We start from the raw sequence: 46,679 nt of genomic DNA on the forward strand, positions 1-46,679 counted from the left end.
ATCAATATAACAAGCCCCAGCAAAAAGCCGGGGCTAATACTTCAATTATTTTAGGACATTTTCAAAAACGCTTGACACCCCTAAGTGTATCTTTGCAATAAAGCATATTTGAAATATAGCGTTCTTAGTTAACAAGCACCGGCTCAACTGATGGTTGTTTATCAGACCTCCTTCAGATTCCCAGAACAGCAGATATCTTAATCTCCTTTTCTGTTTCACTGAGATCAAAGTCACCGCCATCTTCCACAGTCATGTGTACCTCATACAGTACATCTTCGGATAATGTATCCGGTGTTTCACCATCTTCTGTCTGGATATGCCATTTCTCTGTTGGAACTTCTTTCAAGGTACCATCTGTGCCGTATGCATACAGCTTCAGAGAACCTGTTTCCCCAGAGATTCCTTTCATACGTATTGCAACGGTTGTATTCGGATGCACATTCTCAATTGTGATCGTATTCAGCCATCCTTCCACATCTCCCAGGCCACCATCTGCCGCAAATTTCTCCTGGCCTAACACATTGCGCATCGCCTGATCCAGATTAACCCTACGATAAGGCATTTCCGGCAGATAAACGAATCTGTCCTGAAGTCTCAGAAGTTCCAGATAACCGGTAGGACAGTAAAGTGAATTTCCGCTGTTTCCGGCATACATTCCGATAGCCATGTTGTTGTACATAGGCTTGCTGGCAACATCCATGGAAAAAACAGTTTCACCGGTCTCAAAATCAAGTATAATATACTGCCACATACCGTTTTCCAGATTCTGTACATATCCGTAGATATATCCGGTTGCCGTAGATAATTTCATCATGGAAGTATCTGACAGATCACTTCTGCACCAGATACTCTTCATTTCGTATCCATCCTCAGTCTTAATCGTATCTACGCGTTCCACACCCGGCGTGATCATTTTATTTCCCTGTTTCAACCAATTTTCATCATAAATATTGGTATAACTCTGAATGGAGGAATCACTGTCCTCTTTTCCCAGGTTGGCACTTCCTGCACCAAACCAGTTACATACGATGGTACTTACGGTTCCTGCACCGTTATCATACACGATCGCAGAATTTTCAACAGATACCTGACTGCCCTCCGGAAGTTCATCGATCACAGGGAGACTTGCAACAACTTCTCCTGTTTTCATATCCAAGGCAAGAAGATTTACGGTCTCCTGATTATCAGTAAACATCACCAGATCTTTTGTAAGGGATGGAGAGCATCCGCTGCCCCAGGCAAGACCTCCGCCAGTTGTTTCATCCCCTTCTTTGCTTTCTTTCGCACCAGCACTCTCGTAAGGAGTTTCCCAGATTTTCTTCACCCCATTGTCCGCCTGCAGCAGATAACAGTTCTGATTCGTCAGGATCACTGCTCCATCCTTGGATGCTGCAATTCCATTCTCTGCACCCTCTCCCGGAGCCAGCTCATATACGAAGACTGCCTCTGACAGATCCGTTTCCTCTCCATTTAAAATGGCATCAATAGCTGTACGGGAAATATAGCCCATAGCACCCTGCTGTTTCCTGTCAGGGTAAATACGGAATCCTCCGGTTGCAAACCAGAGATTTCCTTCATAGTCAAACACTACAGCAAGAAGATTCTGATCCAGTGTTTTTCCAAGTGCTGCCTCTGCCGCTGCTTTAATATCAATATCCAGCACTTTCTCAAATTCCGGAAGTATGTTTCCGTCTTCATCTGTTGCTTTCAGCATCAGCACATGGTTATTATTGGTCGGACACACCAGACGGTTACTCTCATCTACAAAGGAATAGGAGCTCTGGATCAGATATTCTCCATTGTCATGCTGTTTTGGAGAAAAATATCCCAGTGTCTGTGTTTCCTCTGCATTGATATCACGAATTGCCAGTCCACCAAGCAACGGAACCACTGCATGTCCATAGGAATCGAAAAAGATAGCAGGAGACGCATTTGCATTGGTTTTTTCATAAGAAACATTGATTTCTGAATAAATGCCTACCGGTAATACTTCGTCTGTGGAATCTGTATTGTAGCAGTCATGATGAATATTGGAATCACTTGCTGCCATATAAGGATTCTCGTCAATAACCTTCTGTGTAAGTGTCTTTATGGGCAGTTCTGATGTCTGAGCTGTATTTTCCTCCGTCTGTGTTTCTTCTGCACGTACCATATTTATTGATGATTCAGATGTTGCAGCAGCTATAAAAGTGATCATTGCAAGAATTAAAGCTCTTTTCTTCATATTGTTTTCCTCCTGAGTGTTTTTATCATATTACCTTGCTGCGTTCAAACCAAATGGAAAGTCCTTCTTTTATTTTTTGCTCTTCCATAGGTTTCATAAAAAAATATTCTATCCGCATCCTGAACGCATGAAGCGAAAAATCAAGATCACTGCACCAGATGATCCCACATTTGGGATACAGGGAACGAAGATGTTCTGCCGCATTCAAACCGGACACACCAGGTAATGCAAGAAACACCACTGCCGGTACTGTTTTTCGTGTCCACTCAAAAAATTGTTCCTGGTCCTGATAGATTTCAATCAATGGAAAAACTTTCTTTTCTGTACAGTAATTTCTGATATATTCCGCACAGTTCTGTCCTTCCTGTTTCTGATCAGTCAATATAGCAATACAATACACGACATCCCTCCTTTTCCATTTAATGTACTCCCATTTGATGTACTCCCATTTGTTATTCTCATTATAAAAAAGTCGGAAATTATTTCAATAATTCTGTCACGAAACGCCAGAAAATGACACGAATTGTAAATCTATGGTATTTAGATAATTTTAAGTTGATATTCCACTTATTTTAGGAAATTTAATAACTATTATATTTGATTATCAAATTCTTCGCAAACCCTTGAAAACACTAAGTTTGTAGCAAGTGTACTTTCCCTTACTCTTTCCCTTGTGTTACATTCTCCCATTAACTTTCATGAACCTTAATATGGGAAAAATTAAGGGAAAGAAAATTTCATAACACAGTATAACATATAACAATAACAACATGGTGAACTGATTGAAATGTTTTCGATATTTAACTCTATAACTGATTATTAAAAAAATGGAGATAAGATACGATGAGAACAATATTTGCAGAATACAATCCACACAGAAACAGCATTGATGTTTATACCAATGCCGGTTATATGCTCCGCATTGACTGTTGGGAAGCTGAGAAGAACTTAAAAACCACTCCTGGATCAGACTGCGCATTAAATACACTTGCTATTGATGAGCCACTTGAATATGCACGATTATATCTTGATGGTAATATGCAAATGTGGGTAGATGCAGAAGATTCTTTGGAATTGTAAACCACAAGTAGCCTGTATGCTTTATTTTACATACAGGCTACTTAATCAAAATCACCATAATTGATCAAGCAAGTTTTTTTAATATACCTCGGAGTCATTTTCGTTCGATCTTTCATCGCTAATAAAATTTCTCTGAAGTGATAGCAGATAACAGATTGGCAGGTTTTTCTAAAAAATAATCTGCTTTTATGTGCTTATTATGACTGCCCCATACTGCTAAAGCAAAATCAATTCCCGCATTTTCCGCACATTTACTGTCATATTTGCTATCTCCGATATAAAGTACTTTCCTATGGTCTGTTTTTGATAATTCCACATATTTCAAAATCGGTGCGGCATTGGGTTTATGTTCCTGTGTATCGTCTGCACATATGATTGTTTTGAAATAATGACTGATACCAAACGGACAAAAATCATGTGTAAATTCTTCCCTTGTCTTTGATGTGACAATCCCCATTTCATAATCCAGACTTAGAAGATTTTTCAATAATTCAACGATTCCGTCAAATACTTTAATGTTATTTGTATAGTTACGCATATTTTTATCCCATAATTCTATCGCATAGGAAGTGTCTTTTATCGCAAGTTTTTTCAAAGCGTCTGTTCCTGTAATCCCTAACGCAAATCTTAGTTCAGAACATGGTATCTCTCTCCCGGACAATCCCTTTATAGTTTCCTGTAAAGAATGTAATACAGCATATTCCGTATCAATCAGAGTGCCGTCAATGTCAAAAACGATATGCTTATACTTCATGCTGCCACCTTTCCCTGTCTGTATCAAAATAACGTATCACCCTGCATGGATTTCCTACTGCAACACAATTAGGCGGGATAGGGCGGGTAACTACACTTCCAGCCCCTATCACGCTGTTTTTTCCTATAGTGACTCCGGGCAGAAGAATACAGCCGCCGCCAATCCAGACATTACTTTCTATTTCTATCGGACGTGCATAGGTTCTAAAAAATGTTGTCTGACGTTCCCTCCAATCCGGCACAAACCTTTCCTGTGGTAAGACAGGGTGTGAAGATGTATAAATCTGCACATTTGACGCAATCAATACCCTGTCGCCAATTCGGATAGTTTTGTTATCCACAAAGGTACAATTCATATTGACGATCACATCATTTCCCAAAAAAATATTTTTTCCATAGTCGCAATGAAAAGGCGTGTCGATTGCCACATTTTCCCCTATTCCGCCCAACAGCTCCCGAAGAATGGAAGTGCGTTTTTCTGTATCTCTATAATCAGAAAAATAATATTTCCGTGTTAATTCCCTTGTGCGGGCAATCTGCTTTAACGTATCGCTGTCCGCTGTTTCCAAAAAATCACTGGATTCGTAATACACAATATCCCCCCTTAACGAAAACTGTTTTCCATAACGCCCGGAAGCAGGGCATAGATAGAACAGCCAATCTGATCCTCAAACCGTTCTTTAATCTCTAAAATCTTTTTCCATCTGTCTATTGTCGCTGGGTGAACGCCGTATCGCATTGTCACGTCTACAAATCTCTTTTCCAAAAGACAGAACCCCGAAGGCATAGCCAATGCGTCACATAACTGTACAAGACGGTCATAATCATCATATACCGCATTTGCAACAAATTCTTTCATAAACAGGTAATCCTCATCACTGACATCAAACTCTCCGATAGATGTGGCAATATCCTGTATCATAAATGCGTGGGATATACATATTTGTGCGGCTTTTCCCCACCCACGCTCCATACAGTAACGATAGCCGTCTATCAGATGCCTTTCCGAACTCACTCCGGCATAACGTCCAATATCGTGTAACAGCCCGAAAATATACGCCTGTTCAGAAGATAAATCTTTACAGTGTGACGCAATGTTTTTACAGGCTTCGGCTACATACCGGGAATGTTCTGCCCATGCTCCCGGATTGGATTCTGCCGCTTCCCTTAATGCCAGTTCTGCGGTCTGAATGTTCAACTCCATTTTTAACTCCTTTCAAAAGGGCGGGGCTGGAAGATAAACTGTCCAGCCCCTTTATGATGAAATATTTACAGATAAATCAGCAATCCCCGGCATAGTACGAAACAATGTTCATATAGTCCGTTGGATTCGGAACTTCTAAAACAAGCCGCAAACAGTTTTTGTTTTGGGAGTATTGCCGCCACAAACTGCCCTGTATCTTTTCTTCCCCATTGATGTTTTGTTTTTTACCATCCGGGCAGAGCATATTTACTTTGCCGGAACAGCTATTGACCGTATCTAAAAAATTTTTCATGTTCAGAATGTTCAGTTTTACCACTTTGCACTCACCTCCTGTAAATGACGGATTTACTTTACAGGTATCATTATAATGCAAAAGGAATAGAAAAAATATTTCTTTTCTGCCCTTATCTATCACTATTCTGCCATTTTCTCCGATATTCTGTGGGTGAACAATGTGTGTATTCTCGAAAAACCTTTCCAAAATAACTGCTACTCCCCAAACCGCACTCATGGCTGATAACGGTAACTGCTTCCTGCCCCTTTGCTAGCATCTGACAGGCAGCTTGCAGACGGTAAGCCTTTATATACTCTACGGGTGTCATGTGCAGACAGTCATGGAACACTCTATAACACTCCCTTTCGCTTAGGTATGCTGCTGCCGCAAGTTCCGGGATAGAGATTTTCTCTCTGTAATGTTCGTGAATATATATCATCAGCAGCTTTATTTTATCGTTGCTTTTATTATGTTCCCCCTTTTTTTCACGCATAGGACGGGATAGTTCAAAAAGCATGAGCCATATTTCTGTTAGGGTTTCCCGCAGTTTTATTTCATATCCAAATTCATCACTGGATAAACGAAATGAAGCGGCAAGCAGTTTCAAAATCCTTTCTTCTTCTGCATTGCCTGGAAAAAGCGGAATTACCTCAATCTGTGGGGCTGTTATGATAGGCGCAATATATTTTTGTTCAATCCTGCTTCCCTGTTCCCCGGCAAGTAGGGAAACATCGAAAATATGAAGTAGCTGTATATTCTTTTCTTTCTGCGATATTGCTTTTGTCATATGGAGTACATTGGAATTTACTATGCCGCCGCTTCCAGCCGGAAACAACAGTTTTCCTCCCGGCGTATCATATTCAATGCTACCACTTTCCATATAAAAAAGTTCCACTGTCTTGTGCCAGTGCCACGGTACATAATGTCCGATATACTTGTCAAGTTCTGCCCTTGAAGCGATATAGGGAAAATCTTTTTCAAAACCGGGAAGCAGTTCTTCCTTGCTTCCAGTATAAAATTCAATGCTATGGATATTTTTCATGTCTGTTCACCTGCACATCTGCGATTTTGTATCTGCTTTATGGATTAAATATACTAGAATAGCTCGGTAATTGTCAATCAATCAAAACAGATTCATTTGGAAGATTATAAAAAATAGTGTTAAAAATCAAAGAACAGTTTTCACAGACTCTAAAAATCTGGATAACTAAAAATAAGTATATTTATTTTGTGAAAAACAGGCAGTTTTACCTGCCCATTTTACTTTAAAAATATCCTCGTTTTTCTCGCCAGTTTTTCACATAACATCGGATTCCGATATAAACCGCATGTACCAGAAGTAGCAACATAATGAGGTTTATCGGAATAATTGATTTTATCCATTTTCCGAAATAGATTATGATAGCTGTACTCATTATCACCACCATGATGCTGATAATATCCCAGCAATATTTCCGGTAGATTTTCCCCACCTGATAGCCAGTCCCGATTATCAGCAATCCCGTTATGATAAATAAAATTCCCATAACAATACTTACAATCAGCCAGTACACAATCCCTGAAATGATACTATTTGAGATTCCACTGCTTAACTGTCCGAAAGAATCTGCACCTGCAACAAATTTTTGAAACAGGCTTAAGATTCCTTTAGCAAACATACTGAAAAAGCTAATACAGTCACTAAAGAAAACTGGAGAAAGGATAGCAGTGAATAGTGTAATGGCTATACTGTACCATGCCAGCAGAAACAGGATACTTTCATAACCAGCCGTCATATTTTTATATTTTTTCTCTAACTGAATTTTACGGTTATCGCATTTTTCTTTTGCTTTTTGGTAAGCAGTGCGGTCACAGTTATCGCATTTCTCATAGGGCACTTTTTTCTCAACAGCTACCTCTGTTGTCTTTTGGTGTGTCTGTGCATAGCGTTTTGCCTGTTCCGCTTTTTCATACCTAAATTTCCATGCCACGACTTCTGCGTCGGCTCTTTTCCTGCTGTCTGTCTCGTTGGCTAATTGTTCTTCTATTTTCCTTAATCTTGTCCGCAATGCTTCGATATTCTCGACTCTGTTTTCGCTGTTCAATTTCTCGTTCAAGGTCAGCGATCTGTTTAGCTGCCTGTTCAGTTCCATAATCATCTGGTCTTTCTGATCCAGTTCGTCCTGCATCTGTTCTGTCATCTGTAGAAGTTCTTCCACTTGACCGACGTTCTCTAAGTTTACGCATTCTCGCATCTATATCCCTCACTTTCTCTATCTGCTGTTTAAGGTCAGTAATTCTCTGCTCTGTTTCAGCAATAAGCTGTTCTCGTTGTTCAGCTTCTGCGTTAATTCCTGCCATTGCTGATTCTCGGTTTCCAACTGTTCGATTCTGTTTTTCTGCTGTTCGATCTGGGAAAGCAGTTCTTCTGTATCTGGCAAAAGATTCAGCAGTCCGGATAACTCGCTGTTTAATATCTGCAAACTCTGGTTCTGCTCCTGAAAGGACAGAAGCTGTCTGTCTTTTTCCTGTAATTCCTGTACCATCTCTGCCATAAGGTTCTGCTGTTCCTCGATCTGGTTTATCATTGATTCCATCATGGGAATGACTTCCCGGCTTTCTTCTAATGTCATTTAATCGCTCCTTCCATAATGATAATGCACCTGATACTTTTCCAAAGGTGTCCAGTATCTTTTGCAATAACGTGTTTTGCTGTTTTATGATTTGATTTTCCGCTACTTTCCACGAACCTTTTATTTCCTGCCCGGCAAGAAATTTTTGTTCAATCTTTCTTGCGTCAGCACCTTCATGGATGGTAGGAATCTGGAGTTTTCCCTGTTTTTCATAAGAACGGTGATCAACCTGATTATGCAAAGGAAGATGTTCATTACACACCTTTGCCCACTCACTCCGCCACAGCTCACAATTTTTGGGATTGTTCCATCCAGTAGCATCGGTCAGCACCCGTTTCCATTGCAGGCGGTTTCTTGCACCAATCTTCTGGATTCCGTTTTCGTCTAATACAGGGATACGGATTCCATGATGGTCAGGGTTTTTCTTATCCTGCCACCAGTCCGGGTGGGATTCGTCAATCACGATATTTCCGCTTTTATCTCTGACAAAATCCCAATCCTTGACTTCTTTCTTTTCCCAAGAATGGTCCGGGTTAAAAGGTCGCATCGTCAGAAGCAGGTGGACATGGGGGTTGCCATCCCCTTTGTCGTGGATACTCCAATCAGCACACATTCCCTTATCCACAAATGTTTTTTGGATATAGTCGGATGTATATTGAATCTGTTCCTGTCTGCTCCATTCTTTTGGGAGGGCAAATTCAAATGACCTGCCAAGTTGGGCATCCGCACTTTTTTCAATCTTCAATACCTCATTCCATAATCTTTGTTTCTGAAATGTGATTTTGAATTTTTCTAAAGCAGCTTCTTTATCTTCTGACCTTTTGTAGCGGACAGATTTTTGAAAGCGTTTTATATTTTCTTCTGGTACTATCTGCCATTCAGGAGGTGCGTTTTCACACATCATCAGACTGGTGTAGACCACTTCTTTTTTAGAAGTGTAATAACTGATTCTCCCGGTTTCCTCGTTTTTCATCACATCCCCATTGAGATATGCGGAAGCGGAGATAACAGATTTCCCTTTACTTCGTCCGACTATTTTGATTGTGTAATGAAAAATCGCCATATCTGGATTCCTCCTTTCTGCACATCCGGTATAGATTTCCGGCAACATTGCTTTCGATTTTAGAAAAAGCAGCATTGCCAGAACGCCCTCTGCGTAAGAGTGCCCTGCGCATAGCAGCCTGCATGGAATGCGCCTCTCTGGCGAAGAGTGCCTCCTGTGGCATGAGCAGGTCTGTCTGAAAGCCCCGCCGACGGAACGAGCCCGGCAAGCGTGAGCGCAGACCGGTTGCCACTTGTGGCAAACTTATTGGGACGACCTCTGGTTGTCCATAAGTGCGCCCTTCATGAAAAAGCAATGAAGGGAATGAAAAACTCATCCCATCCGCCATTACACTTCCTCCATATCGGTATTTGTTTCTTTCTGCATTGCCTTTGAGAAAAATTTCCCATTGGCTTCCTGCTTTTTCAGAAAACCAATCAGCTTTGGGATGTCTTCCTCCTCAATAGTCGCACCAAGAACGGATTCCACCGCACCGCCAACCTGACAGAGCCTATGGGTTCGTTTTTTACTTTCTTCGGCTTTCTTTCGTTTTAGAAGTTCTTTCTTCTGTGCTGCATATCGTTTTGCTTTTTCAAGGCTTTCCTGTTCCTTCTTTTCCATTTCAAGCATTCGTTCTTCATAACTTTTTGTTGATTTTGCCATTCTTACATTCTCCTTTCCTTCACAAACATAAGTTCTCGGTTGCGTATCAGAAGAAGCACATGGTATAATCTTCTTGCGTGTAGGTATATCATGGCTTCGGTCTGATAGAACCTTTGGCGGTTTCTTCGGAAGCCGCCTTTTTAATTTGCCGCAGTTCTTGTTACGGCTTTTACATTTCCTCTATCCCTCAAATCACGACCTTCATTAGCTTCCATAAACATTTCCAGAATATCGGTTTTAATCAGGACTTTGCGACCAACCTTTAATACTGGAAGTTTCTTCCATTCTACAAGCTGTCTTAAGGTATTTCTGCCGATTCCCGTATAGTCAGCAGCTTCTTCGATGGATAATGCAATTTTTCTTTGCGTCATATAATCACCTCCTTATAAATTGCATTATGCAATTCTTGTGATGTAAGTATATCCTTTTCATATCTTTTTGTCAAGCGTTACGAAATATCAAAAACAAACTTTATGTTGCATATTGCAATTTTAGAAAAACAATGCTATAATTCATACATACCGAAAAAGGAGGCAGTCAGCATGAAAGATAAAGAACTACGCAAGCTGATAGGCAGCAGAGTAAAACAGCGCCGTCTGGAATTGAATCTGACACAGCCTTATGTCGCAGAAAAGATGGGGGTTACCGCTTCTACAATCCTGCGTTATGAGAATGGTTCGATTGACAATACGAAAAAAATGGTGCTGGAAGGTCTTTCGGAAGCACTCCATGTATCTGTGGAATGGCTCAAAGGGGAAACAGATGAATATGAAACCGACATTACGGATAAGAGAGAGTTACAGATTCGTGATGCGATGGGAGATATTCTGGAACAGTTACCGCTTGCCCTTACCAAAGAAGAAGATGCTTTTTCAAAAGATTTATTACTGCTGATGTTAAAACAATATGGTCTGTTTTTGGATTCCTTCCAGTTCGCCTGCAAAAATTTCAAGGGGAATGCTGGTCAGACGGATATTGCCAAAACAATAGGGTTTGAATCGAATGAGGAATATAATGAGATTATGTTCTTAAGGGAAATCACTCCTACCATCAATGCTCTTAATGAGATGGCAGACGTTGTAAGGCTCTATTCCAAGAAACCAAAAACAGCAGAACAAAGGCTTGCAAATCTTTTATCAGAAGTCTTATACGAAGATTCCGAATCGGTATAGTAAGACAACCGGAGTTATGATATACTTACACGCACGAAGCATTTCATCAGTTCCGATTGTCTAATATCGAAAGGAGATATACGATTATGGCAAAAGGATCTGTAAGAAAAAAAGGAAAGAAATGGTACTACCGCTTCTATGTAGAGGACGCAAGCGGCAATCTTGTTCAAAAAGAATGCGTTGGAACAGAAAGCAAAAGTGAAACTGAAAAGCTGCTCCGTCAGGCAATGGATGATTATGAAAAAAAGAAATTTGTTGCCAAAGCGGAAAATCTCACAGTCGGACAACTTCTGGATGTGTGGGCAGAGGAGGAATTAAAAACAGGTACGCTCAGCAATGGTACTGTGGAGAATTACCTCGGAACAATCCGAAATATCAAGAAACACCCATTGGCAGAACGGAAATTAAAAAATGTAACCTCTGAGCATTTGCAATCCTTCTTTGATTTGCTTTCCTTTGGGGGAGTTCATCCCGATGGAAAAGAGAAAAAGGGTTACAGCAAAGATTACATCCATTCTTTTTCCGCAGTCATGCAGCAGTCCTTCCGCTTTGCAGTATTTCCAAAACAGTATATTACGTTCAATCCCATGCAGTATATTAAACTGCGGTATCAGACGGACGAAGTTGATTTGTTTTCGGATGAGGACATGGACGGAAATATCCAACCAATTTCACGAGAAGATTATGAAAGACTGCTTACGTATCTTCAAAAAAAGAACCCAGCCGCAATACTTCCAATCCAGATAGCCTATTATGCCGGGCTTCGTATTGGAGAAGCCTGTGGTTTGGCATGGCAGGACGTAAATCTGGAAGAACAATGCCTTACCATAAGACGCAGCATCCGATATGATGGCTCAAAACGCAAATATATCATCGGACCAACCAAGCGGAAAAAAGTGAGGATTGTTGATTTTGGAGATACGCTGGTAGAGATTTTCCGTAATGCCCGGAAAGAGCAGTTAAAAAATCGAATGCAGTATGGAGAACTTTATCACACGAACTACTACAAAGAGGTCAAAGAGAAAAACAGAGTGTACTACGAGTATTATTGCTTAGACAGAACAGAGGAAGTCCCGGCAGATTATAAAGAAATTTCTTTCGTCTGCTTAAGACCTGATGGCTGTCTGGAACTTCCGACTACTTTGGGAACGGTATGCAGAAAGGTAGCAAAAACATTAGAGGGATTTGAAGGCTTTCATTTCCACCAGTTACGTCACACCTATGCAAGCAACCTTTTAGCAAATGGAGCTGCCCCAAAAGATGTGCAGGAATTGTTAGGACACTCAGATGTCAGTACCACAATGAACGTCTATGCTCACTCCACAAGAGATGCGAAACGAAAATCGGTTCGGCTTCTTGATAAAGTGGTAGGCAATGACTAAAAAATTTCCCTTATTTCCCTTGTGATTATCTCATAAGGGCAAAAATAAGGGAAACTACATATCATTTCACTAATGGACAGGCGGGAAAGCCTATAAAATGGGGAAAGTTAGAGAGATAATTATATAAATTCAAGTTTGGGGAATTGTCTGTCAGAGCGGACAGGGATTGATTTCTTTTTTAGAAGTGCCATCACATCTATGTTTTATATACACAAAGAAAACAGCCTGGTCCACATATCTTCTGTAGAAGCCAGCCTGAATTCTTATTGGTTTACAATGTGATCTTGTACGTGTTATAGGAACATTTTCCCATTCCATAACTTATACCCGCTCAAATACCACCGTCACCTGTCCGCCGCAGATCATTCCAAGACTGTCCTGGCCGTCTGCTGTTAAGGCATAGTGTTTTACTTCTTTTTCCTGTACTTCTTTACAATGATTGATGACTTCGTACTCTACTTTGCCGCCACCAATGCTGCCTGTAATGTGTCCGGATGGTTCTACGAACATTTTGCTTCCTACTCCTCTTGGAGAAGAGCCGGATTTCTCTGCGATAGTGACCATGACACCATGACGACCTTCCAGAACTGCTGTCTCTACTTTTTCATCACAGTATGCGGAATAATGCTGATTTTTTACCTTAATAATCTCTGCCATAATGCTCACTGCAATTTCCTCCGGAAGCTGCCCGCCAAGAGGAATTCCGATTGGTGCATGGACTTCGTCCAATTGCTCCAGAGTGTAACCTTCTTTTAGAAGATTTTCCTTGGTGATCCGCACTTTGTTTTTGCTGCCGATCATGCCAAGATATTCGTAGGGACGATGGAGAAGCCTGCGAAGGCAGTCTGCATCACCAATGTGACCTCTGGTAAGGATTACATAATAAGTGTTATCGTAAGGCGTAATGTACTTATCCAGTTCTTTAAAATCACCGTAGACCAGCTGATCTGCTTCTGGAAAACGCTCCTTTGTCACGAAATATTCTCTGTCATCCATGATCGTTACATGGAAACCAAGCATTTTTCCCAGATGAGCAGTAGGCTGGGATACGTGACCGCCGCCAAAGATCACAAGCCTTGGATTCTTGCGGTAATCTTCTACGAAAAGCCGGTGACTGTCTGCTTCTGTCACTTTTGTCTCTTTCGTCTCACTCAGAATATTCAGATAATTATCCCATATGGAAGCATCTTCCGTTTTCTCGGGGATCAGCTGTACACCTGATTTTTTTTCAGCAGCTTCACCACAGTTTTCTTCTCTAATAACCGTTTCCGGTTTCAAAATGCACTTCTTTCCCATATATGGTCCATCCAGAAAAATTCCAGTTTTTGCCCTGCCTTTTTCATCAAGAATCTGATAAATTTTATTATACATGATTTTTCACTCCATCCTGTCATATCAACTACCCATCCCTTCCTGCCATCATTACCAGGCATTCTTAAATCAATCCCTTTTATTGTTACTGTTCACCGGTAACGTTCCGCGAGGTGTTTTTTGTGAACAAAGTTCACGGAAAACCCGAGAATTGCGGCGCGAAATCATGCGAATGCATGATTTCTGTGCATCGCGAAGCGCGTTACTGGTCACGGAGTGAACAGTAACCTTTTATTGGCAAGAGGATGATGCAGCGCTTAAAATTTCATTGCACCTTTCATTCCTATATATTATAATACATCCGGAGGAATTTTCACAATGAAGAAAAAAAGAATTATGGCCAGTTTTCCTATTCGGATTCTGGCAGTCAGTATACCCGGCCTCCTTGCAGGCCTGTTTTTTAATGCCACAAGAACTATGGGACTGACCTCCGGGGCTTTGAATCTGGTGGTTACAGCCCGTTATGTGCTAAGTCAGATAATCACCTTTCTGGCACCGCTGATCATTATCGGTCTTGTGGCATCTTCCATTATTTCCGTAAAAAAAGCTCCCACACCAGTCACCGCGCCAATTGTCCGGATCACTTATTTTTCCATGCTTGGAGCCGCAGCTTTCGCATCCGTTCTTGGATATCTGATCATTCCAAAACTTCCGGTATCCACAGACAGTTTATCTTTCCGCTTCCTGCCGGATACCTTGTTTGAGCTTCCCATTCCAGCACCGGTTTCTGCACTGAGCGCGTTAGTACTTGCTATTTTGCTTGCCCTTGGTGCCTGCTGGACCAATGCAGTGCGAACCAAAGAGCTTTTGCAGGAGTTTCGGGGAATCACCCTTTCCCTGATGTCCAGGATTCTTCTTCCACTGCTGCCTGCTTATATCGGGCTTTCTCTATGTACACTGGCTTATCAGGGATATTTCATCAAGTATCTGCCACTGTTGCTTCTGGCACTTATTATTATAATTCCGGCTTATATGGTCTGGGTGTTGGTTCTGTATCATATTGCAGGATCTTATGCCGGAGAAAAGGCATGGGGAATTTTGAAAAATTATATACCGGTCTGTAAAATGGCTTTAAGAACCCATTCTTCCACAGCTGTGGAAAAATATTCACAGGAAGCAGCTGACAAATGTGTGCCGCTTGATTCCGAGCTTATCAAAGAGGCAATTCCTCTTTTTACCCAGATTCATCACTGTGGTTCTGTGCTTGCAGAGGTATTCTTCGCTATGATGATCTCCCGTATTCTGTACGGCTCTGTTCCTGCACCGGGAACTATGGTGATCTTCAGTATTTTGCTTGCCACCTGTTCCATTGGCACACCCGGACTTCCATGGGGAACCGTAATGGTATCCCTGGGAACCCTGACCGGAATCCTGAAATTCGGAGATTCCGGTCAGGCGCTGATGTTCGCTGTTTTTGCACTGAATGATGCTTTTGCAGCAGCATGTAATGCCACATGTGACGGAGCCGCTGCACTGTTTCTGACAGGGTATGTGAAAAGACATGATTTATGATTTAGCGCAGAAAGTAAGCTTTAAAAGCTAAAAAGTATTATTTGCTCTCATATCTTTAGTCGCACAATAGCAGTTCATTCACATCTCACAAAACTTAAATGACCAGAAACTCTTATTTCCTTTACTGTAAGAGTTTCTGGTCATTCATTATTTTACGGCTACCTTACATTATCTTTTAACAATTACAGAAATAGCTGCAATTATGGCTGTTCCTTTTTTCTTCGCTTTCATTATTTCTTTCGCTGATGCCCAATACTTTCCTTCATGATCTGCTCACTTTTCAAACAATATTCACTTTCAAAAAACGCGGGCTACGGCAACCGAGTTCGGGTAAAATCTCCCACAAATTGTGGCGCACATCTTGCAAAAAGCCTTTTTCAGACACGTTCTAGGCCAGTGGCTGTCTCAATCCTCTCTTAATATAAGTTCCAAGTTTCTCCTGCACCATTTTTCCATCATCCACAGCAAGTTTTCCCCGGAGGAATACCTTGTCAATATCTCCATGTATTTCAAAGCCTTCATAGGGGTTATTGTCTGTATTATAAGCATGTGTTTCCGCAGAAATTACATTCTCTTTTTCCGGATCAAATACTACAATGTCTGCGTCGCTGCCTTCGGCGATAACTCCTTTGTTTGGATATACACCGTACAACTTAGCTGGATTTTCACACAAAAGCTGGCACATTTTCTCGACTGTAATTTTGCCGGTGCGCACGCCGTAAGTATAAAGAAGAGTTCCCCTTGTCTGAACTCCCGGCAGGCCACCTGGAATCTTGGTAAAATCCGCTTTTCCCATTGCTTTCTGGGCAAGGGTAAAGCTGCACTGGTCTGTAGCTACTGTCTGGATATCTCCATCTGCCAGGGCTTTCCACAGGCAATCCTGATCCGCTTTCTTGCGGATTGGCGGAGCGCAAACATATTTGGCACCTTCGAAATCAGGTTTAGAATAAACGCTGTCGTCCAGAAGAAGATACTGAGGACAGGTCTCTGCAAATACGCTCTGACCATTTTCCCGGGCACGGATGATTTCTTCGTATGCCTTGCGGTTGGTCAAATGCACCACCATGACCGGAGCTCCTGCTTCCTTCGCAATTACAAGAAGACGGTGTACTGCCTCGGCTTCCATGGTATCCGGACGTACAAGAGGATGATTCTCCGGACCCAGTTTTCCCTGTGCTTTCGCTTCCTGGGTCAATGCGTCGATCACGCCTGCATTTTCACAATGTACGCCTGCGAAACAGCCTTTTTCATTTAAGGCCTTTATGATCTTATAAAGATCCTCGTCGTCTACGATCATTGCCGGGTAAGTCATATATAGCTTGAAGCTGGTAATGCCCTCATTGATCATATCCTGAATTTCTTTCTTTGTCTCCTCATTCCATTCTACAATGGACATGTGAAAAGAATAGTCACAGGAACATTTGCCGTCAGCCTTTTTGTGCCATTTCTCAAGGCCCTCTTTCAGGGTATGTCCACCTTTATCCTGTGAAGCAAAATCAATAACCAGAGTGGTTCCGCCAAGGATTGCCGCTCTTGTTCCTGTCTCGAAATCATCTGCTGTTACAGTACCTGCGACCTCCAGGTCAAAATGGGTATGTCCGTCAATAAATCCCGGGAAAAGGAGCTTACCGGATACATCCACCACCTTGGCATCTGGCTGTGAAAGCTCCTCTCCTACTTTTATGATTTTTTCGCCTTCCACCAACACATCCTGTTTCCTTGTGCCTGCACCTGATATTACGGTTCCGTTTTTCAAAAGATATTTCATACAACAGATCCTCCCTTCACATTTCTGTAGTTATCTGCCATTCCCAAGCCAGTCCTGTATTTATTTTTCTTCCACATTGACTTGCATTTATACAAAATAACCAATTTTATTTACCTCATATCTTATTTTAATGTAAATATACCACATGTATTTTCCATCTTCAACAAAATAAATACGAATTTTTTTAAGCCTTCAATAATTTTTTTGTAAAATTGTCTTTTTATTTTTTTTCTGACATGCTATTATAAATATAGTAAGTCATTCGTTACTATCTGCAACATACGAATACAGGTTACTGTTCACTACGTTCACAGCGACCCGCTTCGCGATGCACAGAAATCATGCCTTGCATGATTTCGCGCCGACATTCTCGGGTTTTCTGTGAACTCTGTTCACAAAAAACACCTCGCGGAACGCTCCCAGTGAACAGTAATAAATACAGACAGGATGCCCGGATTCTATGCGGAGATTCCAGGCATCGACCCATGGCAGGATTTTCCTGCTTTTAATAAAAAAATCAAATCCAAAACAGGAGGGAACAAATATGGGAAGATTAACTGTCTTAGAGCAGATTGCGCAGGATATCGCAGCAGAATTCGGGACCGACTGCGAGGTCGTCATCCATGATCTGAAGACAAAAGAACCGGAACATTCCATTATCTATATTGTAAACGGACACGTAACCGGACGAAATGTAGGTGACGGTCCATCGGACGCAGTTTTCGACGGCATCCGCCAGAAAGGACGGGGAAGTGACTATGCTCCAGCCGACCACAATGGTTACCTGATGAAAACAGCAGACGGCAAGATTTTGAAGTGCAGTACTTCATATATAAAGGACGATGACGGCAGCCTTCACTATGTATTCGGCATCAACTACGACATCACCAAGCTGACCCTGATCAACAGTGCTCTTGATGATCTGATCACCCCGAAGAACAAAGAAGAGAAGCCGAAGCAGATCACTCACAGTGTCAACGATCTTCTGGATCGTCTCATCGAGGAATCCGTGAAGCTTGTAGGCAAGCCGGTAGCTCTCATGAATAAAGAGGATAAGGTAACTGCGATCCAGTTTCTTAATGATTCCGGAGCTTTCCTTATTACAAAGTCCGGAGATAAAGTAGCGAATTATTTTGGAATCTCTAAATATACGCTTTATAGTTATATTGATGTAAACAAGTAATATTATAATTATTTTTTTATATTTTATAACAAAAATAACATATTGGAAACATGTTATAAAAAAGCCATATAATACCGTCTCCTCATTACAGGATTTGGTTATTATATGGCTTATTTTATAAAACCAGTCAGAACACCCTCTGCCAGTTTTACCTGCTGTTCGTTAGAGCGTGTTTAAAAAGGCTTTCTGCAGTCTGCTGCCTGCAGGCTGCGGCTACTCTTCCTCGCTTCCCAACTGGTGCGCTTCTTTATAAATTTCACAGGCGCCCTGATTTACACATCTTTTATAGGCACAGTCCATAAAGGTAAGTATCCTTTTCCCATCTTTTTCTTCATATTCACAGCACACTGTCTGACTGCCGTTACAGGTTCTGCAAAAACCTGAGATAAATTCTTCTGTTTCCATTTTATCATCCTCTCAGCTTATGCACAAAGATCCCGCTTCGCAGCTTCGGCTCAAACCAGGTGGATTTCGGCGGCATCAGCTTACTCTCATCTGCAATCTGCATCAGATCTTCCATAGAAGTAGGATAAAGCGCAAACGCAACGCCTCTGGTCTCATCTGCCATAGTCTGAAGTTCTCTTAACTTATGACTTCCGCCTACAAACTTAATACGCTTGTCAGTCCTTGGATCACCAATGCCAAGAACTGGACCTAAAACCACGTCCTGAAGAATCTGGGAATCCAGCTGACCAACCACATCTTTTCCCTCATAAAGCTCCGGTTTCGCTTTCAGAAGATACCAGAAACCATCCAGATACATACCAAAGCAATGCTTCTCCACTGGCTTTGCAGGAAAACCTGGAACAATCGTCATGTCGAAGTTCTCTTTAATTTTCTCAAGGACATCTTCCACGCTCTGCCCATTCAGGTCCCTCACCACACGATTATATGCCAGAATAGTAAGCTGGTCATATGAAAAAACAACGGAAAGAAAATAGTTAAACGCTTCTTCCCCTGTATAATCCGGATTCTCCTGGCGTCGCTTCAGCCCTACTTTCACAGCAGAGGCAGCTCTGTGATGTCCGTCTGCAATATAAAGTGCAGGAATCTTCTCCATCTCCCCCTGTATCTGGCTAATCGCCTCATCCCCATCGATCACCCACACACGGTGTGTGATCTCGTCCTCTTCTGTAAAATCATAGGCTGCTTTGTGCTCTTTTTTCCACTGCTCAAGAAGAGCACTCAGTGCATCTGTATAACGGCAGGCAAGATAAATGGGTCCTGTGTTAGCATCACATACATCCACATGATTGATTCGGTCCAGCTCTTTATCTGATCGGGTAAGTTCATGCTTTTTCACCACATTATTCAGATAATCATCAATAGAAGCGCAGCCTGCAATTCCGGTCTGAACTTTCCCCTTGCGTACCAATTCATATATGTAGTAGCACGGCTTATGGTCCTGAACCAGAACGCCAGTCTCCTCCATCTTATGCAGGTTCTCTTTCGCTTTCTGATAAACCTTCGCATCATAAAGGTCCGTCTCTGCCGGCAGATCCATCTCTGCCCTGTCTACATGGAGAAAAGAATCCGGATTCTCTTTCCCAATGGCTGCTGCCTCTTCTCTATTCACTACATCATATGGAAGGGCAGCTACTGCTGCTGCCTTTTCCTCTGTAGGTCTAAGTGCTTTAAATGCACGAAATACTGCCATAAAATCTTGCTCCTTTCCCGTAGCGTGTTTGAAAAATCATTCCAGCAATCTGCACGTTCCATACACCCGGTTCAAAAGTATTTTCATTATTTTTCTTCGGCTTTTTTCAAATGCCATACCCTATATTTTACCACAATCAGAAGGCTCTTGCAATCAAACTAAATATTTTTTGAGAAAGCTAAATTTTTTTGTATTTTTCTATTGCAAATTGATTTATTTATGTTATTATACTTATAAGAAAAACAAAAATGTAGTTAAGATGTACTCTAATAACAAAAACCACGAAGGAGGTTTTCACCATGACAGACGGACTGAAATGGACGGTCAATCATGTTCCGGGATCTGATGATAAATTCCTGGACCTGATGTCCGAAGAGAACGTAACCAAAGCAAATGAATTCCACAAAAGTTTCCCCCAGTACTCCGTAACACCACTGCAGAAGCTTTCCGCTCTTGCTTCCTATCTTGGAGTAAAGGGCATCTACTGCAAAGATGAATCCTATCGTTTCGGATTAAACGCCTTTAAGGTTCTTGGAGGCTCTTATGCAATGGGACGTTACATAGCGAAGGAACTCGGCCGCGATATCAGCCAGCTTCCTTACAATGTTCTCTCTTCTGATAAATTAAGAGAAGAATTCGGACAGGCTACTTTCTTCACTGCTACAGATGGAAACCACGGCCGCGGCGTTGCATGGGCTGCTAAACGCCTTGGACAAAAAGCCGTAGTCAGAATGCCTAAAGGAACCACTAAGACACGTTTTGACAACATCGCCAAGGAAGGCGCCGAAGTAACCATCGAAGAAGTAAATTATGATGACTGCGTAAGAATGGCTGCCGCAGAAGCAGCTAAGACAGAACATGGCATCATCGTTCAGGATACTGCATGGGCTGGCTATGAGGAGATTCCATCCTGGATCATGCAGGGATACGGCACTCTGGTACTGGAAGCAGATAAACAGCTGAAGGAGAACGGCGTTGACCGCCCGACACACGTATTTGTACAGGCAGGTGTTGGTTCTCTGGCAGGTGCAGTTGTAGGATATTTTGCCCACAAATATAAAGAAAATCCTCCGGTAATGGTTGTCTGCGAAGCAAGTGCTGCCGACTGCCTCTATCGCTCTGCTGTTCAGGCCGACGGCAATCTGGTAAATGTAACCGGTGATCTTCAGACCATTATGGCAGGTCTTGCATGCGGCGAGGGAAATACCATCGGATGGGACATCCTGAAGAATCATGTAACCGTCTTTGCGTCCTGCCCAGACTGGATGAGTGCCAAGGCAACACGTATTTATGCCAATCCTCTTGAAAACGATCCACACATCATATCTGGTGAATCCGGTTCTGTTCCGTTGGGGCTTGCATATACAGCGCTTCATGACGAAGATGCCAAAGATCTGAAAGAGGCCCTGAAGCTGGATGAGAATTCCAACATTCTGGTAATCTCCACAGAAGGTGATACAGATCCAGTTCGTTACCGTGAGATCGTATGGGATGGCTTATACGGAACAAACGAATCATTAAGCAAATAATTTTTATAACAATATGATACTTTTTTACAAAAAACGGAGGTAAAAAGTTATGGATTATAACAAAATCAAAGAAGCTGCACAGAATTATGAAGCAGATATGACCAAATTTCTTCGTGAACTGGTTCATTTTCCAGGCGAGAGCTGCGGTGAGAAGGATCATGTAATGCGTATTAAAGAAGAGATGGAGAAGCTTGGCTTTGATAAAGTTGAGATTGACCCAATGGGAAATATCCTTGGCTATATGGGAACTGGAAGCACTCTCATCGGTTTCGACGGACATATTGATACTGTAGGTATCGGAAACAGAAACAACTGGGAATTCGATCCCTATGAAGGATTTGAGACTGAGACTGAGATCGGCGGACGTGGAACTTCTGATCAGATGGGTGGTATCGTATCTGCTGTTTACGGTGCTAAGATCATGAAAGATCTTGGTCTTCTTAATGACAAATATCAGGTTGTTGTTACAGGAACTGTTCAGGAAGAGGACTGCGATGGTCTTTGCTGGCAGTACATCATCAACGAAGACAAGGTTCGTCCGGAATTTGTTGTTTCCACAGAGCCTACAGACGGCGGTATCTACCGTGGACAGCGCGGACGTATGGAGATCCGTATTGATGTAAAAGGTGTTTCCTGCCATGGTTCTGCTCCTGAGCGTGGCGACAACGCAATCTATAAGATGGCTGACATCCTTCAGGATGTTCGTGCATTAAATGAAAATGATGCTGCAGATGAGACCGAGATCAAAGGTCTTGTAAAAATGCTGGATAAGAAATATAACCCAGAATGGGAAGAAGCAAACTTCCTTGGAAGAGGTACGGTTACTACTTCTGAGATTTTCTTCACATCCCCAAGCCGTTGTGCAGTTGCCGACTCCTGTGCCGTTTCCCTTGACCGTCGTATGACAGCAGGTGAGACCTGGGAGAGCTGCCTGGATGAGATCCGCGCACTTCCATCTGTCAAAAAGTATGGTGACGATGTTAAGGTTTCCATGTATGAGTACTCCCGTCCATCTTGGACAGAGCTGGTATATCCAATCGAGTGCTATTTCCCAACATGGGTAATCCCGAAGGATCACAAGGTTACTTCTGCTCTTGAGGAAGCTTACCACAATCTGTATGGCACAGAGCGTATGGGCAATGCTGAGACAGAAGCTATGAGAAAAGCCCGTCCTCTTACCGACAAGTGGACATTCTCTACCAACGGTGTTTCCATTATGGGACGTAACGGAATCCCATGTATCGGATTTGGACCTGGCGCAGAGGCACAGGCTCACGCTCCAAACGAGAAAACATGGAAAGATGATCTGGTAAGATGTGCAGCTGTTTACGCAGCACTTCCTACTGCTTACTGTAAATAATCCGGAAATATCTGTTTATCAGAACTACAGAAACTGTAAACGTTCCGCAAGCTGCACACCCTTGGATCAGACAGCTGTTACAATGTGTCTGCTCCATACCTCCACTTTACACATAGTACTTTTAACAAATAACCAGCACAGCGAAAATTAAGTATCTGCGATATTGACGCAATATTGAAAAATCATATAAATCAATATGACGGTTTCTTAATATTCTCTGTACCAGATAAATTTTAATTATATAAGGAGAAAATTCATGAAAACATTACAGGATTACATCGACAAGCTTAACAGCCTTAACTTCAAAGAAATGTACAACAACGACTTCTTCTGGACATGGGATAAAACAGACGAGGAGCTGGAGGCTGTTTTCACAGTTGCTGACGCCCTCCGCTTCATGAGAGAGCACAATATTTCCACGAAGGTATTCGAGAGTGGTCTGGGAATCTCCATTTTCCGTGACAACTCCACACGTACCCGTTTCTCCTTCGCTTCTGCCTGCAACCTTCTTGGACTTGAAGTACAGGATCTGGACGAGAAGAAATCCCAGATTGCACACGGTGAGACCGTTCGTGAGACAGCCAACATGGTATCTTTCATGGCTGATGTAATCGGTATCCGTGATGATATGTACATCGGTAAGGGACATACTTATCAGAAAGATTTTATGGATGCTGTAACAGAAGGAAACAAAGATGGCATTCTTGAGCAGAGACCTACTCTTGTAAACCTTCAGTGTGACGTTGATCATCCTACTCAGTGTATGGCAGATATGCTTCACATCATCCACGAATTCGGCGGTGTCGAGAATCTGAAAGGCAAAAAGCTTGCTATGACATGGGCTTACTCTCCTTCCTATGGTAAACCACTCTCTGTTCCACAGGGTGTCATCGGACTTATGACACGTTTCGGTATGGACGTTGTTCTGGCGCATCCGGAAGGATACGATGTAATGCCAGAGGTTGAGGAAATTGCCAAGAAAAATGCTGAGAAGTCCGGCGGTTCTTTCACAAAGACAAACAGCATGGAAGAAGCATTCAAAGATGCTGATATCGTTTATCCAAAGAGCTGGGCTCCATTTGCAGCAATGGAAAAACGTACCAACCTCTATGGTGAAGGCGACTTCGACGGAATCGATAAACTGGAAAAAGAGCTTCTTGCTCAGAATGCAGAGCACAAAGACTGGGCTTGCACAGAAGAACTTATGAAGACTACCAAGGACGGCAAAGCGCTTTACCTGCACTGTCTGCCAGCTGATATTACAGGCGTAAGCTGTGAGACCGGTGAGGTTGATGCAAGCGTATTTGACCGTTACCGTATCCCGCTTTATAAAGAAGCAAGCTTCAAACCATATGTAATTGCAGCAATGATCATGCTCTCCAAATTTGAAAACCCACAGGATATCCTGAAAAAACTGGAAGTAAAGGCTGCTCCGAGAATTATAGAATAATGCTTTTCAGGGGGCTGTAGGAATACAGCCCTTTTTTGTTCTCATTTTTGATGGTATTTCTTATACTTGATATATTTTTAGTATATCAAATGTTACTGTTCACTCCGCGACCAGTAACTATCAAATTGCTATTTTATAGATTGTTTACGATAATATTTATAGAAGTGGTTATATTAGAGTATCGCCCACACAGGCTTTCTGCGGAATATTTATCGCACTTCGCAGGAATGATTTTTTAACAAACTCTGGTTTACTCCTTCCTAAATATTTATCAGAGGAGGTTTTTATGATATATAAAAGAAAACGTATCGTGGTTGCCCTTGGCGGCAACGCACTTGGAAATACACTTCCAGAACAGATGATAGCAGTAAAATCTACTGCAAAGGCGCTCTGCGACCTTATTGAGGAAGGTCACCAGGTAGTTGTGGTTCACGGAAACGGACCACAGGTAGGTATGATCAACAACGCTATGACTGCTCTTACCCACGAAGATCAGGCACAGCCAAACACTCCGCTCTCTGTCTGTGTAGCTATGAGCCAGGCTTACATTGGCTATGATCTTCAGAACGCGCTCCGTGAAGAGCTTCGCAAACGTGGCTTCATGCGTACACCGGTTGTCACCGTTGTCACACAGGTTCGTGTAGATCCTGAGGATCCTGCATTTGAAAATCCAAGCAAACCAATTGGTAAATTCCTTACCAAGGAAGAAGCTGATTTCCAGGCAAAAGCCTACGGGCATGTTATGAAAGAAGACGCAGGCCGCGGCTACCGCCGTGTGGTTGCTTCTCCCAAGCCAGTGGAAATCGTAGAGCAGGATGCCATCAACAGCCTTGTAGATGCCAACAAGATCGTCATCTGCTGTGGCGGGGGCGGAATCCCGGTAACCTTAGAAGGCCACCATCTAAAAGGTGCTTCCGCAGTCATTGACAAAGATTTCGCAAGCTGCCTGCTTGCAAAGCAGCTGGATGCAGATATGCTGATCATTCTGACGGCTGTGGAAAAAGTTGCCGTTAATTTTGGCAAAGAAAATGAGAAATGGCTGGACGATCTTACTGTTTCCCAGGCCAGAAAATACATTGAAGAAGGCCAGTTTGCCGCTGGATCTATGCTGCCGAAGGTTCAGGCCTGCGTAGACTTTGCAAGCTCCGGCACCGGCCGTACAGCTATGATCACCCTGTTGGAAAAAGCCAAAGATGGTATTATGGGAAAGACGGGGACACAGATTCATTTGTAAGAAGTGTTTGGGACTGATAGAGTCACCAATAATAGAAATTTGACCTCAAAGCTCACTTAGATTTTTTAGCAGGGTATGGTTTACACCATACCCTTTTTATACGCTAGAGCGTGTTTGAAAAATCATTTATGATGTTTCTCTTCCTCTTCTTCCACCAGTCGCGATGTTTCTTCTGATGGTGCTGAAATCACGGCTGATGCCACGATTTCACAAGGCGGATTCTCTTTCACCGCATCTACCGCAGCCTTCACTGCAGCTACATCACCGCTTAAAAATACAGTTGCATGACCTCCGCACTTGGTATGCCAGGTACGGAATTCTACATCTGATGTTTTCAGCATCTGGTCAAGGACAACTACCGCATTGCAGCTTCCCAGAACCTCTACCAATCCTAATGCTCCATAAGACATCTTCTATTTCCTCCTGACATGTTCTATTTGTTAATGGTCATCTTAAGTGCTGTTTCCGTGTCTGCTGTGGGGGATGCAATTACCGTATGGGAAACGATTTTACCAAGGGGCTTCGCAGTCTCCAATGCCACTTCCATAGCTGCATTTACATCGGAAACACTGCCGCGCATTTTTACACAGGCTCCACTTTTCAGTCGGTTTCTCTCTACGCTCTGGATCTTTACATTTGCAGCCTTGGATGCTGCATCAAGAGCCACAAAGCAGGCTACCAGGTTATCCAGTTCAAACACCCCAACTGCCATGCCATCATAGTTATCTGCCATTTTATCCTCCTTGTAAGACGGGAAAATGGGGTACTGCTCACTCTGTTCACGTAAAACGCCCACGGAACTCTTCTTGCAAGCAGAAATAAAAACACTTCTCCCGACTGCTTTCTTTTCCATTAGTATACCTTGTTTTTATCATAATTACAAGTAATTTCTGGCTGGAATCTCACACAAATTCACAAAATACAACAAAATCCCACATTTTATATTCAAATATCGTTTCCAACTGCTTCCGTGTATAAAAGATTCCATACTTTTGCTCATTTTTTCTGAAATGTCTTATATTAGACAATAGCTTTTAAAGAGAGCGTTCTTTACAATTTAACATCCATATCGGTAAGTTCCTTCACATCATTCACCTTCAAAACAACCGTATCATCTCTATGTGCAGTTATCACAGCTTTACCACCTTTATCTCCATTAATGGAGAGCAGGGAGTCGTAGTATTTTTTTGTAAAAATGCAGGGGTTTCCAAGTTTTCCTTCGCAGGAGACACAGGCGATTCCTTTGCCTGATGTTTTTAGGAGGGTGATGAGCTGGCGAATTGTGGCGATGGTGAGCCAGGGCTGGTCGGAAACGGTGAAAAGGCAGGCATCAACGTCTAAGTTGGCTTTTAAGCCGATTTTCAGGGAGGAGGAGATTCCCTCGTCTGGATGAGGGTTGATGTATACGTTTACACCCATGGATCTTGCGGCCTGCTCTATTTCTTCGTACTGAGTGACTACTGTTATTCTTTTATAGCACTCTCTCTGTTTAAATAATTTCCCCTTTATTTCACCAAGAGGTGCAATTGCTTTATTGCATTCTATATGTTCTTCTTTATAGCCTTCCTCATTCTGCTTTTCCAAATGTTCACCGCATTCCACTTTTTCAATACACTCTGTTTCTTCAAGCCATTCTGCCACAATCATCAGCTTCTCCAGAATATGCCGGTACATGGGCTTCCCTTCGATCTCATATAAAAGCTTATTGCTTCCAAACCGCCGACTGTTTCCAGCTGCCAGCATGATCAATGCAATCTTCATAATTTTCTGCCTCTCTTAAACTGCCATATGCAGCTATTGTGCCTTGCTTTGCCAGGTCTTCTACTATATGCTCTGCCGGAGAAGAATCGGGCAATATGTCTGCTTTATTTAAATATACACGGTAAACTTTATGGTCTACATTTTTATACAAACCGTGAACAGAGGTTGCTATTTTTTCTATGTCTTCTGCGGTAACAGGTGCTTCCAGATTTTTTTCAAGAAAAGAGCTGGTGTATTCGGCACGGTGGGCGGTCTCGCAGATGGGCTTACCAAGACAGTCCAAACCAATCACACTTACTACTACGTCTGCAAAATCAGGAATTGCCGGTTCCCAGTCAGCTGGAACCTTCAAGGGTTTTCGTTTCGCTCCATCTGCTTCGATCAGCATAACATCACAAAATGGAACCAGTTTCTTCAATGCGGCTTCCTCTATGGCACACATTTTTCCAGAGGTTTCTTCAATATCGGCAACTGCTGCAAAGCCGTGTTCCTTTAATATTTTCGGGACGCGCTCAATGCAAGTGCTCTTTACCAGAGGCAGCATGGGATCATATACCATATGGGTAGTTGTGGAAATAATCACTTTTTTACCCAAAGCCTGTAATTCTTCATTCAGACGGTAAATCAGACTTGTCTTTCCACCACCACCGACTACAGCGATCACTGGGTATTTCTCTATATCAAGTTTTAATAAGTCCAGAAAATAACCGTATCTTTTCATCCTGACCTCCTTCACGCCAATTATTTTCATGCAATGATTCATTGCCTGACTTCGTAACCATAAAAAACAATTCTATAAAAAGTACATAGGCTTCATAACATTCCCCAAGCGAAAACATGTTAATAAATGCAATGTGACCAAACAGGATCTAGAGCGTGTTTGGCAATACACCCTCACTGAGCAAAATCTCCACCACACTTCCAGCAATACATCTGGCCTTATCCGAAATGGTAAAGCAGTTCTTCTTCTCCTCTTTTCTGGGATCAATATCGGCGATTTTCATTCCAACAGGAACATTGTAGCCTTCCTTTATAATTCCCCTTAATACGCCTGTTATAGAGGCTTCTACAGGGGTTTCTCCCACGTAGGCGAGAATCTGTCCTTTCTCTACAATATCGGCAATATGGGCCATATTATGGATTCTGCCGGCACCCGGGGAGTGGATCACACGTTCCTTGCTAACACCTCCTACCATTCCGGGAACACCCGTATTTGGGATGGCCGGGCCCTCAGTAATGATTCTGGCAAGATCGTGACCTCGCATGGTTTCCACAACGTAATCCACGTCTTCCCCAGCTGAAAAGCCTGGTCCCAGACCAATGGTAAGGGGTGCCATATTTCTTGAAGTTCCAAGATTTCTCTTTGCAAGAATTGCATCTACCAGAGCAGCTACTTTGCCCTGCGCAGAAAGTTCAATCATACAATTACCTGCCGGATCGACCATAAGTGGAATTTCCCCTGCTTGCCAGACCTGCCCACATTCTTCCAGAGAATCTATTCTTCTGCAAAGAATCCCTTCTACTGCTGCTGTCCCATCATACACAGCTTCGCAAAACGCTACCTTTCTGCGGATTGCACTTGGTTTTTCACATTCTAAGATCAATACACGATAGCCACAGCGATGCAGTCTGTGGATCACGCCGCTTGCCAGGTCTCCGCCGCCACGGACTATTATACACTTGTCACTCATATTTTTTTCCTGCCCATTTTTAATATTTTAGAAAAGGCGGGGAAGTCCCCGCCCTCTGATATTTTTGTATTATAACAATATTACTACATGCTAATCGTTTTTTCATTTGATTTAATCAATTTCATAACAATATTGTGTTGCAATTAATATTATAACACTTTTCCCATTTACAGTATAGTATAAAATGCATTTTTAATATAGAACCCACAAACAATAGATTACTGTTCACTCCGTTCACAGCAACATGCTTCGCGCCGCACTTCTCGGGTTTTCTGTGAACTATGTTCACAAAAAACACCTCGCGGAATGTCACCAGTAAACAGTAACAACAGTAGCACTTAAATTATTTACCCTCAGCTGTCATATTCTCCTTATTCACCTTCTCCACTGCATTCACAATATTCTCATACCCTGTACAGCGGCAAAGATTTCCTGCCATATGCTTGCGGATGGCATCTCTCGTAAGCTTCTCGCCCCGCTCAAGAAGCACTGTGGCAGACATAACAAAGCCTGGTGTGCAGAATCCGCACTGGATAGCGCCTTCCTCAATAAAAGCTTCCTGAATCCTGGTAAGTTCGCCGTTTTTCTCAAGACCTTCCAGGGTGCGGATATTCTTTCCCTCAGCCCAGACTGCCAGATAAATACAGGAGTCAATGGTCTCACCGTCAATGATCACAGTACAGGCACCGCATTCACCTACTTCACAGCCTTTCTTCACAGAGGTAAGCCCAAGGCGGTTTCGCAGCATGTCAAGAAGGGATTCTCTCACGTCCACATACTCAGCTACCTCTTTTCCGTTTACAGTACACTGTACCAGCCGCATATCCTTTTTCATGACTGCTCACCTCCTGTTACATTCTCAGTATCAGATGAAGGATAAATTTCCCCATTTGAACTTATAGTTTCGCCTGAAGTTGTCCGGACATCCAGCACTACAACTCCCGTCACCATTCCCCTGCGAACACTCTCCTTCAGCGCGCGTTTCGCGATTTCTCCGCCAATCTGCAGTCGGAACGCCTTAGAAGCACGCCAGGAATCTCTGGGATTGATTTCTTCCCTTACCAGCTCTTCCACCTTCTGGTAAAGCTCCTCGCCAATTTCCATGCCCCTCAGCGCCTCTTCCGTCTTCGCACACCGATACGGCACGGGTGCAGCTACACCAAAGGTGATCCTTACATCCTCCAGAACCTTTTTCAGAGGATTGATTCTGCTGACTACACTACAGCTCAGGGTCGCAATATCCATTGCATTTCGCATGGAATACTTAATATAAAATCCATGATATCCCTGATAATCTTTCCCAGGGATCACAATGTGGGTGAGCACATCTCCCTGATGCAGATCCACCTTACCAGGTCCCAGATAAAAATCCCTGATGGGAACCATCCGTCCACCAGTTCCATCTGCGATCCGCAGCATGGCATTCAGCGAAAAAAGTGTAGGTGCACTGTCCGCACTGACCGCACCATTGCAGACATTTCCGCCAATAGTCCCAATATTACGGACTTGGGGTCCGCCAACCTGATCTACTGCTTCCCCCAGAACCGGAATCAGCTTCTGAATGACTGGATCATTCGTCACATGGGAAAAAGTAGTTCCTGCACCAATATAAATATCACCAGACTCCATCAGCCGGACTCCCTTGATTTCCTTAATATCACGAATGCTCACTAAAGATGTACCGGCCATTTTGCCCTCACGGATCTTGATCAGCACATCACTTCCCCCGGAAATCACCCTTGCATCCGGATGCTCCTTCAGAAGAGTTACCGCTTCCTTAATGGTCTCTGCATTATAATAATTTTCAATATCATACATTCCTCATGCCCCCTTTCTCAGATCAGTCCGGCCTTTGTAAAACCGTCTATCAGTCTTTGCGGTGTCAGAGGAATCTCGGAAAAGCCGATGCCAGTTGCATGAAGCACAGCATTCCGGATGGCCGGTGCACTTGGAATTGCAGGAGGCTCGCCAAGGGCTTTATTTCCATATGGTCCCATTGGATCGTTCAGTTCTACAAACTCAGCAGTCAGATCCGGAGTATCCATCATTGTCATCATTTTATAATCCAGTAAAGTCCCATTTAATGGTCTTCCTGTTTTCTCATCAATAAGAAGCTGCTCAGAAACTCCATAACCGATTCCCATGAACATACCGCCATGAACCTGCATTGCTGCAAGCTGCGGATTCAAAAGGGTTCCACTGTCATGAACATTCACAATATCCAGAACCTTGATCTTACCAAGTTTCATATCTACTTCTACTTCCGCAAAACAACAGCCGCTGGCAACTGTATTCTTCTTCACCTGTCTGGAAACCTCTGCTGTAAGGACAGAAGAATTACTCAGACTGTAATAGCTCTCCATGGCCAGATCCTCAAGGGAAATCGCAGGCTTGCCATCTGCCAGAATATAACCATCCTCCAGTTCCAGCCGGTCCACATTACCTGGAACCAGTGTTCTGGCATATTCTAAGATCTTCTGCTTCAGCTGCTGCGCACATTCCTTCACAGCTGTACCTGTGACAAAGGACTGTCTGGAAGCATACGCACCTGTATCAAAAGGCGTCACATCTGTATCCTGCTGAGTTACAATATGTACCCTGGAAATATCCATATGTAAGGTCTCTGCTGCCATCTGGGAAAATACAGTATCCGCGCCCTGTCCAATCTCTGTAGCACCAACCTGCAGCTGTACACTTCCATCCTGATTCAGAGACAGCCTTGCACCTGCAATCTCCAGAGAAATTGGCCATACACCAGTCTTATAGGAAAACAGTGCCATACCAACTCCACGCCGGATATCGCCAGTCTGGTTCTGATATGCTTTCCGTTTCTCATCCCAGTGAATATACTCTGCTCCTTTTTCCAGGCACTCAAAAATACCGTTGGTATTCGCTGCGATTGGCTTCAGATAGGCATCTTCATAATAGCCATGGATCAGATTTTTTCTGCGGAATTCCAGCGGATCCATACCGATTTCATAAGCAATATCATCCATAAAGCTCTCTGTGGCAAAGCAAACCTGAGGAATACCATATCCTCTCATCGCCCCTGCTGTAGGACAGTTGGTATAGACGGTATATGCTTCTCCTCGGATATTTGGACATGCATACTGAAGTCTGCTGGCTGTCAGACCATTGGCTGCTATGGCATGTCCGTGGGATGCATAAGCTCCCTGATTGGAATAGGTAGTCATCTCTTTTGCAAGAAGATGTCCTTCTGCATCTACGCCTGCTTCCATGTCATATTCAATGGAGTGACGGGTTCTGGTATTGGTAAAGGTCTCCTCACGTGTAAGCTCGATTTTCACAGGGCGACCGCCCACCTGCATGGTGAGAAATGCATTCAGAGGTTCATAAAGCACCTCCTGCTTGTTGCCGAAACCACCGCCTACATAAGGCTTGATCACACGTACCTGCCCCCAGGGGATTCCAAGTGCCTGACCAACAATACGGCGCACAATATGGGGAATCTGTGTGGAAGAAACCACCACGATCCTTCCCTTTTCCATATAGGCGTAAGAAATATTATTCTCAATATGGCAGTGCTGGACAATAGGTGTCTTATAGCTTCTTTTCAGCTTCACGGCAGCCTTCTCCATTGCGCTGTCCACATCTCCGATCGCAAAGCTGGATCTTGCCAGAATGTTATCCTTCTTGTCAAGATGAATGGGATGCTCCGTTCCACGCATGGAAATCTTCGGGCTCACGACCACCGGATATTCTTCATATTCTACTTTGATCAGCTTCAATGCCCGGGAAGCTGTCACTTCGTCCTCAGCTACTACAGCTGCAATATCATCGCCATAATACCGTACTCGTCCGGTGAGCAGATTACGGTCTGCCACATCCTGATGAGCAAGCTCCACGGACCAGGGATGTCCTGGGGTGGGATAACAATGATTCGGTACGTCCTTAAAGGTAACTACCTTTACTACGCCGTCCAGAGCCTCTGCTTCGCTGGTATCAATGGATCTTACCACGCCGTTTCCGATCTTTGCATGATAAACCCTGGCTACCAGACACTTATTCAGGATCAGGTCATCTGTAAATTTCGCACGTCCTGTCACTTTCTCATAAGCGTCTACTCTTGGAACACTCTTTCCAATCATATGCTTCACCTTCTTTATATTTTTTGCAGCGGATGCCTCCAATCCGCCCTTTACCCCCTCATAAAGGAATGGCCGACGCCGTTCAAAAAACAAATTTACGGTTCTTCTTTGAACTGATCGTCGGCCCCTTATGCTTCTTCTCTTTCCGTCTCAACCTAAAAAATATTGTACAAAATATTCTTTCAATGCAAAATTATTGTATCATATTTCACCGATGTTTTGCAATAATTTTATAAATAATTTAGTTGTTTTATCTGTATAATTTTGAAATTTCTGCAAATTCGAAGCTCTATCAGCCTGGAGCATGTCTGGAAAATCATTCCCGCAATCTTCATTCCCTGCTTTGCGGTATATTTCGCCATGGAATATTGCGTAACTGTCATAATCGCTTCTCTAATTTTTCGCCGTATAAATCCCCCGCAGATCGTAAATCGCATGTCTTGGACACTTCACTGCGCACATTCCACAGCTCAGGCAGACAGACTCTTCTATCACTGCACAGTTATCTGTAACCTGGATTGCCTCGGCCGTACAGGTCTTCTCACAGATTCCACAGCCGATACAGCTGACTTCACACTGTTTTTTTGCCTCTGCCCCTTTACTCTTATTTGAGCATTTTACTACGATCCAATTGGCACATTCATGGACATGAATGATCTTCTGGGGACATACCTTCCCACATGCTCCGCAGCCGATGCATTTTTCTTCCTCTATTTCCGCCACGCCATACTCATTTAGGGAAACGGCGCCAAATTTACATTTCTCCACACAGGCTCCACAGCCAATACATCCATCTTTGCATCCATTGTCCCCTGCTGTAACCCTGCACCCCCCGTTACATGCCACAACAGCTGACCGATACGGAAATTTCTTCTTTACTGCCATCTCTCATCCCTTCCTTTCATATGGTGTTTCACTAAGAGGAAGGCTGTAACGCCTTACACCATCTCTTCGGAAATAGGCATCTGCTATTGCGGGTGCGGTGGGAATGGATGTAATTTCTCCAATACCAATAGCACCGCAGGCAACCTTAAGGCCTGGCTTGTCGATAACAATGGCATCGATCTTCGGAATTTCATGTGCACGGAAAAGACCTAAAGAACCATACTTGGAAATAGGTTTACAGTTCTCATCAATGGGATATTTTTCCCGCAGGGCAAATCCTATGGACATTACCACACCACCCTCGATCTGCCCCTCACAGGACAAAGGATTTACCGCTTTTCCCACATCATGAGCAGCAACTATCTCTTCAATTTTACCTGTCTTGGAATCCAAAATACAAACCTGGGTAGCATATCCATAAGCAACATGGGATACCGGATTGGGCACATTTGCACCAAGAGGATCGGTCTTCGCAAGATATTCTGCATAATAAACCTTACCGATCATATCTTCTACGCTTAATCCTGCTTTTTTATCCTCCATCAGTTTCTCACAGGCTCTTCTGCAAGCCTCACCGGTAATCAATGTCTGTCTGGAACCGGATGTAGTTCCGGAATCTGGTGAAATCCAGGTATTGCTGCGCTCGTAAATGATATCCTCTCTTTTTATATCTGTATTACTCACGATCATCTGGGTCAGTACTGTGCCAAGCCCCTGTCCAATACAGGAAGCTCCTGAGTAAATGTGAAGCTTCTTATCCTCTTCATAAATCAGTTTCACGCGGCCAGTGTCCGGAATTCCAACACCAACACCCGCATTCTTCATGGCGCAGCCAATGCCCACCGCTTTTCCTGCTGCCAACGCAGCTTCATATTTCGGCTGTACTGCTTCTAAGGTCTCCACAAGACCTGTGGAAGCGTCAACAATCTGACCATTTGGAAGCGTCTCCCAGGGCCGGATCGCATTGCGGTAACGAATTTCCCAGGGAGTGATTCCCACCTTATCTGCCATCATATTCAGAAGTGTCTCTGTCGCAAAACAGGTCTGGGTAACTCCGAATCCGCGAAATGCTCCTGCCGGCGGATTATTGGTATAGTAAGCTGTTCCCTCAATTTCGAAGTTTTCGTAGTGATAAGGACCTGCTGCATGGGTACATGCGCGCTCCAGAACCGGACCGCCAAGAGATGCGAATGCACCTGTATCCGCGGCAACCTTTGCCTTTACTCCCATGATATTTCCATTTTCATCACAGCCCATGGTCATATCCATATAAAAAGGATGGCGCTTAGGATGAACCAGCAGGGATTCTGCTCTTGTAAGCTTCATCTTAACCGGTTTCTTCGTCACATAAGTAAGAAGCGCACTTAAATGCTGCACAGTCATGTCTTCCTTACCACCAAATCCGCCGCCTACCAGCGCATTCTGTACCTTTACTTTGTCTGTACCAAGAACTAAGCTGCATTCGTGCAGCGTCTGGTGTGCTGACTGGTCTGTGGAATATACAAAAACATCTCCGTCTTCATCATAAAAAGACACGGCGCATTCCGGTTCCAGAAATGCGTGTTCCGTCCATGGTGTCTCAAAATGATGGGAAATCACATATTTGGAATTTTTTATAGCCTCTGCTGCATTTCCCCGGCTGATATGTTTATATGCACAGATATTGTTCTCTTCCTCATCAAATACCTTTGGTGCATCTGGTTTCGCTGCCTCTTCAATCGTATGAATGTGAGGAAGCACCTCATACTCAACCTGGATCAGCTTCGCTGCCTTATCCGCAGTCTCTTTATCTCTGGCTGCTACAAGTGCAATGGCATCTCCCAGATAATGGGTAAGCCCTCCTATGGGAATCAGGGTATACTGATCATGCTTCAAATGTCCGATTTTATTCTCTCCTGGAATATCTTCCGCCGTAACAACTGCCTCTACCCCAGGAAGTGCCAGTGCCTTGGTCTTATCAATGGAAAGCACCCTTGCACGCGGATATTTACTTCTCAGTGCTGATCCATAAAGCATACCATCCAGGTAAAAATCGTCTGGATATTTTCCGGTACCAAGAACCTTTTCCCCAACATCGATTCTTGCTACACGGGAGCCAATATGCCAGTCGTTGTTAATTTCTTCCGGAAGTGTCCCCTCCTGCATAACTTTAGCCGCGATCCGTACTGCATCTATAATTTTTACATATCCGGTACAACGGCAATAATTGTTACGCAAGGCATATTTGATTTCTTCATCAGTGGGCTCTTTATTCACATCCAGAAGAGCTTTCGTGCACATTACCATGCCAGGAATACAAAAGCCGCACTGTACGGCACCAGCCTTTCCGTATGCATACGTATATACCTTTTCTTCCCACTCTGTCAGACCTTCTACTGTAATGATATTTCTGCCATCCAGCAGATCTGTATCCGGCACACAGGCCTTACAGGTTCTGCCATCGATAATCACTGTACAGGCTCCACAGGCACCCTCACTACAGCCATCTTTTACAGAAGTCAGATGTAACTCATCACGGAGAAATCTGAGCAGCTTTTGATTTTTTTTCGTCTCTACCCTCTGGCCATTGACTGTAAATACTGCCATGTTGGACTCTCCTTTCTACTACCCCCCATGAAAGTCAGATGCTTTTAACTGCGCTCCTAAACTTTCACAGTGAACTATGAGAAACACATTCTGAAGGTTTCCCAAATTATCGCAGCAGTCACCAAGATCTTATGCATGAACATACTTCGGCTCGCTGCCTGTCAAAATATAGACACTGTCCACAGACCTTAAAAAGCTGTGGACAGTATTTTCTATTACTTTATTTAGTTATCAGATATCCATAATCATCGATCACTGCACAGATCAGCTTCTTCAAACCGTCATACAGTTTATCTGCCGGATCGTCTGCCTTGCAGTCTGTAATCTGGCCTACAAATCTGACTTTACATGTCTTATTCTCTTTATCCAGAACAACAAAACCATCGTTCTTACTGTCTGCCATGTCTTTCTCATTTGCAAACAGAGTAAATTTATCCTTGTATGGTGCACTTGCGTATGGGCAGAAGCTCTTACAGTTACCGCACTCATTACACATATAATCTACGTGGATGACCTGATTCATAGCCATTCCAGGAACCTTGATGGAAATATTGGCACGGTTCGGACACACATCTACACAGTTCTCACAGACTTTGTTACAGGTAAGACATCTCTCTTCCTCTGTCTTCGCCTCTTTACTGTGCTTCAGGATACCTTTCTTTTCGAAACAGTCTTTCACATCACCTGTCACAGCTGCATCTCTGGTAATCTCTTTGCCAAGAATATCTTTCACTGCCAGCTGTGCATCCCGGATTCCCTCTACGATGGTTGCTGCGCCTCTGGCGCCGTCTCCGGCAACATAGACACCACTCACGCTGGTTTCAAGAGTCTTATCGTTGACCTTTGCTTTTCCTCTTTCATCTACTACGATCTTGTTGGCAGTGTAGAAATCGGTATCAATCTTTTCTCCAACAGCTACGATCACGGTATCAGCCGGAACCTCTACCACATCCTCAGTCTCGGTTACACTTGCACGTCCGGAAGCATCCATCTGGCCAAGCTTCATCTTCTTGCAGAGCAGTCTGCCACCATCAAGACTTACCGGAGAAAGAAGTTCCTTAAACTCAACGCCCTCCTCCAGAACTTCCAGAAGCTCATCCTCTGCAGCTGGCATATAGCGTTTGGTTCTTCTGTATACAAGATAAACATGCTCTACGCCTTCTGTGCGTTTCGCAGCTCTTGCAGTGTCCATAGCAGTGTTTCCGCCGCCGATTACAACTACATTTTTGCCAATATTCAGCTTACCATCATTTGCCTTGAAATCACGAAGGAACTTCAGAGCGTTAACGGTCTCACCTTTTTCCAGTTTCAAAGTGCCAGGCTTGCCAGCTCCAATTGCCAGGATCACAGCATCATAGCCCTGTGCTTTCAGATCTGCCACAGAAGTGATCTCTGTATTTGTGCAGATCTCTACACCCATCTTCTGGATGAAAGAAATATCTTTGTCAATAGCAGCGTCTCCAATACGGAATCCAGGTATCACGTAACGGATCACGCCGCCGGCTTTCTCTTCTTTTTCAAAAATGGTAACTGCTGCGCCCTCTCTTGCAAGGAAGTAAGCAGCTGCAATACCTGCAGGACCGCCACCAACTACGGCGACCTTCTTACCGTTTGGCTCGCCAGCCTTGATCTCACCGATCAGCTGCTCATAGCCATGCTCTGCTGCTGTCAGCTTGGTGCCACGGATATTTACGGATTCTTCGTAGAAATTACGGGTACATTTGGTCATACAGTTGTGTGCACATAAGGTACCTGTAATAAATGGCAGGGCATTTTTCTCAAGGATCACTTCAAGTGCTTCTTTATATTTACCCTCACCAGTCAGTGCTACATACTGTGGAATATCCTGATGGATTGGACATCCTTCAGAACATGGTGCATAGAAGCAGTCCAGAAGAGGAACTTCTTTTGTGCTCTTTCTGTTCGGAACCGGCTTAATGTTCTTCACATGATGCCCATCAGTAATAGCATCTGCTGCCAGCTTCTTCAATGCATCCACGTCGATTCCTTCCCATTTCTTCGGACAGATTCCTTCTACCTTATCTGCTACCTGGGTAAATCTCTGGTAGCCGCCTGTCTTCAAAAGGGTGGTAGCCATAGTTACAGGCCAGATACCGCATCCCACAATTTTGTCAATATTGAAATAATCTGCACCTCCGGAATAGGAAATTCGAAGTTTTCCTGCGAATTCAGCAGAAAGTTTGGCTGCAAGGGAAATGGACAATGGGAACAAAGCTTTGCCAGACATGTACATTTCTTCACTTGGAAGCTCATTTCGGGTAACATCAACCGGGAAAGTATTGGTAATCTTTACACCAAATTCCAGCCCCAGTTCTTCGGATAATTTCATCAGACGTGTAAGCATGGGGACTGCATCCTCATACTGCAAATCGTCTCTGAAATGGAAATCGCCGAATACCATATAATCATATCCCATCTCATCCATGGTCTTTCTTGCAAAATCATAGCCAAGAAGGGTCGGGTTGCACTTTACAAAGGTATTCAGATGTTTCTCTGTAAGCAGATAATTTGCAATGCTCTCAATCTCCTGTGGAGGACATCCATGCAGTGTGGAGATCGTAGCAGAATTACAGACATTGGATGGGATTGCTTCGATGTCTTCTCTGGTAAAGTTCTGGAACTTGTCAGCATTGTCCAAAAGCCATTTTCTGCATTCCTGGAAAATAACAGTGTCCTTTGCTTCCATCATTCCGTCAATAAAGGTATTGACCTTGTCTCCCTTAATTCCTGCAAGATCATATCCTACGGAAATATTAAACTGGAACCCATCCTGTGCACCCAGGCCAAATTCTTTTGCGATCACATGAAGGATAAACCATGCCTTGATGTACTCGCCCATCGCGTCCGGAACAGTCAGCTCAGTTGACCATTCGCAGTTATATCCCTCATCATCTGCAAGAATGCACGGTTTATTCACACATGCTGAAAGCTCTGCGCCATCCATCTTCTGAACTGTCTTCAGCTCAAAAAAACGGGCTCCTGCATAATAAGAAGCGATGATATTCTGTGCCAGCTGGGTATGGGGACCTGCTGCCGGTCCCACTGGTGTCTCCAGGTTTCTGGTAAAAATAGTCATATCATTCTTCGGATCTGCTGTGTATGGGCGATGTACCCCAAATACAGTGTCCTGCCCTTTTTTCTCCTGAAGGACCCAGTCCATCAGCTGCCCGAAAGGCATACATGTCATAATATCGCTCATATTTATTTTCCTCCGTTAATATCGTCAGCCAGTTCCTGTGCAGACTGACGGCAGTCAGCCATAACCTTATCTACGTCACAAACCAGCACTTCCCTGTCTTTCATAAGAACCTTGCCGTTACATACAGTAGTCACAACGTCATGTCCTGTAGTTCCAAACAGAAGATGTCCGTTTACATTGTCTGCTCTCATAGGTGTAAGTGGGTTGTAATCCATTACGATCACATCGGCAGCTGCCCCCTCTTTCAGAACACCAAGTGGTTTCTTAAAGTAGCGGTTGGCAATAATTGCATTGTTCTCAAAGAGCATCTTGGGAACCTCACCCCATGCAGCATTTGGATCGCAGAGATGATGCTTGTGAAGGATATTGGCAACCTTCCAGGATTCCAGCATATCGTGGGTGTATCCATCAGTTCCAAGTCCTGTAACGATTCCCTTATGTACCAATTCCATGGTAGGCGGACATCCGCAGGCATTTCCCATATTGGATTCCGGATTGTGGACAACCATGGTGTCAGTCTCTTTAATTAAATCCATCTCATGCTCGTTAATATAAATACAATGTCCCAGAAGCGTCTTCGGCCCAAGAATATTCCAATCGTAAAGTCTGTCTACAATTCGTTTGCTGTGCTCCTTCAGGCACTGATGAAGGTCATAGATTCCCTCTGCAACATGAATATGATAGCCAACACCGTCTGGCTTCAGTTCGTTACACAATTCCATGGTCTCATCGGAAATAGTGAAAGATGCATGCATACCCATCATAGCAGCGATCATGTCGCTGTCATCTGCAAGTGCGTGTTTGATAAAGTTCACATTCTCCATTACAGATTCTCTGGACTTGTCCATGCCGTCACGGTCGGAAATTTCATAGCAAAGGCAGGTACGGACACCAAGATCCTTAGCTGCTGATTCAATAGCACTGAGGGAACCGGTAATATGTCCAAAGCTTGCATGGTGATCAAATACAGTCGTTACACCATTCCGGATACTGTCGATGTAAGTAGCCATCGCAGAAAGTCTGGTCTGCTCCAGGGTAAGATGACGGTCAATAGTCCACCACTGTCCATCCAGAATATCCAGAAAGCCCTTGGGATTATATCCTTTAATACTCAGACCTCTGGCAAAAGAGCTGTAGATATGCTCATGGGTATTGATAAATGCAGGCATGATAACTCCGCCTCTGGCATCTACAAATTCTCCATCCGGATATGCCTTCTTCACCTCATCTGTAGTCCCCACCATAACTATGGTGTTACCATCCATTGCAACTGCACCGTTCTCTATAAATGCCTTGGATGCGTCCCGTGTGATCATTCTTCCATTACCAATAATAAGCATATGGCATCCTCCTTTACTTGTTAAAATTGTTGAATCAAATAGCACAATTCAACATTTTTTAGGATATTTTATACAGATAATGTAACACATTCCCATATAAATTTCAATAGGAAATCTAAAAATATTTTTGGCTTTCTCAAAATTTTTGTTCAAACAAACTAACTGATCACAGCCAAAACACGCTCTAGGGCACGTTTGAAAATGCTTTCTACAAGCTGTACGTCACAATTCGAGGGAGATTTTGCCCGCAGTCTGCATAAACATGAAAACAAGGCAGTCTGTCAATTAAACAAACTGCCTTGTTCTCTCTATTAATGGATTTTTCAAACAAGCTCTAATCCATAGCTGATTTTCCATCTGCATTATTCGTATATGTATCTTTATAACTCCCGGATCACATGCAAGAATTTCCGGCCCTTTTTCCATAATTCAGGATCAATTTCCACCTCATAGCCTTTGCCATTCTGCACATGCCAGTCATAAAAAGAGCGGTCTTCGTCTGCATATTCTTCCATAACATTCATGATCGTACCGCCATGCACCACAAGTGCTGCCAAAGAAATCCCATTACGGAGACAACCATTTACAGCTTTCTGGAAGCCGGTCACATTGCGTCTTTTAAATTCCTCTCTGCTCTCTCCTCCCGGAAATGGCAGTAGTCCACCAGAATCGATCCAGGACTGGTAATGTTCATTTCCGTCCAGTTCCTGATAATTTTTATTTTCAAATTCTCCAAAATCACATTCTGCAAGCTCATCAATAATATTCAGCTTTTTTCCGGGAAAAAGGATTCCTGCTGTCTGGGTACAGCGGATCATAGGACTTGCATAAACTGCCTGTACCTCCGGATAAGCAAGCTGCGCCAGCATATTCCCAGCCTCCGGACAAAGAGGTTCATCCGTTCTTTTTCCTATATATCTTTTTAACTTATTCCCCTGGGTTTCCCCATGACGAATCAGAATAAGTTTAAGCATTTTTGATCACCGTCCCAATTCCACATACTACACGTATTACCTTTTTGCTTTTTGATGCGAGATCCGTACAGACTCTTCCCACTGCCTCCCGGTATTTCCGGTCAAAAACATCCATGGGGACAACGCCGTATCCTACTTCCTGACTTACCAGAATGATATCCGGATTTTTCTCCCATAATTCTTCTGCCAGTCTGGCCACATCTTTGTCTGCTTTTAATTCTTTTTTGATATACTCCTGAAAATCAAGGACGCCCTCTGCATTCATAAGCTCTTCTTTTTCCAGATCGGCTCCCTTTTTCCAGCAGACATCAGGATGATGTTCTTTTGCATATGTGCTCTTTCCCTGAAAAGCACCTCCAATGATCATTTCCATTGTTACAATTTCTCCTTTTTTCCCAGTTCCCGGAGCGTGTCTGTAAAAGACTTTCTGCAAGATGTACGTCACAATTTGTGGGAGATTTTGCCCGGATGAGGGCGCGTAGCGGGCTACGACAACCGAATTCGGGCAAAATATACCGCAAAGTGGGGCGTGCAGATTGCGGGAATGATTTTTCAGACACGTCTAGATAAATACAGAAACAACAGCCAGTACAACAGTCATTCCCACCTCACAAAGGCACAGAAAATATCCTGCCAGGTCACCTGTGATCCCGCCAAAATATTTCATTGCTTTATAATGATAATAAAGGAAAACAAGTACTGCAGTTCCAAATGCCAGAATACCCATCACAGGCTGGATCCATATCATCACCGCCAGCAGAATTCCAAGATAGACGATCAGCACATTTCGCACAATCATATCTTCTGCTTTTCTGGAAAATTCTGCTACAGTTCCATCTTTACGTGCCTTTGGAAACATCATGACACTGATTCCGGACAAACATCTGGAAACCATAAATCCGAGAGCCATAATCAAAAGTGCCCGCCTGTCCGTCCACAACTGACTATAAGCTCCATACCATATCAGAAAAAAAGCACAGGCTGTAATAACCGCAAATGCACCGGCATGGGAATCTTTCAGAATTTCAAGACGTCTCTCCCTTTCCTGCCAGGAGCTTAATGCATCCGAAGTATCCAGAAGACCATCTACATGGATTCCACCTGTCACCACTACCGGAACCAGTACAAGAACTGCTGAGACAAAAGACGGATTAAATCCAAATTTTCCGCCTGCCCATCCTACCAGATAAGAAAGCGCTCCAATTACCAGGCCGATAAAAGGAAAAAAACAGAATGTATATTTCATATTCTCCTTGTTCCAGTCTGCCATTGGCATAGGGATTTTTGAATACATGGCAAACGCCACTTTAAAATTATTCCACAGCATTTTCAATGATTTTTCCTCCTTTATGCCAGATTGGAATCCCATATACTACTTCAACCACCTCATCAGCCATTTTTCCAATGTTTTGATTGATTATCCCCAGATATTCCTGATAGCGGATGGTATCGCCCTCATAACTGGCTGCTTCGGAAAAAATCTCATTCGTGACAATCACCAGATGACGTACCTGGCTACTCAACTTTTTTATGCCTTCCAAAACGGCTTCCACAGTTTTTTCACCAGCCCCTTTTTCCTCAAACATCTCATTAGCGGCAAGATTGGACATACATTCCAGAAGAACCACAGCATTTTCCGGGAAATCCAGATTCTTCAATCCGGTATAGCATTCAACTGTCTCGAATCCTTTTCCTGCACGCATTTTCCGATGACGTGCCACACGCTTATGACTTTCCTCGTCATATGGATGCATGGTTGCAATATAGATTCTTTTTGCCGGTCCAAAAGATACTATTTTATCTTCTGCAAAAGCAGATTTTCCGCTTCCGCTTCCTCCGGTCACGACTGTCATCATATTAATTCAGCTCCTCGTACTGGTCCACGTGAATATCATCAAATGTACTTAATGTATTGTAAAGAGTAGCTCCCATATCAAGAAACGGACAAAGGGCAATGGCTCCAGTGCCTTCCCCAAGACACATGTCAGCATGAAGCACAGCTTCTTTTCCAAGCTCATCCAGAACAAGATGTGCTGCCGGTTCTTTGGACACATGACTGGCGATCATATAATCCGCTGCCTCCGGGCAAAGTCTGGCTGCTACAAGTGCGGCAACTCCGGAAATAAAACCGTCAATAAGAACCGGAATCTGTAATGCAGCTCCACCAAGATACACACCTGCCATTCCTGCGATATCAAGACCTCCAACTTTTGCAAGCACGTCTATGGAATCTTTTGCATCCGGCTTATTTAAATCAATGGCTTTCTTAATCGCCTGAATCTTGCGGGTAAGCCCATCGCTGGAAAGTCCTGCACCACGGCCAGTCATGGTTTCCACAGGTTGCCCCAGAAGCACAGATGCAACTGCACTGCTGGTTGTGGTATTTCCAATTCCCATCTCACCAGTTGCAAAAAGACGATACCCCTGAGCCTTCAGTTCTTCTGCCATAGCAATTCCTGCTTCAATTCCCTTTATGGCTTCGTCTCTTGTCATAGCCGGACCTTTCGTCATATTGCGGGTTCCATACATAACTTTCAGATCTGTACGTGCTGTAGTATCTCTTACCATTCCCACATCTACTGGCTTTACATCCACTCCACACTGGTGGCACATTACACATGCGGTAGTGGTTTCTTTTACAAAATTATCTGCTACAATTGCAGTGACTTCCTGTCCTGTCTGGGTAACCCCCTCTTCTACCACGCCATTGTCTGCACACATGGCAACAAGAGCCTTTTTTCCAAGATCCACTTTCTCATCCCCTGTAATTCCAACGATCTGCGTAATCAGATCTTCCATTTTTCCAAGGGAATGGAGAGGCTTGGCGATGCTATCCCATCGTCTTCTGGCTGTTTTCATTTTTTCCTCATTCAGAGGCTTTATCTGTTTAAGTGTTTCTTCTAATGTCATGATTTCCTCCCGCTGGTAAATACCAGGAATTTACTGAATATGTAATTTAATGCCAGAACTATAAACTGGGTGATAAATTTGCCGGCCATATCATTCATGTGTATGATCTCTGCAAAGAACCATACGCCTGCTACTTCGATCACCATTGTTACACCTCTCGCTCCGACAAATTTGCAGAATGGACGGATATGGTCTTTCAAAGTCTCGCATTTGTCCTGAAAAACAAATTTAGAGTTTACCACATAAGCAAAAAGAATTGCCAGAATAATCGAGATCACATTTGCAAGATCTCTTTGAACTCCTGCCTGGCGCAGAAGAAAAAAGCTCACCAAATTCACCAGTGTAGTACATCCTCCAAAAAACACATAACGTACCACATCACTGGCATACAGTTTCTTAATGAGAGCAGTCATGGTTTACCTCCTGATAGACATCCTCTTTTCCACGAAGAATCTGGGAAATGATATAACGTGGACGCCGTTTTACTTCTTCGTATATTTTTGCAATATAATAGCCGATGATTCCAAGACTGAGCATAATAGCGCTTCCAATAAGCAAAAGAACGATAAGGGTAGTTGTATATCCCTCTACCGCTCTGCCGGCAAAAAATTGTACCAGCGAATAAATAATCAAAATCAGGGAGCATCCAAAGCATGCCCCTCCTACGACCGTTACAAATTGCAGCGGTGCTGTAGTAAAAGCCACAATATTGGTAAACGCATATTTTATCAAGGACCAGGTAGACCACTTAGACTGTCCAGCTTCTCTGTCCCGCACCTCAAATTCCACATAAGTGGTCTTAAATCCCACCCAGGATGAGGTCGCACGGAAAAACATATTTCGTTCTGGCATAGAAAGAATACTATTCACTGCTTTCCTGTCCATCATTTTGAAATCCGAAGCATTCTGCATATTCACACCTGTAGCCTTGGACATGATTCCATAGAAAAAGCCAGCGCTCTCTTTGTGAAGCAGACTTTCCGTTCCTCTTGATTTCTTTACGCCTTCGATTACTTCCCATCCCTGCTCCCAGAGATGGTACATGGAAATCAAAGTTTCCGGCGGGTGCTGCAGATCACAATCCATAACTGCCACCACATCTCCTGTAGCCTGGGCCATTCCTGCATATACTGCTGCTTCTTTTCCGAAATTTCTGGAAAAATGAACGCCAAGAACATTTCCATCTTTTTCTCCGGCTTTGGTGATTTCTTCCCAGGTTTTGTCTTTTGAGCCATCGTCAACAACAACTAGTTCGTAGGAAATGCCGGCTTCTGCTAATACTTCATGAAGAACACGACAGGTTTTTCCTACCATCAGTTCTTCGTTATAAGCTGGCAAAACCACTGATAATCTGCTCATTTTTTCATCCTCTTCTCTGCTGACAGCCTTGTATATTTATGTTTAAAACGTGACAGCAGATCTTATTCTTTTCGATTTTTCAACGTTCCCATTATATTACAAATCCAGTGGGCAGGCAACCTTAATTGATATTCTTCAGAATTTAATAACAAAAAAACGATAACCAACCGGCTACCGTTTCCGTTCTGTATCTTCAAAACTACATACATGTTACATCCTAATGGAATCATTTTACAACCTTGCGATTGTTGGTCAAGCCCTCACCCTATTAGTAACAGTCAGCTCCATGCATTACTGCACTTCCACCCCTGCCCTATCTACCTCGTCGTCTTCAAGGGGGTTTACTTCTTTCGAATGGGACATCTCATCTTGAG

General features: G+C 43.3%; 44 protein-coding genes, 1 rRNA gene and 1 pseudogene. 10 read left to right on the plus strand and 36 right to left on the minus strand.

Annotated features, from left to right (window positions below; genetic code table 11):
• Nucleotides 1-172 precede the first annotated feature (172 nt).
• Both I4V84_RS17145 and I4V84_RS17150 read right to left on the minus strand, forming a co-directional pair.
• Nucleotides 173-2,224, minus strand: coding sequence for a hypothetical protein (locus tag I4V84_RS17145; protein WP_195993031.1), 2,052 nt, complete (start codon nt 2,222-2,224; stop codon nt 173-175).
• A 25-nt stretch (nt 2,225-2,249) separates the two neighbouring features.
• Nucleotides 2,250-2,606: a response regulator gene (locus I4V84_RS17150; protein ID WP_179962556.1), complete on the minus strand. Its 357-nt coding sequence runs from the start codon at nt 2,604-2,606 to the stop codon at nt 2,250-2,252.
• A gap of 461 nt (nt 2,607-3,067) precedes the next feature.
• Between I4V84_RS17150 and I4V84_RS17155 the strand changes: the two genes are divergently transcribed.
• On the plus strand, nt 3,068-3,304 hold the full coding sequence (locus I4V84_RS17155) for a DUF6061 family protein (RefSeq protein ID WP_012744332.1): 237 nt from the start codon (nt 3,068-3,070) through the stop codon (nt 3,302-3,304).
• A gap of 118 nt (nt 3,305-3,422) precedes the next feature.
• On the opposite strand, the gene I4V84_RS17160 is transcribed toward I4V84_RS17155, so the two are convergent.
• The 10 genes from I4V84_RS17160 to I4V84_RS17205 all read right to left on the minus strand — a co-directional run bounded on the left by I4V84_RS17160 (nt 3,423) and on the right by I4V84_RS17205 (nt 10,223).
• Nucleotides 3,423-4,058: an HAD family hydrolase gene (locus I4V84_RS17160; protein WP_016304801.1), complete on the minus strand. Its 636-nt coding sequence runs from the start codon at nt 4,056-4,058 to the stop codon at nt 3,423-3,425.
• Nucleotides 4,048-4,650 (minus strand): sugar O-acetyltransferase, encoded by a 603-nt coding sequence (locus I4V84_RS17165; protein WP_117674858.1) that lies wholly within the window; start codon nt 4,648-4,650, stop codon nt 4,048-4,050. Before I4V84_RS17165 ends, I4V84_RS17160 begins: the two co-directional genes overlap by 11 nt.
• An 11-nt stretch (nt 4,651-4,661) precedes the next feature.
• Complete coding sequence (locus I4V84_RS17170; protein ID WP_019162948.1) at nt 4,662-5,261, minus strand: HDOD domain-containing protein; 600 nt, start codon at nt 5,259-5,261, stop codon at nt 4,662-4,664.
• A gap of 76 nt (nt 5,262-5,337) precedes the next feature.
• On the minus strand, nt 5,338-5,577 hold the full coding sequence (locus I4V84_RS17175; RefSeq protein WP_016304805.1) for a hypothetical protein: 240 nt from the start codon (nt 5,575-5,577) through the stop codon (nt 5,338-5,340).
• Nucleotides 5,578-5,665: 88 nt separating this feature from the next.
• Nucleotides 5,666-6,577, minus strand: coding sequence for an AraC family transcriptional regulator (locus I4V84_RS17180; RefSeq protein WP_195993032.1), 912 nt, complete (start codon nt 6,575-6,577; stop codon nt 5,666-5,668).
• 223 nt (nt 6,578-6,800) lie between these two features.
• The gene (locus I4V84_RS17185) at nt 6,801-7,505 is read right to left on the minus strand and encodes a DUF6040 family protein (protein WP_055196675.1); all 705 of its coding nucleotides are present in this window, start codon (nt 7,503-7,505) and stop codon (nt 6,801-6,803) included.
• Nucleotides 7,489-9,210, minus strand: a complete 1,722-nt coding sequence (locus tag I4V84_RS17190; RefSeq protein ID WP_279311245.1) for a MobA/MobL family protein — start codon at nt 9,208-9,210, stop codon at nt 7,489-7,491. The genes I4V84_RS17185 and I4V84_RS17190 overlap by 17 nt, the downstream gene beginning before the upstream one ends.
• Entirely contained in the window at nt 9,167-9,538 is a 372-nt protein-coding gene (locus I4V84_RS17195; protein WP_195993033.1) for a hypothetical protein, read from the minus strand. The genes I4V84_RS17190 and I4V84_RS17195 overlap by 44 nt, the downstream gene beginning before the upstream one ends.
• The gene (locus I4V84_RS17200; protein WP_008394181.1) at nt 9,538-9,852 is read right to left on the minus strand and encodes a hypothetical protein; all 315 of its coding nucleotides are present in this window, start codon (nt 9,850-9,852) and stop codon (nt 9,538-9,540) included. Before I4V84_RS17200 ends, I4V84_RS17195 begins: the two co-directional genes overlap by 1 nt.
• Before the next feature lie 140 nt (nt 9,853-9,992).
• Nucleotides 9,993-10,223 carry a helix-turn-helix domain-containing protein gene (locus I4V84_RS17205; protein WP_004843519.1) on the minus strand — a complete coding sequence of 77 codons (231 nt, stop codon included), beginning with the start codon at nt 10,221-10,223 and terminating at the stop codon, nt 9,993-9,995.
• 171 nt (nt 10,224-10,394) lie between these two features.
• Here I4V84_RS17205 and I4V84_RS17210 point away from each other — a divergent pair, with 171 nt between their 5' ends.
• Both I4V84_RS17210 and I4V84_RS17215 read left to right on the plus strand, forming a co-directional pair.
• The gene (locus I4V84_RS17210; RefSeq protein WP_015530715.1) at nt 10,395-11,024 is read left to right on the plus strand and encodes a helix-turn-helix transcriptional regulator; all 630 of its coding nucleotides are present in this window, start codon (nt 10,395-10,397) and stop codon (nt 11,022-11,024) included.
• An 86-nt stretch (nt 11,025-11,110) separates the two neighbouring features.
• Entirely contained in the window at nt 11,111-12,406 is a 1,296-nt protein-coding gene (locus I4V84_RS17215) for a tyrosine-type recombinase/integrase (protein WP_008394179.1), read from the plus strand.
• A gap of 321 nt (nt 12,407-12,727) precedes the next feature.
• Here the strand turns inward: I4V84_RS17215 and I4V84_RS17220 are convergent, their stop codons facing one another.
• Nucleotides 12,728-13,777: an XdhC/CoxI family protein gene (locus tag I4V84_RS17220; RefSeq protein WP_195993034.1), complete on the minus strand. Its 1,050-nt coding sequence runs from the start codon at nt 13,775-13,777 to the stop codon at nt 12,728-12,730.
• 318 nt (nt 13,778-14,095) lie between these two features.
• Here I4V84_RS17220 and I4V84_RS17225 point away from each other — a divergent pair, with 318 nt between their 5' ends.
• Nucleotides 14,096-15,289, plus strand: a complete 1,194-nt coding sequence (locus I4V84_RS17225) for a cation:dicarboxylase symporter family transporter (RefSeq protein ID WP_195993035.1) — start codon at nt 14,096-14,098, stop codon at nt 15,287-15,289.
• Nucleotides 15,290-15,677: 388 nt separating this feature from the next.
• Here I4V84_RS17225 and hydA read toward each other — a convergent pair whose 3' ends face one another.
• Nucleotides 15,678-17,057, minus strand: coding sequence for a dihydropyrimidinase (gene hydA / locus I4V84_RS17230; protein WP_195993036.1), 1,380 nt, complete (start codon nt 17,055-17,057; stop codon nt 15,678-15,680).
• Between the two features lie 544 nt (nt 17,058-17,601).
• On the opposite strand from hydA, the gene I4V84_RS17235 reads away from it, so the two are divergent.
• Nucleotides 17,602-18,240, plus strand: coding sequence for a helix-turn-helix transcriptional regulator (locus I4V84_RS17235; protein WP_148463365.1), 639 nt, complete (start codon nt 17,602-17,604; stop codon nt 18,238-18,240).
• A 213-nt stretch (nt 18,241-18,453) separates the two neighbouring features.
• Here I4V84_RS17235 and I4V84_RS17240 read toward each other — a convergent pair whose 3' ends face one another.
• Together I4V84_RS17240 and I4V84_RS17245 are read right to left on the minus strand one after the other, a co-directional pair.
• A complete protein-coding gene (locus I4V84_RS17240; protein ID WP_118583384.1) occupies nt 18,454-18,645 on the minus strand; it encodes a hypothetical protein in 192 nt (63 codons plus the stop codon).
• 4 nt (nt 18,646-18,649) lie between these two features.
• Complete coding sequence (locus I4V84_RS17245) at nt 18,650-19,897, minus strand: DUF1015 family protein (protein ID WP_195993037.1); 1,248 nt, start codon at nt 19,895-19,897, stop codon at nt 18,650-18,652.
• Between the two features lie 299 nt (nt 19,898-20,196).
• Here I4V84_RS17245 and dpaL point away from each other — a divergent pair, with 299 nt between their 5' ends.
• The 4 genes from dpaL (at nt 20,197) to arcC (ending at nt 25,470) form a co-directional block, all read left to right on the plus strand.
• Nucleotides 20,197-21,426, plus strand: a complete 1,230-nt coding sequence (gene dpaL / locus I4V84_RS17250) for a diaminopropionate ammonia-lyase (RefSeq protein WP_118583380.1) — start codon at nt 20,197-20,199, stop codon at nt 21,424-21,426.
• A gap of 49 nt (nt 21,427-21,475) precedes the next feature.
• Complete coding sequence (locus I4V84_RS17255; protein ID WP_118583378.1) at nt 21,476-22,786, plus strand: YgeY family selenium metabolism-linked hydrolase; 1,311 nt, start codon at nt 21,476-21,478, stop codon at nt 22,784-22,786.
• A 256-nt stretch (nt 22,787-23,042) separates the two neighbouring features.
• Entirely contained in the window at nt 23,043-24,236 is a 1,194-nt protein-coding gene (gene ygeW / locus I4V84_RS17260) for a knotted carbamoyltransferase YgeW (protein ID WP_195993038.1), read from the plus strand.
• 286 nt (nt 24,237-24,522) lie between these two features.
• On the plus strand, nt 24,523-25,470 hold the full coding sequence (gene arcC / locus I4V84_RS17265) for a carbamate kinase (protein WP_179988296.1): 948 nt from the start codon (nt 24,523-24,525) through the stop codon (nt 25,468-25,470).
• Between the two features lie 122 nt (nt 25,471-25,592).
• On the opposite strand, the gene I4V84_RS17270 is transcribed toward arcC, so the two are convergent.
• The 14 genes from I4V84_RS17270 to I4V84_RS17335 all read right to left on the minus strand — a co-directional run bounded on the left by I4V84_RS17270 (nt 25,593) and on the right by I4V84_RS17335 (nt 42,409).
• Entirely contained in the window at nt 25,593-25,880 is a 288-nt protein-coding gene (locus I4V84_RS17270; protein WP_195993039.1) for a BMC domain-containing protein, read from the minus strand.
• A gap of 23 nt (nt 25,881-25,903) precedes the next feature.
• Nucleotides 25,904-26,203 carry a BMC domain-containing protein gene (locus tag I4V84_RS17275; protein ID WP_118583374.1) on the minus strand — a complete coding sequence of 100 codons (300 nt, stop codon included), beginning with the start codon at nt 26,201-26,203 and terminating at the stop codon, nt 25,904-25,906.
• A gap of 317 nt (nt 26,204-26,520) precedes the next feature.
• Nucleotides 26,521-27,231, minus strand: a complete 711-nt coding sequence (locus tag I4V84_RS17280; protein WP_195993040.1) for a nucleotidyltransferase family protein — start codon at nt 27,229-27,231, stop codon at nt 26,521-26,523.
• Nucleotides 27,173-27,952, minus strand: coding sequence for a selenium cofactor biosynthesis protein YqeC (yqeC, locus tag I4V84_RS17285; RefSeq protein WP_195993041.1), 780 nt, complete (start codon nt 27,950-27,952; stop codon nt 27,173-27,175). The genes I4V84_RS17280 and yqeC overlap by 59 nt, the downstream gene beginning before the upstream one ends.
• Before the next feature lie 148 nt (nt 27,953-28,100).
• Nucleotides 28,101-28,922, minus strand: a complete 822-nt coding sequence (gene yqeB, locus I4V84_RS17290) for a selenium-dependent molybdenum cofactor biosynthesis protein YqeB (protein ID WP_195993042.1) — start codon at nt 28,920-28,922, stop codon at nt 28,101-28,103.
• Between the two features lie 343 nt (nt 28,923-29,265).
• Nucleotides 29,266-29,757, minus strand: a complete 492-nt coding sequence (xdhC, locus tag I4V84_RS17295; RefSeq protein ID WP_118583364.1) for a xanthine dehydrogenase subunit XdhC — start codon at nt 29,755-29,757, stop codon at nt 29,266-29,268.
• Nucleotides 29,754-30,740: a xanthine dehydrogenase subunit XdhB gene (xdhB, locus tag I4V84_RS17300; protein ID WP_195993043.1), complete on the minus strand. Its 987-nt coding sequence runs from the start codon at nt 30,738-30,740 to the stop codon at nt 29,754-29,756. Before xdhB ends, xdhC begins: the two co-directional genes overlap by 4 nt.
• Before the next feature lie 17 nt (nt 30,741-30,757).
• Nucleotides 30,758-33,031: a xanthine dehydrogenase subunit XdhA gene (gene xdhA / locus I4V84_RS17305; protein ID WP_118583398.1), complete on the minus strand. Its 2,274-nt coding sequence runs from the start codon at nt 33,029-33,031 to the stop codon at nt 30,758-30,760.
• 393 nt (nt 33,032-33,424) lie between these two features.
• Nucleotides 33,425-33,916, minus strand: coding sequence for a 4Fe-4S binding protein (locus tag I4V84_RS17310; RefSeq protein WP_195993044.1), 492 nt, complete (start codon nt 33,914-33,916; stop codon nt 33,425-33,427).
• Nucleotides 33,917-33,919: 3 nt separating this feature from the next.
• Nucleotides 33,920-36,502 carry a selenium-dependent xanthine dehydrogenase gene (xdh, locus tag I4V84_RS17315; protein WP_173769657.1) on the minus strand — a complete coding sequence of 861 codons (2,583 nt, stop codon included), beginning with the start codon at nt 36,500-36,502 and terminating at the stop codon, nt 33,920-33,922.
• A 220-nt stretch (nt 36,503-36,722) separates the two neighbouring features.
• Nucleotides 36,723-39,722, minus strand: coding sequence for a putative selenate reductase subunit YgfK (gene ygfK / locus I4V84_RS17320; RefSeq protein WP_195993045.1), 3,000 nt, complete (start codon nt 39,720-39,722; stop codon nt 36,723-36,725).
• 2 nt (nt 39,723-39,724) lie between these two features.
• Nucleotides 39,725-41,062, minus strand: coding sequence for a putative aminohydrolase SsnA (gene ssnA / locus I4V84_RS17325; protein ID WP_118583354.1), 1,338 nt, complete (start codon nt 41,060-41,062; stop codon nt 39,725-39,727).
• Between the two features lie 380 nt (nt 41,063-41,442).
• The gene (locus I4V84_RS17330) at nt 41,443-42,036 is read right to left on the minus strand and encodes a histidine phosphatase family protein (RefSeq protein WP_118583352.1); all 594 of its coding nucleotides are present in this window, start codon (nt 42,034-42,036) and stop codon (nt 41,443-41,445) included.
• Nucleotides 42,029-42,409 carry a bifunctional adenosylcobinamide kinase/adenosylcobinamide-phosphate guanylyltransferase gene (locus tag I4V84_RS17335; RefSeq protein ID WP_195391939.1) on the minus strand — a complete coding sequence of 127 codons (381 nt, stop codon included), beginning with the start codon at nt 42,407-42,409 and terminating at the stop codon, nt 42,029-42,031. Before I4V84_RS17335 ends, I4V84_RS17330 begins: the two co-directional genes overlap by 8 nt.
• 106 nt (nt 42,410-42,515) lie before the next feature.
• On the opposite strand from I4V84_RS17335, the pseudogene I4V84_RS20880 reads away from it, so the two are divergent.
• A pseudogene (locus tag I4V84_RS20880) lies at nt 42,516-42,562 on the plus strand (DUF6783 domain-containing protein); the annotation flags it as partial.
• 36 nt (nt 42,563-42,598) lie between these two features.
• On the opposite strand, the gene cobS reads toward I4V84_RS20880, so the two are convergent.
• The 6 genes from cobS to I4V84_RS17365 form a co-directional block, all read right to left on the minus strand.
• The gene (cobS, locus tag I4V84_RS17340) at nt 42,599-43,363 is read right to left on the minus strand and encodes an adenosylcobinamide-GDP ribazoletransferase (RefSeq protein ID WP_334286152.1); all 765 of its coding nucleotides are present in this window, start codon (nt 43,361-43,363) and stop codon (nt 42,599-42,601) included.
• On the minus strand, nt 43,350-43,892 hold the full coding sequence (locus I4V84_RS17345; RefSeq protein ID WP_118583346.1) for a bifunctional adenosylcobinamide kinase/adenosylcobinamide-phosphate guanylyltransferase: 543 nt from the start codon (nt 43,890-43,892) through the stop codon (nt 43,350-43,352). The genes cobS and I4V84_RS17345 overlap by 14 nt, the downstream gene beginning before the upstream one ends.
• 1 nt (nt 43,893) lies before the next feature.
• Complete coding sequence (gene cobT / locus I4V84_RS17350; RefSeq protein ID WP_195993047.1) at nt 43,894-44,946, minus strand: nicotinate-nucleotide--dimethylbenzimidazole phosphoribosyltransferase; 1,053 nt, start codon at nt 44,944-44,946, stop codon at nt 43,894-43,896.
• A complete protein-coding gene (locus I4V84_RS17355; RefSeq protein ID WP_195993048.1) occupies nt 44,943-45,359 on the minus strand; it encodes a GtrA family protein in 417 nt (138 codons plus the stop codon). Before I4V84_RS17355 ends, cobT begins: the two co-directional genes overlap by 4 nt.
• Nucleotides 45,343-46,305: a glycosyltransferase family 2 protein gene (locus tag I4V84_RS17360; RefSeq protein WP_118583340.1), complete on the minus strand. Its 963-nt coding sequence runs from the start codon at nt 46,303-46,305 to the stop codon at nt 45,343-45,345. The genes I4V84_RS17355 and I4V84_RS17360 overlap by 17 nt, the downstream gene beginning before the upstream one ends.
• Before the next feature lie 248 nt (nt 46,306-46,553).
• Nucleotides 46,554-46,679, minus strand: a 23S ribosomal RNA gene (locus I4V84_RS17365); the annotation flags it as partial.

The sequence above is a fragment of the Ruminococcus sp. 1001713B170207_170306_F1 genome, from assembly GCF_015668065.1.
GTDB lineage: Bacteria > Bacillota > Clostridia > Lachnospirales > Lachnospiraceae > Blautia_A > Blautia_A faecis.

What these genes read in the sequence shown, in the direction of transcription:
- I4V84_RS17145 (WP_195993031.1), bottom strand. Translation starts at nt 2,224, where the DNA reads ATGAAGAAAAGAGCTTTAATTCTTGCAATGATCACTTTTATAGCTGCT.
- I4V84_RS17155 (WP_012744332.1), top strand. Translation starts at nt 3,068, where the DNA reads ATGAGAACAATATTTGCAGAATACAATCCACACAGAAACAGCATTGAT.
- I4V84_RS17160 (WP_016304801.1), bottom strand. Translation starts at nt 4,058, where the DNA reads ATGAAGTATAAGCATATCGTTTTTGACATTGACGGCACTCTGATTGAT.
- I4V84_RS17170 (WP_019162948.1), bottom strand. Translation starts at nt 5,261, where the DNA reads ATGGAGTTGAACATTCAGACCGCAGAACTGGCATTAAGGGAAGCGGCA.
- I4V84_RS17180 (WP_195993032.1), bottom strand. Translation starts at nt 6,577, where the DNA reads ATGAAAAATATCCATAGCATTGAATTTTATACTGGAAGCAAGGAAGAA.
- I4V84_RS17190 (WP_279311245.1), bottom strand. Translation starts at nt 9,210, where the DNA reads ATGGCGATTTTTCATTACACAATCAAAATAGTCGGACGAAGTAAAGGG.
- I4V84_RS17195 (WP_195993033.1), bottom strand. Translation starts at nt 9,538, where the DNA reads ATGGCGGATGGGATGAGTTTTTCATTCCCTTCATTGCTTTTTCATGAA.
- I4V84_RS17200 (WP_008394181.1), bottom strand. Translation starts at nt 9,852, where the DNA reads ATGGCAAAATCAACAAAAAGTTATGAAGAACGAATGCTTGAAATGGAA.
- I4V84_RS17205 (WP_004843519.1), bottom strand. Translation starts at nt 10,223, where the DNA reads ATGACGCAAAGAAAAATTGCATTATCCATCGAAGAAGCTGCTGACTAT.
- I4V84_RS17210 (WP_015530715.1), top strand. Translation starts at nt 10,395, where the DNA reads ATGAAAGATAAAGAACTACGCAAGCTGATAGGCAGCAGAGTAAAACAG.
- I4V84_RS17215 (WP_008394179.1), top strand. Translation starts at nt 11,111, where the DNA reads ATGGCAAAAGGATCTGTAAGAAAAAAAGGAAAGAAATGGTACTACCGC.
- I4V84_RS17220 (WP_195993034.1), bottom strand. Translation starts at nt 13,777, where the DNA reads ATGTATAATAAAATTTATCAGATTCTTGATGAAAAAGGCAGGGCAAAA.
- I4V84_RS17225 (WP_195993035.1), top strand. Translation starts at nt 14,096, where the DNA reads ATGAAGAAAAAAAGAATTATGGCCAGTTTTCCTATTCGGATTCTGGCA.
- hydA (WP_195993036.1), bottom strand. Translation starts at nt 17,057, where the DNA reads ATGAAATATCTTTTGAAAAACGGAACCGTAATATCAGGTGCAGGCACA.
- I4V84_RS17235 (WP_148463365.1), top strand. Translation starts at nt 17,602, where the DNA reads ATGGGAAGATTAACTGTCTTAGAGCAGATTGCGCAGGATATCGCAGCA.
- I4V84_RS17240 (WP_118583384.1), bottom strand. Translation starts at nt 18,645, where the DNA reads ATGGAAACAGAAGAATTTATCTCAGGTTTTTGCAGAACCTGTAACGGC.
- I4V84_RS17245 (WP_195993037.1), bottom strand. Translation starts at nt 19,897, where the DNA reads ATGGCAGTATTTCGTGCATTTAAAGCACTTAGACCTACAGAGGAAAAG.
- dpaL (WP_118583380.1), top strand. Translation starts at nt 20,197, where the DNA reads ATGACAGACGGACTGAAATGGACGGTCAATCATGTTCCGGGATCTGAT.
- I4V84_RS17255 (WP_118583378.1), top strand. Translation starts at nt 21,476, where the DNA reads ATGGATTATAACAAAATCAAAGAAGCTGCACAGAATTATGAAGCAGAT.
- ygeW (WP_195993038.1), top strand. Translation starts at nt 23,043, where the DNA reads ATGAAAACATTACAGGATTACATCGACAAGCTTAACAGCCTTAACTTC.
- arcC (WP_179988296.1), top strand. Translation starts at nt 24,523, where the DNA reads ATGATATATAAAAGAAAACGTATCGTGGTTGCCCTTGGCGGCAACGCA.
- I4V84_RS17270 (WP_195993039.1), bottom strand. Translation starts at nt 25,880, where the DNA reads ATGTCTTATGGAGCATTAGGATTGGTAGAGGTTCTGGGAAGCTGCAAT.
- I4V84_RS17275 (WP_118583374.1), bottom strand. Translation starts at nt 26,203, where the DNA reads ATGGCAGATAACTATGATGGCATGGCAGTTGGGGTGTTTGAACTGGAT.
- I4V84_RS17280 (WP_195993040.1), bottom strand. Translation starts at nt 27,231, where the DNA reads ATGAAGATTGCATTGATCATGCTGGCAGCTGGAAACAGTCGGCGGTTT.
- yqeC (WP_195993041.1), bottom strand. Translation starts at nt 27,952, where the DNA reads ATGAAAAGATACGGTTATTTTCTGGACTTATTAAAACTTGATATAGAG.
- yqeB (WP_195993042.1), bottom strand. Translation starts at nt 28,922, where the DNA reads ATGAGTGACAAGTGTATAATAGTCCGTGGCGGCGGAGACCTGGCAAGC.
- xdhC (WP_118583364.1), bottom strand. Translation starts at nt 29,757, where the DNA reads ATGAAAAAGGATATGCGGCTGGTACAGTGTACTGTAAACGGAAAAGAG.
- xdhB (WP_195993043.1), bottom strand. Translation starts at nt 30,740, where the DNA reads ATGTATGATATTGAAAATTATTATAATGCAGAGACCATTAAGGAAGCG.
- xdhA (WP_118583398.1), bottom strand. Translation starts at nt 33,031, where the DNA reads ATGATTGGAAAGAGTGTTCCAAGAGTAGACGCTTATGAGAAAGTGACA.
- I4V84_RS17310 (WP_195993044.1), bottom strand. Translation starts at nt 33,916, where the DNA reads ATGGCAGTAAAGAAGAAATTTCCGTATCGGTCAGCTGTTGTGGCATGT.
- xdh (WP_173769657.1), bottom strand. Translation starts at nt 36,502, where the DNA reads ATGGCAGTATTTACAGTCAATGGCCAGAGGGTAGAGACGAAAAAAAAT.
- ygfK (WP_195993045.1), bottom strand. Translation starts at nt 39,722, where the DNA reads ATGAGCGATATTATGACATGTATGCCTTTCGGGCAGCTGATGGACTGG.
- ssnA (WP_118583354.1), bottom strand. Translation starts at nt 41,062, where the DNA reads ATGCTTATTATTGGTAATGGAAGAATGATCACACGGGACGCATCCAAG.
- I4V84_RS17330 (WP_118583352.1), bottom strand. Translation starts at nt 42,036, where the DNA reads ATGCTTAAACTTATTCTGATTCGTCATGGGGAAACCCAGGGGAATAAG.
- I4V84_RS17335 (WP_195391939.1), bottom strand. Translation starts at nt 42,409, where the DNA reads ATGGAAATGATCATTGGAGGTGCTTTTCAGGGAAAGAGCACATATGCA.
- cobS (WP_334286152.1), bottom strand. Translation starts at nt 43,363, where the DNA reads ATGCTGTGGAATAATTTTAAAGTGGCGTTTGCCATGTATTCAAAAATC.
- I4V84_RS17345 (WP_118583346.1), bottom strand. Translation starts at nt 43,892, where the DNA reads ATGATGACAGTCGTGACCGGAGGAAGCGGAAGCGGAAAATCTGCTTTT.
- cobT (WP_195993047.1), bottom strand. Translation starts at nt 44,946, where the DNA reads ATGACATTAGAAGAAACACTTAAACAGATAAAGCCTCTGAATGAGGAA.
- I4V84_RS17355 (WP_195993048.1), bottom strand. Translation starts at nt 45,359, where the DNA reads ATGACTGCTCTCATTAAGAAACTGTATGCCAGTGATGTGGTACGTTAT.
- I4V84_RS17360 (WP_118583340.1), bottom strand. Translation starts at nt 46,305, where the DNA reads ATGAGCAGATTATCAGTGGTTTTGCCAGCTTATAACGAAGAACTGATG.